The organism is Lacticaseibacillus camelliae DSM 22697 = JCM 13995, assembly GCF_001436615.1.
GTDB classification, from domain to species: Bacteria; Bacillota; Bacilli; order Lactobacillales; family Lactobacillaceae; genus Lacticaseibacillus; species Lacticaseibacillus camelliae.
Genome location: NZ_AYZJ01000014.1, coordinates 1 through 48,226, shown reverse-complemented (window position 1 = coordinate 48,226; position 48,226 = coordinate 1). Strand labels below are relative to the sequence as shown.

General features: G+C 56.5%; 42 protein-coding genes and 1 pseudogene. 10 read left to right on the top strand and 33 right to left on the bottom strand.

Features of this window, described 5'->3' with window-relative positions:
* Positions 1-266: 266 nt before the first annotated feature.
* The 3 genes from FC75_RS02320 to FC75_RS02310 form a co-directional block, all read right to left on the bottom strand.
* Positions 267-1,022, bottom strand: coding sequence for a flavodoxin family protein (locus tag FC75_RS02320; protein ID WP_054665035.1), 756 nt, complete (start codon positions 1,020-1,022; stop codon positions 267-269).
* Positions 1,023-1,136: 114 nt separating this feature from the next.
* Positions 1,137-2,273: a baeRF6 domain-containing protein gene (locus tag FC75_RS02315; RefSeq protein WP_056989021.1), complete on the bottom strand. Its 1,137-nt coding sequence runs from the start codon at positions 2,271-2,273 to the stop codon at positions 1,137-1,139.
* Between the two features lie 87 nt (positions 2,274-2,360).
* Positions 2,361-4,721, bottom strand: a complete 2,361-nt coding sequence (locus FC75_RS02310; protein ID WP_235808688.1) for a phosphoketolase family protein — start codon at positions 4,719-4,721, stop codon at positions 2,361-2,363.
* A 175-nt stretch (positions 4,722-4,896) separates the two neighbouring features.
* Between FC75_RS02310 and FC75_RS12600 the strand changes: the two genes are divergently transcribed.
* Positions 4,897-5,061, top strand: a complete 165-nt coding sequence (locus tag FC75_RS12600) for a hypothetical protein (RefSeq protein WP_156314423.1) — start codon at positions 4,897-4,899, stop codon at positions 5,059-5,061.
* 80 nt (positions 5,062-5,141) lie between these two features.
* Positions 5,142-5,660, top strand: a complete 519-nt coding sequence (locus FC75_RS02305; protein ID WP_054665028.1) for a YcxB family protein — start codon at positions 5,142-5,144, stop codon at positions 5,658-5,660.
* A 152-nt stretch (positions 5,661-5,812) separates the two neighbouring features.
* On the opposite strand, the gene FC75_RS02300 is transcribed toward FC75_RS02305, so the two are convergent.
* From FC75_RS02300 to FC75_RS02285, 4 genes and pseudogenes are all read right to left on the bottom strand, one after another.
* Positions 5,813-6,205, bottom strand: coding sequence for a type II toxin-antitoxin system death-on-curing family toxin (locus tag FC75_RS02300; protein WP_235808687.1), 393 nt, complete (start codon positions 6,203-6,205; stop codon positions 5,813-5,815).
* An 8-nt stretch (positions 6,206-6,213) separates the two neighbouring features.
* Positions 6,214-6,474, bottom strand: a complete 261-nt coding sequence (locus tag FC75_RS02295) for an AbrB/MazE/SpoVT family DNA-binding domain-containing protein (protein ID WP_054665021.1) — start codon at positions 6,472-6,474, stop codon at positions 6,214-6,216.
* Positions 6,475-6,584: 110 nt separating this feature from the next.
* Positions 6,585-7,707: pseudogene (locus tag FC75_RS02290) on the bottom strand (acetate kinase).
* A 40-nt stretch (positions 7,708-7,747) separates the two neighbouring features.
* Entirely contained in the window at positions 7,748-9,088 is a 1,341-nt protein-coding gene (locus FC75_RS02285) for a replication-associated recombination protein A (protein ID WP_056989019.1), read from the bottom strand.
* A 356-nt stretch (positions 9,089-9,444) separates the two neighbouring features.
* Between FC75_RS02285 and FC75_RS02280 the strand changes: the two genes are divergently transcribed.
* Together FC75_RS02280 and FC75_RS02275 are read left to right on the top strand one after the other, a co-directional pair.
* Positions 9,445-9,768 carry a hypothetical protein gene (locus FC75_RS02280; RefSeq protein ID WP_054665018.1) on the top strand — a complete coding sequence of 108 codons (324 nt, stop codon included), beginning with the start codon at positions 9,445-9,447 and terminating at the stop codon, positions 9,766-9,768.
* A 9-nt stretch (positions 9,769-9,777) separates the two neighbouring features.
* Positions 9,778-10,347 (top strand): GNAT family N-acetyltransferase, encoded by a 570-nt coding sequence (locus tag FC75_RS02275; RefSeq protein WP_054665015.1) that lies wholly within the window; start codon positions 9,778-9,780, stop codon positions 10,345-10,347.
* A gap of 429 nt (positions 10,348-10,776) precedes the next feature.
* Here the strand turns inward: FC75_RS02275 and FC75_RS02270 are convergent, their stop codons facing one another.
* From FC75_RS02270 to FC75_RS02255, 4 genes are all read right to left on the bottom strand, one after another.
* On the bottom strand, positions 10,777-12,039 hold the full coding sequence (locus tag FC75_RS02270) for a methionine gamma-lyase family protein (protein ID WP_056989018.1): 1,263 nt from the start codon (positions 12,037-12,039) through the stop codon (positions 10,777-10,779).
* 439 nt (positions 12,040-12,478) lie between these two features.
* On the bottom strand, positions 12,479-13,930 hold the full coding sequence (locus FC75_RS02265; RefSeq protein WP_056989017.1) for an NCS2 family permease: 1,452 nt from the start codon (positions 13,928-13,930) through the stop codon (positions 12,479-12,481).
* A gap of 167 nt (positions 13,931-14,097) precedes the next feature.
* Complete coding sequence (locus tag FC75_RS02260; protein ID WP_056989016.1) at positions 14,098-15,549, bottom strand: NCS2 family permease; 1,452 nt, start codon at positions 15,547-15,549, stop codon at positions 14,098-14,100.
* Between the two features lie 253 nt (positions 15,550-15,802).
* On the bottom strand, positions 15,803-16,795 hold the full coding sequence (locus FC75_RS02255; RefSeq protein ID WP_056989015.1) for a D-2-hydroxyacid dehydrogenase: 993 nt from the start codon (positions 16,793-16,795) through the stop codon (positions 15,803-15,805).
* A gap of 175 nt (positions 16,796-16,970) precedes the next feature.
* Between FC75_RS02255 and FC75_RS02250 the strand changes: the two genes are divergently transcribed.
* Together FC75_RS02250 and FC75_RS02245 are read left to right on the top strand one after the other, a co-directional pair.
* Positions 16,971-18,029, top strand: a complete 1,059-nt coding sequence (locus FC75_RS02250; RefSeq protein ID WP_054663549.1) for a D-alanine--D-alanine ligase family protein — start codon at positions 16,971-16,973, stop codon at positions 18,027-18,029.
* A gap of 849 nt (positions 18,030-18,878) precedes the next feature.
* Complete coding sequence (locus tag FC75_RS02245; RefSeq protein ID WP_054663546.1) at positions 18,879-19,316, top strand: hypothetical protein; 438 nt, start codon at positions 18,879-18,881, stop codon at positions 19,314-19,316.
* Positions 19,317-19,398: 82 nt separating this feature from the next.
* Here the strand turns inward: FC75_RS02245 and FC75_RS02240 are convergent, their stop codons facing one another.
* From FC75_RS02240 to FC75_RS02210, 7 genes are all read right to left on the bottom strand, one after another.
* Positions 19,399-20,688, bottom strand: a complete 1,290-nt coding sequence (locus FC75_RS02240) for an adenylosuccinate synthase (protein ID WP_056989014.1) — start codon at positions 20,686-20,688, stop codon at positions 19,399-19,401.
* Positions 20,689-20,864: 176 nt separating this feature from the next.
* Positions 20,865-22,019 (bottom strand): hypothetical protein, encoded by a 1,155-nt coding sequence (locus FC75_RS02235; protein WP_054663543.1) that lies wholly within the window; start codon positions 22,017-22,019, stop codon positions 20,865-20,867.
* 198 nt (positions 22,020-22,217) lie between these two features.
* On the bottom strand, positions 22,218-23,654 hold the full coding sequence (dnaB, locus tag FC75_RS02230; protein WP_054663540.1) for a replicative DNA helicase: 1,437 nt from the start codon (positions 23,652-23,654) through the stop codon (positions 22,218-22,220).
* Between the two features lie 303 nt (positions 23,655-23,957).
* Complete coding sequence (rplI, locus tag FC75_RS02225) at positions 23,958-24,413, bottom strand: 50S ribosomal protein L9 (RefSeq protein ID WP_056989013.1); 456 nt, start codon at positions 24,411-24,413, stop codon at positions 23,958-23,960.
* A gap of 12 nt (positions 24,414-24,425) precedes the next feature.
* Complete coding sequence (locus tag FC75_RS02220) at positions 24,426-26,432, bottom strand: DHH family phosphoesterase (RefSeq protein ID WP_056989012.1); 2,007 nt, start codon at positions 26,430-26,432, stop codon at positions 24,426-24,428.
* A gap of 411 nt (positions 26,433-26,843) precedes the next feature.
* Positions 26,844-27,350 carry a DUF1307 domain-containing protein gene (locus tag FC75_RS02215; protein ID WP_054663534.1) on the bottom strand — a complete coding sequence of 169 codons (507 nt, stop codon included), beginning with the start codon at positions 27,348-27,350 and terminating at the stop codon, positions 26,844-26,846.
* Positions 27,331-27,849: a transcription repressor NadR gene (locus FC75_RS02210; RefSeq protein ID WP_054663531.1), complete on the bottom strand. Its 519-nt coding sequence runs from the start codon at positions 27,847-27,849 to the stop codon at positions 27,331-27,333. Before FC75_RS02210 ends, FC75_RS02215 begins: the two co-directional genes overlap by 20 nt.
* A gap of 135 nt (positions 27,850-27,984) precedes the next feature.
* Here FC75_RS02210 and FC75_RS02205 point away from each other — a divergent pair, with 135 nt between their 5' ends.
* Both FC75_RS02205 and FC75_RS02200 read left to right on the top strand, forming a co-directional pair.
* Positions 27,985-28,335 carry a hypothetical protein gene (locus FC75_RS02205; protein WP_056989011.1) on the top strand — a complete coding sequence of 117 codons (351 nt, stop codon included), beginning with the start codon at positions 27,985-27,987 and terminating at the stop codon, positions 28,333-28,335.
* 68 nt (positions 28,336-28,403) lie between these two features.
* Entirely contained in the window at positions 28,404-29,096 is a 693-nt protein-coding gene (locus FC75_RS02200; protein WP_056989010.1) for a tyrosine-protein phosphatase, read from the top strand.
* 153 nt (positions 29,097-29,249) lie between these two features.
* Here FC75_RS02200 and FC75_RS02195 read toward each other — a convergent pair whose 3' ends face one another.
* Positions 29,250-29,720, bottom strand: a complete 471-nt coding sequence (locus FC75_RS02195) for a DUF1307 domain-containing protein (protein ID WP_054663522.1) — start codon at positions 29,718-29,720, stop codon at positions 29,250-29,252.
* A gap of 201 nt (positions 29,721-29,921) precedes the next feature.
* On the opposite strand from FC75_RS02195, the gene FC75_RS02190 reads away from it, so the two are divergent.
* Positions 29,922-31,043 (top strand): NAD(P)-dependent alcohol dehydrogenase, encoded by a 1,122-nt coding sequence (locus FC75_RS02190; RefSeq protein WP_056989009.1) that lies wholly within the window; start codon positions 29,922-29,924, stop codon positions 31,041-31,043.
* 66 nt (positions 31,044-31,109) lie between these two features.
* Here the strand turns inward: FC75_RS02190 and FC75_RS02185 are convergent, their stop codons facing one another.
* From FC75_RS02185 to FC75_RS02140, 10 genes are all read right to left on the bottom strand, one after another.
* Entirely contained in the window at positions 31,110-32,237 is a 1,128-nt protein-coding gene (locus FC75_RS02185) for an ABC transporter ATP-binding protein (protein ID WP_056989008.1), read from the bottom strand.
* 36 nt (positions 32,238-32,273) lie between these two features.
* Complete coding sequence (gene pgmB / locus FC75_RS02180; RefSeq protein ID WP_056989007.1) at positions 32,274-32,978, bottom strand: beta-phosphoglucomutase; 705 nt, start codon at positions 32,976-32,978, stop codon at positions 32,274-32,276.
* Between the two features lie 13 nt (positions 32,979-32,991).
* Positions 32,992-34,014, bottom strand: a complete 1,023-nt coding sequence (locus FC75_RS02175) for a LacI family DNA-binding transcriptional regulator (protein WP_056989006.1) — start codon at positions 34,012-34,014, stop codon at positions 32,992-32,994.
* Positions 34,015-34,049: 35 nt separating this feature from the next.
* Positions 34,050-34,877: a carbohydrate ABC transporter permease gene (locus FC75_RS02170; protein WP_054663516.1), complete on the bottom strand. Its 828-nt coding sequence runs from the start codon at positions 34,875-34,877 to the stop codon at positions 34,050-34,052.
* Positions 34,878-34,889: 12 nt separating this feature from the next.
* Positions 34,890-35,825, bottom strand: coding sequence for a carbohydrate ABC transporter permease (locus FC75_RS02165; protein WP_056989005.1), 936 nt, complete (start codon positions 35,823-35,825; stop codon positions 34,890-34,892).
* 30 nt (positions 35,826-35,855) lie between these two features.
* Positions 35,856-37,130 (bottom strand): sugar ABC transporter substrate-binding protein, encoded by a 1,275-nt coding sequence (locus tag FC75_RS02160; protein WP_056989004.1) that lies wholly within the window; start codon positions 37,128-37,130, stop codon positions 35,856-35,858.
* Positions 37,131-37,161: 31 nt separating this feature from the next.
* Complete coding sequence (locus FC75_RS02155) at positions 37,162-39,492, bottom strand: glycoside hydrolase family 65 protein (protein WP_056989003.1); 2,331 nt, start codon at positions 39,490-39,492, stop codon at positions 37,162-37,164.
* A gap of 51 nt (positions 39,493-39,543) precedes the next feature.
* Positions 39,544-39,813: a hypothetical protein gene (locus tag FC75_RS02150; protein WP_156314350.1), complete on the bottom strand. Its 270-nt coding sequence runs from the start codon at positions 39,811-39,813 to the stop codon at positions 39,544-39,546.
* 4 nt (positions 39,814-39,817) lie between these two features.
* Positions 39,818-40,243 carry an RDD family protein gene (locus FC75_RS02145; RefSeq protein ID WP_054663510.1) on the bottom strand — a complete coding sequence of 142 codons (426 nt, stop codon included), beginning with the start codon at positions 40,241-40,243 and terminating at the stop codon, positions 39,818-39,820.
* Between the two features lie 414 nt (positions 40,244-40,657).
* Positions 40,658-42,001 (bottom strand): 6-phospho-beta-glucosidase, encoded by a 1,344-nt coding sequence (locus FC75_RS02140; protein ID WP_056989002.1) that lies wholly within the window; start codon positions 41,999-42,001, stop codon positions 40,658-40,660.
* Positions 42,002-42,171: 170 nt separating this feature from the next.
* Between FC75_RS02140 and FC75_RS02135 the strand changes: the two genes are divergently transcribed.
* Positions 42,172-42,921, top strand: coding sequence for a MurR/RpiR family transcriptional regulator (locus tag FC75_RS02135; protein ID WP_054663558.1), 750 nt, complete (start codon positions 42,172-42,174; stop codon positions 42,919-42,921).
* A gap of 303 nt (positions 42,922-43,224) precedes the next feature.
* Here FC75_RS02135 and FC75_RS02130 read toward each other — a convergent pair whose 3' ends face one another.
* From FC75_RS02130 to FC75_RS02115, 4 genes are all read right to left on the bottom strand, one after another.
* Complete coding sequence (locus tag FC75_RS02130) at positions 43,225-43,542, bottom strand: PTS lactose/cellobiose transporter subunit IIA (RefSeq protein WP_054663555.1); 318 nt, start codon at positions 43,540-43,542, stop codon at positions 43,225-43,227.
* A 100-nt stretch (positions 43,543-43,642) separates the two neighbouring features.
* Positions 43,643-44,512 carry a Nif3-like dinuclear metal center hexameric protein gene (locus tag FC75_RS02125; RefSeq protein WP_056989001.1) on the bottom strand — a complete coding sequence of 290 codons (870 nt, stop codon included), beginning with the start codon at positions 44,510-44,512 and terminating at the stop codon, positions 43,643-43,645.
* An 18-nt stretch (positions 44,513-44,530) separates the two neighbouring features.
* Positions 44,531-45,904 carry a PTS sugar transporter subunit IIC gene (locus tag FC75_RS02120; protein WP_054663552.1) on the bottom strand — a complete coding sequence of 458 codons (1,374 nt, stop codon included), beginning with the start codon at positions 45,902-45,904 and terminating at the stop codon, positions 44,531-44,533.
* 35 nt (positions 45,905-45,939) lie between these two features.
* Entirely contained in the window at positions 45,940-48,150 is a 2,211-nt protein-coding gene (locus tag FC75_RS02115; protein ID WP_056989000.1) for a glycoside hydrolase family 38 N-terminal domain-containing protein, read from the bottom strand.
* Positions 48,151-48,226 lie beyond the last annotated feature (76 nt).

Sequence of the window (48,226 nt, the reverse complement as noted above, 5' to 3'; positions counted from 1 at the left end):
AACTACCTTGATACAGAATCCTACAAGACCTAAAACATAAGGCTATGATCACAAATGCAAGACCTAAAACCTAGTTCCAAGCCCTTGACTAATCGTAGGAAAAAGAGGCTGAGACACAAAGCGGTTTTAGCCCAAAACGCAGGCGTCCCTGCATCACGATTCGCACTTCGAATCGCGATGCAGGGACGTTTGCGTGTCTGGGCGTTGCTTTGTGGAACGCGACTAGGTTAATTATGTCTGAGCCTGTTTGATTGAGAAAACTCAACTTACCGCCGGTGGTGCCGCACGAAGGTCATGTAGTGCAGGATGCAGGCCAGAAGCACGAAGAAAATGATCACGAAGCTGACATACCGCAGCCAAAAACTGCTGGTGGTCCAGGGCAGCAGCTGCTGAATGCCCATGGTGGCCAGTGCCATCACGGCGATCATGCCGAAAAGCAACATGTAGCGTTTCAAGGTTTCATCATCCTTTCGCTTCTTGGCGGTCAGCTTGGCTCCAACGGCCTTGGCCTGCGCCACCTTCTTGGCTGGGACCGTGGTCATCCCCCACGTCCCTGGCAGGACCAGCTCCGCGACCTTGTGAATGCCTGCCGCGCTCATCGCCTTGTCGATCATCGTGAACGTGGCGTCGGTTTGGTGCGTGAACGTGTTATCCAAACCGCTGGCAAAACAGCTCGACACGCTGACGTAGTGCTTGTCCTTGTACTTACCCGGCAGCGTGTCGGCGTCGTGCGTCATGCGCACCATCCGGTGGCGGAAGCAGTCGAAAAATTGTTTGAACTGCCCCGCCACGGTGCCAAAGTACGTCGGGCTGCCCAGCACCCAGACGTCAGCGGCGGCGAGCTTGCCTTCCAGCTCATCCAAGGCGGGGTTCGCCTCACCTGGCACATCCGGTCGAATAATGTACTGATTCAGATCCACAAACTCCGTCTCCGCGCCGCTGGCCCCGGCCAGCACGGCCTTTAGATACTGAGCGGTCAGCCCATTAGGGTCCTGTCCGCCATACAACCCCACGATTTTCATCTTCCCACCTCAGATACACTGTACGAGAATGATTCTAATCTTGCAATTAAATTTTGGCGCAAGCAAAAACGCCCAGGCCCCACGGTACGTGAGTCCTGGGCGCGATTGTTAAGCTTAGGCTTCGCGGTACCGCCGCACACCTGCCACACGCAGCCGCAGCAGATTGTCCGGCACCACTGCCACCTTACCACCCTGGGCCAGGGTCATCGCCGCTAGATCATTCAGCAGATTGTTGTGCTCGGCCGCGGGGCCGTCTGTTTCCAAGCGGTCTTCTTCCAGCACCCCGCGAATTCGCGCGCCCTGCCGCAGTACCAAGGTGTCCAGCGAGCGCTGCTGCAGCGCTTCAATGATGCCGCCGAGGTCTTCGACGTACTTGCCGCTGCCGCGGGCCGTTTCCAGCAAGGCCAGCGTTTCGTCTGCGTGGCGATCGGCGTAGTCTTGCCGCAAGTCGTCCAGCGCCAGGTCGATGTCACCCAGGCTCATGTTGCCGGGGTTTTGCTCGACTTGCATGGACCCGCTGAGGTGCGGATTGCGGCTGATCTCGCGGAACACCGCAATGTTTTCCGGCAGGCCGAAGAGGATCAGGCGCCGCTGGTTAGGGTTGGAATAATGGTCGAGGAGGTAGGTATCCACCGCCTGGTAGTAGCGGCGACGGTCGATTTCCTCTTCACTGGCGCGGTCGGCATGGCCGTGGTAACTTGCCTGCCCCGGCCCCTGCGCGACCGTGTTCACTGACCCCCCGCGCTTTTCCGTGCCCAGCGTGCCAAGCAAAGTCACTGGAGCGTCGTCAGGCAGGTCGACCATCGTCAGCACATCCCCGCGGTTCAGGGCCAGCGCAATTTTATCGCGCTGCAAGAGTAGCAGGTCGAAGTCGAACTGGCGCTGGGCATCCAGGACCAGCGGCAGAAGCTGCGGCCGGTCCGTGGTCATCGCCGTGGGGCTCACTGCGTATTCGAGTCCCAACGCGATGGCCTCCTGACCGTTGCTGAGCAGCGCCGAGCCTTGGCCAATGATTGAAATCAGCGGCTGATCGCCGGCGGCCGCCTTGAGGCTCGCCTCATACGGAGCAAAATCAGTGCCCGGGTGCGTTTGCGCCATCACATCCTTAGCGTGCGCAGCCAGGTGCCGCAGCGTCAGGCGAGTCTGCTCCACCGTGCGGTCCGCCTCAAGGGGTAGGTACAAGGAAACAAACGGCCCTTCAGCGGTGCTGCTTAAAAAGTCTCGCAAGGAGAGTTGCGTGTCTGTTGCCATATTAGTCCTCCTTTTCGTGGCCCTGTTTGGGCTTCAGTTTAACCATACCAAGGTGCGCGCTGGTTTTTCAATCAGCACCACTTGCGCTTATTTGATCGGTTGCCAGACCCAATCGCGGACTTCGGGCAGGTCCTCGCCAGTTTCGCGAATGTAAGCGTCATGGCGCTGCAGAGTGTCATCCATCAGCTGAATGAAGTCGCCGCTGGCTTCAAGCCGCTGCGGCAGGTGCAAGACCACGTCCTTGGCCAAGTGGAAGCGGTCGAGGTGATTGAGCACGCGCATGTCAAACGGCGTGGTGATCGCGCCTTCCTCGCGAAAGCCGTGTACGATCAGGTGGCGGTTGTGCCGGTCGAAGAAAACGGCGCGGATCAGGTCCTCATAGCCGTGGAAGGCAAACAGCACCGGCTTGTCCGGCGTGAAGTAAGCGTCAAACGTCTCATCATCCAGCGCCCGCGGATCGTCTTTTTTCAGTTTCAAGAGGTCGACCACGTTGATGAAGCGCATCTTGAGGCGAGGAAAATGCTGATGCAGCAGGTCGATCGCCGCCAGGCTTTCCAGGTTCGGCTCGGTGCCCGCCGCCGCGATCACGATGTCTGGCGCCACGCCATCGTCGTTGGACGCCCAGTCGATGCGCTTCAGGCCCGCGCGCGCCAGCACCGTGGCTTCTTCAATCGAGTAAAACTGCGGCCGCGGCTGCTTGGACGTGATCAGCAGGTTGATCGTGTTTTCGCTGCTGAAGACCTGCGGAGAAATCGCCAGGAGCGAGTTGGCATCCGCCGGCAGGTACTCGCGAATGTACTGGCCTTTTTTCTCTGCCAGGTGGGTCAAGACGCCGGGATCCATGTGGGTGTAGCCGTTGTGGTCCTGCTGGAACGAGGTCGACGTCGACACCACGTTCAAGGACGGGTACGGCCGGTGCCAGGGCTGCTCGGCCGCCTCGCGCAGCCACTTGAAGTACTGAGTCAGCATCGAGTCCACCACGCGCAAGAAGGCCTCGTAGGACGTGAAAATGCCGTGCCGGCCGGTCAGCGTGTACCCTTCCAGAAAGCCTTCCGCCTGGTGCTCGGACAGCTGCGAATCAATGATGCGCCCGGCCGCATTCATGTCCTCGTCGTAGCCGCTGTGGGTGATCTGCTCCTCCCACTGGCGACCGCTTGCGTCAAAAATGCCAAACAGCCGGTTGGACATCGTCTCGTCCGGTCCAAACACCCGAAAATTGTGAGGGTTCAGGCGAATCAAGTCCCGCAGGTAATCGGACCAAATCACCATGTCCTGGCGCACGTCCTGGCCGCGCTTGCCAATCGGCAGCGCGTACTGACGAAAGTCCGGCAGCACCAGCGGCACCTTGCCGCCGACGTTCGTGATCGGGTTGGCCGCCATGCGCCGCGTGCCCTTTGGGGTTAGCGCCTTGAGCTCGGGCTTCAGCGTGCCGTGTTCGTCAAACAGGTCCTCGGGGTGGTACGACTCCAGCCACTTGACCAAGGCATCGGCATGCTCCATATGATCGCGGGACACGGGAATCGGGATCTGGTGCGCGCGGAACGACCCTTCAATCTTGTTGCCGTCCCATTCCTTCGGGCCGGTCCAGCCCTTCGGCGTGCGCAGGATCAACACCGGCCAGTGCGGCATGCCGGCATCGCTGATGGCGCGGGCCTGGCGCTGGATCTGCTGGATTTTTTCGATCATCGTGTCCAGCGTCTGCGCCATGATTGGGTTGAGCGTTTTGGCGTCGTCGCCTTCGACAAAGTACGGCTCCCAGCCCATCCCCGCGTAATACTGGCGCAGGTCGTCATCCGACTTGCGCGCCAGGATCGTGGGGTTGGAGATCTTGTAGCCGTTCATGTCGACGATGGGCAGCACCGCGCCGTCCGTGATCGGGTTGATGAAAGTGTTGGAGAACCAAGAGGCCGCCAGCGGCCCGGTTTCACTTTCGCCGTCACCGATCACCGTGGCGGCAATCACGTCCGGATTGTCGAGGATCGCCCCAGTGGCGTGGCTCAGCGAGTAGCCGAGCTCGCCGCCTTCGTGAATGGAGCCGGGGATCTGCGCGTTGGCGTGACTCGCCGCGCCGCCCGGGAAGGAGAACTGCTTGAACAGCACCTGCATCCCCGCCTCATCCTGGGTAATATTGGGGTAAGTTTCAGTGTACGTGCCATCCAAGTAGGCGTTCGACAGCATGACCTGGCCGCCGTGCCCCGGCCCTTCGATGTAAAACATGTTCAGGTCGTATTTATTGATCAGACGGTTGAGGTGCGTGTAGATAAAATTCTGCCCGGCGATCGTGCCCCAGTGGCCGAGCGGGTTGAACTTCACGTCACTGGCTGTCAGCGGGCGCTTAAGCAGCGGGTTAGCGCGCAGGTACAGCTGCCCGACTGACAGATAGTTGGCCGCCTGCCAGTAGCGCGTCATGAGGTCAAAATAAGCTGGTGAATCGTAATTATTGGTCATCAAACTCCCCTGCTTTCTTGTTGAGGCCGTCATCAATCAACCAAATTGTACGCCTGAATGCAAGTTGCACCGAATGATTTGACTCATCGGCTTGCCGCGCTTAAAAACCCGCTCGCGGTCCTAAAAAGGTGATAAACTGAGCATGAGGAAAGGTTTTTCATTAGGGGGCTTACAAATGAAAACACCATGGTTTGATGGGGTCATCATTACGATCGCAGTCCTGGCGCTGATCGCGTTGGTCACGATTGGGGCCATTCTGCCGGCCATCGCCGTCTTGGTCCTGATGGGCGTCGCCGTGGCCGTCGACCGCCAGCAGCCGCACGGCCGGTTAAGATTTTAAATGTTCTCAGCAATCGTTTTACGTCACGCTTGTCCCCAAAGCTAGCAAAGTTTATACTGTTGCCAACGGAGGCGGTTGCCATGGAGCTCAAGGATCTCACCATCAGTCAGCAAGACTATTTGGCCTATCAGCAGTGGTTTCAGCGACAGAGCAATATTCGCTGGCTGCGGCGGATCCTGCTGGTGTGCGGACTGGCGGCAATTGGCATTGGCGGCTGGCTGGGCATCACGGGCAGATGGGTCTGGGGCTCCGCCAGTGCGGTAATTTTTCTCGGGGTCTTCTTCATCGTGTATTTGCCGCTGCTGACGCGCGTGCGCACCGCCCGCGCCTTCCGCTCACCGAAAAATGCCGCCGTGTTCAGCAAGCGCTCGTTTCTGATCGATGATACCGGGCTCACCATGAGCGCATCAACCAGCACCAGCCATTCAAATTGGTCGGCCTTCTTGGAGGCGGCCGAAACCCCCAGGCTATTTATTCTAATGGTGGCCAAATCGCAAGGCGTGCTGATTTCCAAAGCCACGATGACCGACAGCCAGATTCAGGAACTGCGCACCATCATCAAAGCCAACATGCCAAAAGCTCTGGTCAGAGTTGGGTAAAACCATGCGCGATTCACTTCATAGGAACGCGCGCTCAACGACCATTCACTGGTCGCTTTTTTTGTATGCGCTGTTGTTAGATGATCAACTAGGTCTTATCTACAAAAACAAAAACCAGGATAATCGCAATCTAGCGTCATCCTGGTTCGGGGTTACTTTATGAGCATCTCTTGCACGATCGCCTTAACTTCATTCCAAAGACTCTGTGGCTCGCCATCAACCCGTGCCACGTGAATTGCCAGCTCTGCCAGCTGACGTCGCTGAGCCGAGTCCGGCTTAAAAGTAATGTGGTTTAAAGCGAGACAATCAAGAAAACTTAGATAGGCGGTTCGTTTATTGCCGTCATTAAATACATGCTTTTTAATCAGCTTGACGAAATAGAAGATCGCCAAGTCGGTTGCATTAGCATACAGTTGCTGGCCAAAAACGTCTTGATGAGCGGATCGAACAATGTAATCCAAGGCCTTCGCATCACGAATGGAGGCCCTTTGATTGGCTTCTTGCTGAAGGCAGACGTTAATCGTGATTAACTCAGACTGACTCAAATACTTCATCAGCGGTCTGCCAAATAATCAAGCGCATCCTTATTCTCAGCAATTAGCCCCTGTATTCTTGCCACCGTCGCCAGGGCAGCGTCTCGTTGCTTGGTCGGAATAAGCACAACTTGACCATCACTTTCGCCGATGGTGACGCTGTCTCCCTTATTGATACCAAGGTCTTTGGCGACCTCTCGCGGAATGGTGACGTATAAGCTGCTATTGCTTTGGCCAACTTTCCGATCTTGTCGATGTTTCAACTTTGCAGGATCAATCATGTCATCACCTCGTATATGTAGTATATACAGTCGATACGCACGGAGCAAGTCCATGTGTTGCCAGACAGACCCCCGTGCCTCGTTTAGGTAATTTTAGTGTCACGCAGGCACTAGTGACGTGGCAACCGGTCCTGCACGTCCCGGACAATCATCAATTCTTCGTTAGTTGGGATGACCAGGGTTTGGACGGTGGCGTCTGGGGCAGAAACGTTAGCTTCCTTGCCGCGCGCCGGCATTTTCGCCGACGCCGGCCGTGAAGACCAGCACGTCGACGCCGTTCATCAGCGCCGCGTAACTGCCGACGTACTTGGCGACGCGGTTGGCGTAGATATCCAGCGCCAGCTTGGCCAAGGGGTCTTCGTCCTCGATGGCCTCCAGATCCCGCTGGTCGGCAGACAGTTCGGAAATGCCGAGCAGCCCCGAACGCTGATTCAGCATAGTGATAATGTCGTCAAAATTAGTGATCTTCAACTTGCGCATCAGGTACTGCAAAAGCGACGGGTCGATGTCCCCACTGCGCGTGCCCATGGTGACACCGGCCACCGGGGTGAAGCCCATCGAGGTGTCGACGGACCGGCCGTTTTGCACGGCGGTCACGCTGGACCCAGAGCCCAGGTGCATGACGATCATTTTCAGCTGATCCAGCGGCCGGCCCAGGAACTCGGCCGCGCGCTGGGAGACGTAGCGGACGCTGGTACCGTGCGCCCCGTACTTGCGGGCGCCGTACTTTTCGTAGTACTGGTGCGGGATGCTGTAGAGAAAATTCTCCGCCGGCATTGTCTGGTGGAACGCGGTGTCAAACACCGCCACCTGGGTCGCCCAAGGCATTTCTTTACAGAACACATCGATGTACTCGGCCTCGACCGGGTTGTGCAGCGGCGCGTAATCCTTCAAATCGCGAATGTCCTGCAGCACCTGTGGATCGATCACGACGGACTCGCTGAACTCCTCGCCGCCGGCCACGACCCGGTGCCCGACGCCGACGATCTCGTGCAGATGCTGGACCAACCCAAGGTCCTTGAGCTCGGTCATGACATCGGCCACGGCCTCGTGGTAGTTGCGGATCGCGTGCCCGGAGCGGTAAACCTGGTCGCCATACTTGATCTTCACGCTGGACTCAGCCTGCCCGAGGCGATCGATCAGCCCGTCGGCCAGCATTTGTTCCGCCGGCATCTCGAACAACTTCCACTTCAGCGTAGAACTACCTGCGTTGACTGCGAGTATTTTGACCATGTTCTCAGCTCCTATCCGTTGTGTGCGACTATATTGTATCCTATTTTTCCAACTTCTGCTCCGGGTCGTGCTGGCGGTGCCATGCCTTGATCTGCGCCAGGCGCGCCTGAACCTTGGCTTCACTGCCTTGGTCCGTTGGGTGGTAATACTGTTTACCCTTTAAATTATCCGGCATTGTCTGCATCGTGGTCAAATTATCCGGGTTGTTGTGCGCGTACTGATAGTCCTTGCCGTAGCCGAGGTCCTGCATCAGGTCGGTGACGCCGTTTCTGATTTGCAGCGGCACTGGCTCGGCTAACGTCTCGGTCGCGTCTTTTTTCGCGGCTTCGTAAGCGGTGTACAAGGCGTTGCTCTTCGGCGCCAGGCTCAGGTACACGACCGCATGGGTCAGGTGGACCGTGCACTCCGGCATGCCGATGAACTGGCAGGCCTGAAAGACGCTGGTGCAGATCTCCAGCGCCCGCGAGTCCGCCATGCCAATGTCCTCGGAGGCAAACCGGACTAGGCGGCGAGCAATGTACAGCGGGTCCTCGCCGGCTTCCAGCATCCGCGCCAGCCAGTAGACCGCAGCGTCCACGTCAGAGTTTCGCATCGACTTGTGCAGCGCTGAAATCAGGTTGTAGTGCTCCTCGCCGTTCTTGTCATACAGCAGCGCCTTTTTGGTCAACAATTGCGACACCGCCGCCTTGGTGACGGTGATGGTCTTGCCCGGGTCCGTTTCAGCGTTGGTGACTGCCATTTCCAGGGTGTTCAGGGCAATGCGGGCATCCCCGTTGGCAAAGTCGGCGATCATCCCCAGCAGCTCCGGCGCAATTTTTACCTGCTGCAGGCCGTAGCCGCGCGGATCCTTCAGTGCCCGCTTGAGCAGCTCGATCAGGTCGTCCTGGGTCAGCTGCTTGAGCACGAACACTCGGGTGCGCGACAGCAGCGCGGCGTTGACCTCAAACGACGGGTTCTCAGTGGTTGCGCCAATCAGCGTGATCGACCCGCGTTCCACGTACGGCAAAAAGGCGTCCTGCTGCGCCTTGTTGAAGCGGTGAATTTCGTCGACAAACACGATGGTCTTCTGCCCGAGCGACCGGTTCTGCTCGGCCTCTTCCATCACCTGCTTGATTTCCTTGATGCCAGCAGTGACGGCAGAAAAAGTCACGAACTGGGCCTTGGTTTGGCGAGCGATGATCTGCGCCAGCGTCGTTTTGCCGACACCAGGTGGGCCCCAGAAAATCATGGACGGAATTTCGTCATTTTCAATAAGTTTGGCGAGCACCTTGTCCTTGCCGATCAGGTGCTTTTGGCCAACAAACTCGGCCAAAGTCGTCGGCCGCATGCGGCTGGCAAGCGGCTGAGTCTGCGCCGGATTTTGATCAAATAGAGACGGCATCACGCCACCTTCTTTCAGCCTTATGATAACATTGAGGCGGATATGCTACACTACAAGGTGCGCAGAGTTCGCGCACTTAGCGGGACATGTAGCCTAGCTCGAGCCATTACCGGCGCGCTTTGCCGGTGAGGACTTGAGCGTAGCTACATGCTCCCGCGTTGCGAACTCGGAGCCCGATTAAAGCAAGGTGCGCAGAGCTGGCGGTCTTAGCGGGATGGGTAGCCTAGCTCAAGCCATTGCCGACGTTTTTTCGGTGAGGGCTTGAGCGTAGCTAGCCGCTCCCGCGTTGCCAGCACGGAGCCCGATGACAAGCGCACCCAGGCGCATCATGCAGCCTTTACAAAGGAGTGACCAAAATGGCCGATGCTAATGACCAAAGTTTCCCCAGCGGTGAGTTCACCGCCTTTTCCACGGCCAAAATGACCTACTTCATGCTGGTGCGGGCGGATCTGACCCGCGCCGACATCGAGGCGTTCTTCGGCGACGACGCGCGCTACGTGGCGCTCACTAAAGTGCCCAGCGTCGAGCTGCACCTGCCGCAAGCCGAGGCCCAGATCGCGGTGCCCGGCAACTTGATTGCCAAGTTCGCCAATGGCAAGTACAAGGTGATCACGCAGGCGTACTACCACCAGAACTTCAACGAACCAATCGCAGACGCGAACGGGCAAGGCATTCATTAAGGAGACAGCATGGCCAAGTTTGAAAAGTACCACCCGCTGCTGTCGGTCCACTACCAGCTGGACTGGCTGACACTGTACAAGTTAAAAGACGTCGCCCGGCTGCGGGCCGATCGGACTCAGGCGGCGCTTTCCGGCCGTGAGCGCGATCAGTCCGTCGAGGACACGGCCCGCTATGTCAACCACTCGATGCGGCTGGTCATGAGCGACCAGGCCCTACTTTACGGCATCGGCGACCGCCAGACAAAGGAATTTCTCGGCAGCATTTGCCTGTGGCGCTTTGATTCAGGGATGACCTCGGCCCAGGTGCGCTTTGAGCAGCTGCCCGAAACCGCGCCGGAAGTCATGCAGGAAATCGTACCACGCGTGGCTGGGTTCGCCTTTTTCGAACTAGGGCTAAAGGAGCTCTACGCCGTGCTGCCGGAAACGGCGGAGGCGGCCGTCGACCTGCTGGCAGGCTTTGGCTTCACCAGCGCGCCGGCTCACCACACCCGCACCATGCCGAACGGCGAAAAGGTGCCACTGCTGCAGCTGACCCTGACTCGCGATCAGGTTGCCGATGACCCGGCGTTCCATTTTTAAGATGTCTCACCGAGTTCGACTGACTCAAGTTCAGGCGGCTTTTAGTTTGCTATTTTTCGGCCGCGGCCGAATGACTTTATCAGTTGGCATAGCGCCTCAACGAGCAGGGCTGTCGCTAAGACAAGCCCTGTCAGTTGACTGATAAAGGTGTGATTGTCGCCAAGATGGCAATCAAAAGCAAACCTGTACTTCCTTTCTACTGGAAATCAAGGTTATGAAACTCAAGCTCATAAGCCTCGCCTTCTTTCGAATGCGAGGCCTTCGCTCCAAACGTTTCTGCTCTCGTTATTATATTGGGCCGCAGCCTACTTGCCTAGCCATTGGGACGCATCCTCATTGGATTAACGAAACTTCATCATCATGCTCTCACGCGAATCAAAATTGCACCGACGCTCACGAAAAAGTGAGCGCCGGTGCATTTTTAAATTATTAATCTTTGTTATAAAATACGTCCTGCACAGCGCCGATGATGCCCAGCTTAGCGTGTGCATACGTCAATCCGCCCTGGATATACAGGGTGTATGGCGGGCGCAGCGGCCCGTCGGCGGAAAACTCAATCGTTGAGCCCTCGACGAACGACCCGTCGGCCATGATCACCTTATCCTCGTAACCGGCAGTGGCTTCGGGAATCGGTGTGATAAATGAATCGATTGGCATGTTGTGCTGAAGCGCCTCGGTGAAGCGAATCATGTCGTCGGGATTGCCAAAGTTGACGGTTTGAATCAGGTCGGTGCGCGGCGCGTCCCAACTTGGCCGCACCGGCAGGCCCATTTTCGCCAGGAGGGCCGCCTCGAACACCGCGCCTTTAATGGCGTTGCCGGTGACGGAAGGCGCCTGGAAAAAGCCCTGGAACATCGCGTCCAGCACGCCGAACGTGGCCCCCTCGGCACCGCCAAGACCCGGCACGGTGAAGCGGTACGACACCCGCTCAACCAGGTCCTTGCGCCCGACAATATAGCCACCGGTCTTGAGCATGCCGCCGCCACCGTTTTTGAACAGGGAACCCGCCATGATATCGGCCCCGACTTCAAGCGGCTCTTTGGTTTCAGAAAATTCGCCGTATGCGTTGTCCACGAAAATCCAGGTGTCAGGCATGACGCTGCGGACCGCCTTGATCATCTCGGCAATTTTCGCAATCGTGAACGAATCGCGCGTTGCGTAGCCGCAAGAGCGCTGGATGGCAACGACCCGCGGTTGATCCTTGGCGACACGCGCTTTCACCGCCGCCAAGTCGACGTCACCGCTGTCTGGCAGCGGCACGTAATCGGCCTTAATGCCGTACTCCTTGGGGCTGCCAATCGCGTTGCCAGCCATGCCGAGGACTTCCTGCAGGGTGTCGTAAGGTTCGCCGGTGATGTAAAGAATCTCATCTCCTGGCCGCACCAGCCCGAGCAGCCCGACGCCGATTGCGTGCGTGCCTGAGACAAACTGCGGCCGCACCAGCGCGTCCTCGCCGCCGAGGACCTGCGCGTAAATTGCCTCTAGCTTATCGCGACCCTCGTCGTCTTGGCCGTAACCCGTGGACCCTGACAAGTCCGTCGTGGCGACATTGTGATCACGGAACGCCTTGAGGACCTTGGCTTGGTTTTCCATGATTTGGTCATCAATGGCCGCCAGCTTCGGCGCGATTTCCTCGTCGACTTCCTGAACGCGCTTGATCAGCTCTGGATCAAAATCATCTTTCCAACTCATGCTTTTCTCCTTGTGTCTTGTGCAAAAATTTACCGGCCAGCACCTGCGCTTGGCGGGGCGCCGCCATTTTCAAACTTCTTCATTACTTATCACCTCTTCCAGTATACGAGAGGAAGCGGTAAGGTGCACGGAAAGTATTGGGGGGTGAAGGCAATCATCGGGCTAAAACCGCGAGCCCTGCGCACCTTGCATAATCGGGCTCCGGGGTCGCGACCCCTGCGCACCTTGCAAAAAAAGCGCCGCCGGTTGGGGGACCGGCGGCGTTACTGGGGAACGTGATCACGCTTTGGGGGAACGCGTCACGCACATCACTTGGGAGGAGTGAATGAAGAATGTTTAGGAGTGAGAAGCATCTTGCTTCTACTCTTATAAGATTACCGGGCCCAGGTGAAGAAACTGTGACGGCATTGTGGTGCTTTTGCCGTTTTTCCTTGGCGGTTTAAAGAATGGCCATAAAGATAAAGTCGAGAATAAAGCCCCCTGTGACGATCCACAGCACCGGATGCACGTCCTTGGCTTTGCCGGTGATCAGCTTGATCAGGCAGTAGAAAATGAAGCCGGCTGCGATCCCGTATGAAATGTTGTAAACCAGCGCCATCACGATCGACGCCATGAACGCCGGAACCGCCTCTTCCAGGTCGCTCCAGTTAATTTCCTTAAAGCTCGACATCATCATGACCCCGACCATGATCAAAGCTGGCGCGACCGCCTCGCTCGGCACGACCGCGATGAGCGGTGAAAGCAGTGAACTCAGCGCGAAGCACGCAGCCACGACGACCGCCGTCAACCCGGTGCGGCCACCGGCCCCAATGCCGGCCGCACTTTCAACAAACACGGTGACGTTGGAGGTGCCGAAAATCGAGCCGACGCCAGTGGCAATCGCGTCAGAGAACAGCGCGCGGTCCATTTTGGACGAGAAGCCAGAACCGCGGTTCATGTTGGCCATGTCCTCGTCGGAAAAGATCCCGGTCCGGCGGCCTGTGCCGATGAAAGTGCCCAAAGTGTCAAAAATATCCGAGAAACTGAAGGAGAAAATCGTCATGACCGACAGCAGAATGTGATTGGTGTCGGTGAACAAACTGCCGAAGCCCTTGCTGGAAAAAGCGGCGCCAAACGTGGTGCCAAGTTGGCCGATCGCGGTCCCCAGCGAATTGCCGGCGGCCAGGTGCAGGTTGGTGACGCCAAACGGAATCCCGATCAAGGTGGTAGCCACGATGCCGATCAGCACCGCCCCTGGCACCTTTTTCACGACGAGCACAGCCATCAGCAAGAGCCCAATCAGCGCAACGATTGCCCCTGGCTGAGTGAAGTTGACCAACGCCGGCGTGATGCCGCTGCCGCCGGTGACCACGCTGTTGACGCCATGGGCAAAACTGCCGCTCGCGGCCTTGCCGTTGACACTGAGAATGCCGCCGGCGTTACTCGTGAACTGCAGAAAACCCGCGTTTTTCAGCCCGATGTAAGCAACGAAGATCCCAATGCCGCCGCCGATCGCGTGCTGGAGCACCGTCGGGATCGCGGTGATGATCAGCTTGCGGATCTTAGTCACGGTGATCAGAATGTTGATCACGCCGCACAGGAAGACCAGCGCCAGTGCCTCCTGCCAGGTAAAGCCAAGACCCGCGACGACGGTGTACGTGAAGAACGCCTGCAGGCCTAGCCCAGGGGCCAGCGCGTATGGAACGTTCGCAAACAGCCCCATGACCAACGTGCCGGCCACACTGGCGACAATGGTGGCCAGGAACACGGCCTGACTCGGCATGCCGGTGAGCGACAGCGTGGCTGGGGCCACGAAGAGGATGTACGACATCGCGAAGAATGTTGTCAGACCCGCCAAGATTTCCGTTCGGACATTAGTGCCATTTTCTTTCAGCTGAAAAAAGTGTGCCATGATTCGCCCCTCTGAATGATTTAATGTCTTTCACGATATGCGTTTTTTTCATAAAATTCAACCAGAAAATGGGGCATTTTTCATGAAAGCGAATTTAATGTTCGGGTTTAGCCAAAAACGGCGGCTGGGGATCAACCCAGTCGCCGTCTATTGTGTACTGTTTTCAGTTAAAGGACCGCGAGCACCACGAAGTTCAGGATGAACCCGATGGTGACGATTGCGAGAATCGGATGAATCTCCTTCGCCTTGCCTTCGATCAGCTTGATCAGGCAGTAGAAGATGAACCCAGCCGCAATGCCGTATGAGATGTTATAGATGAGGCCCATGACGATCGATGCCATGAACGCGGGAACGGCTTCGGACAGATCGGACCAGTTGATTTCCTTGAAGCTGGAAACCATCATGACGCCGACCAGAATCAGGGCTGGGGCAACGGCCTGCGTCGGCACCACGGAAATCAGTGGGGCAAAGACCGCCGACAGCAGGAAGCAAAGCGCGGTGGTAACGGCCGTCAGCCCGGTGCGACCACCGGCGCCGATGCCAGCCGCACTTTCAACGTACGTGGTCGTGTTCGACGTGCCGAAGACCGCACCGATCGAGGTCGCAATGGAATCGGCGAACAGCGCCTTGTCCATCTTGGAAGAGAAGCCTGAGCCATGTTCCATTTCGTCAATATCCTTATCGGAGAAAATGCCGGAACGACGGCCAGTGCCAATAAAGGTGCCCAGCGTGTCGAAGGTATCCGAGAAACTGAAGGCAAAAATCGTCATGATGGTCATCAGGATCTGCTTACCATTGGTGAACAGGCTGCCCATCCCCTGGTGCGAGAACGCAGCGCCAAACGTAGTGCCCAGTGCGGCAAACGAGCTGCCCAGACTGTTCGCAGAGGAAACGCTCAAGTCGGTGACGCCCATCGGGATCCCCACCAGCGTGGTGACGATAATACCAATCAGCACGGCCCCAGGAACCTTTTTAACGACCAGAATGGTCATCAGGATCAGGCCGAACAGCGCGAGCAGCGCACCTGGAGAAGTGAAGTTGACCAGGGCCGGTACGATCCCGCCGCCGGTCACAACGCCAGTGACGCCTTTGACGGCTTTCGTTGCGCTGTAGGCGGCGTTGTTGACGGACAAGATGTTGGAGGAATCAGACGTGAACTGCAGGAAGCCGGCGTTCTTCAGCCCGATGTAGGCGACGAACACCCCGATGCCACCGCCAATGGCGTGCTGCATCACTTCCGGGATCGCCATGATGATCATCTTCCGGACCTTCGTCACGGTAATGGTGATGTTGATCAGCCCGCAGATGAAGACCAGAGCCAGCGCCTGTTGCCACTTGTACCCGAGAGCGAAGACAACGGTGTAAGTGAAGAAAGCGTTGAGCCCCATCCCTGGCGCCAAGGCGTAAGGGACATTGGCGAACAGCCCCATGACCAGCGTGCCCACCGCGCTGGCGATGATCGTCGCCAGAAACACCGCTTGGTAGGGCATCCCGGTTTGAGAAAGCACTTGCGGGTTAACGAAAAGAATATACGACATCGCAAAGAATGTCGTTAAACCCGCCATAATTTCAGTTGAAACACGTGTATTGTTCTGCTTTAGCTTAAAGAAGTTCTCCATTTTTCTCTCCTCGTTCGCTTTTATGGTTAGAGCATACCGCGTCTTCACCCAACTTTCAAGCAAAAAGGCAAACATTACGTAAGAGATTTAGTAAAATTGTTCACGTATTATTTGGATAATGCCTAATATCAACCGGTTTATAGCCAGCCAAATCGTCTTTTGGTATTTTCCGTTGCGACACCCTGCCTGAAAACGAGCGGAATCGGCCATTTTCGGCCGCAAAAAAACCGCGATTCCTCGCGGCCCTGCACAACTATTTAATAATGACCTCATCGACGGCTTCCCCGCTGGTCAAAAAGCTCACTAGGTTCGCCAGCGAAAAGTTGACCATGTTCTGCACTGCTGTTGCCGTGTGATACGCCACGTGCGGCGTCAGTAACACGTTGGGCAGTTGCGCCAGTGCCTCCCACTGCGGATCGGAAAACATGCCGGTCTGCTCGTACCGCAGCAACGCTGGGGATTCGTGCTCGTAGGTGTCGATCCCCGCACCGCCAAGATGGCCGGACTGCAGGTGTTTCAGCAGCGCCGTGGTGTCGACCAAGTTGCCGCGCGCCGTGTTGACCAAAATCGCGTCTGGTTTCATCGACTTTAGCGCGGCGTCATCGATCAGGTGGTAATTGGCCGGCACCCCTGGCACATGCAAATCGACCACATCGGACTCGGCCAGCAGCTGAGGGAGTTCGACATAGGTCGCCCGCGGTTCAGGATGTCCCGGATGCGGATCATACGCCAAAACGTTGGCGCCAAATCCGGAGAACAGCCGGATGGCAGCCTGGCCGATCCGTCCCGCCCCGACCACCCCGACCGTGCTTTGGCCCAACTCCCGCCCCAGAAAACTCGCCGCCTGGCCCCAATTGCCGGCGGCCAGCGGCCCACGTGTTTCGCCTAGGCGCCGCAACAGGTACAGCGTCATGGTGACAGAAAACTCCGCGATAGCACTCGGCGAATACGCTGGCACGTTGGCAATCCGGATCCCAGCCTGCTTCGCTGCGGCCAGGTCAAGGTTGTCCAAGCCCACGTTGCGAATTGTCAAAAAGTGGATGCCAAAGGCCGCCAGTTGCGCGAAAACGGCTGCCGAATACGGCGTTGTTTGCAGACAATTCACACCGTCAAAGCCCTGGGCCCAGCCGACCGTGGTTTCGTCGAGCGGCTCCGGATGAATGGTCAGCGTCTGGGCATGCGTTTTCTGCCAGGCTTCAAAGTAGGCGAGTTCATCCAGTTTGGCACCATACACAATGATTTTCACGAGGTCATCGCTCCTTTTGGTAATTTTTCTCAGTATACAGGGTAAGACCCGGATTTGGCTATTTTTGCTGGCCTCGCAAAGCTTAAAATTGTGTGAAAGCGGTTACTTCCCTATTAATATCTAAATTGGCTGTGCTACACTTAAGGTTCTAAAACTATCGGGAGGTTTTATACCTATGAAAATTGTCGTATTAGCCGGCGGCCGGAGCACCGAACGGAACGTTTCGATCTCCAGCGGCTACCGACTGACCAACGCGCTGCGTGACAAGGGTCACGAGGCCACGTTCATCGACCTGTTCCTCGGCTACGACCTGAAAGGCAAGCCGGCTTCATCTGTGTTCGAAGACGCCAACACATCCAAGGACCTGAACATCTCGGATGCGATCTTGACTGATGAAGACATCAATGCGCTCCGTCCCGGCGACGACACTGCGCTGTTTGGCCCCAACGTCCTCGACATCTGCAAAGCAGCCGACATCGTCTTCCTCGGCCTTCACGGCGGCGACGGTGAAAACGGCAAGGTCCAGGCCGTACTCGACCTGAACAACATCAAGTACACCGGCAGCGGCTCGACCGCGTCCGGCATCACCATGAACAAGGTCTACTCCAAGGAAATCATGCTGTACCACAGCATCAAGACCGCGGCGTTCGTCGAGATCACCCGCGACCAGGGGCCAACAGGCCACAAGCTGCCCTTTGCCTATCCGGTCGTCCTGAAGCCAACTTCAGGCGGCTCGTCGGTCGGCACCCACATCGTGCACAACGATGAGGAGCTGGAAAGCGGCCTCGTCGACGTGTTCCGGTTCGATAACTCAGCCATCGTTGAGGACTTCATCGAGGGTCGCGAGTTCTCGCTTGGCGTCGTCAATGGTCACGCGTTCCCGGCCATTGAGATCAAGGTGCACGATGGCTGGTACGACTTCGAGCACAAGTTCCAGCCTGGGCACACCGACTTCATCACCCCGCCGCACGACCTGGACCCCGCGGTCCACGACGAAATGAAGCGCGTGGCGATTCAAACCATGAAGGTCCTGGGCATGCAAAACTACGGCCGGGTCGACTTTTTCGCCAACGACTTTGGCGTTTGGGTCATTGAGGCCAACAACCTGCCGGGTATGACCCCGCTGTCCCTCCTGCCGCAAGAGGCAGAGGCAGAAGGCGTGGCCTACCCTGACTTGGTCGAAAGCATCGTCAAGGGCAAGCTGAAGATCTACGAAGACGGGATGAATAACTAAGGCTGTGGAGCCGGGCGCATTTAGCGGGCTAGGCTAGCCACTCCCGCGTTGCTCGGCGGAGCGCAACTAAAAGGCTGCGAAGTGAGGCGTACTAAGCCCGATGGGTAGCCTAGCAAGAGGCGTTACCGGCGTTTTTTGCCGGTGAGGCCTCTTGCGTAGCTAACCACTCGGGCGTCGCCTCGCTGAGCGCAACTAAAGTCTGTGAAGCCATCTTACGTCATATCCACTGCCTTGTTGTCAGAACTCAGCAGCCATGATAAACTATGGTCATCGAGGATCTTTTTCCATCTTTAACACGAATGCCGCCCCCTTTTGCGCAAGGAAGCGGCATTTTTTCACTACGACGTATGCGGCCATAGCGCGTGGGCTGGATGGCAGCTAGCTTCTATTCATTCGTCATCGTCCAGCCAGCGATCGATGAGTCCTCCGACTATGTCGACCAGGAGCGGCATAATGAATAGCTCGAGGATCTTGTCCATCTTTACACCCCCTCTCGGAGGCTAGTTGCCTATTGTAAAATTACGTAGTCTGCCTTAACAGCCCTAAAAGTGAGTACCATTTGACACAACCGCCAAAACTTGAGATACTACTTCCGGTGCCAAACCACGATCCGGGTACTCGGTCGGCGCGAGAGCGTTCAGAAGGCTGACGCACCGGATCACTGAGACCACGATGAGAATCGTGGCCTTTTTTGTCTAATCAGATAAAATAAGTCGCTCAAACGCCCTTTTTGATTAGAATTTAGTCCATCTCTCTCATACTCTCTTATCCTGCTTTCATTATCGACGTAATCGTCGCTCAAGTGGTCTATACTTTTCCTCGGACTTTTTTCACAAAGGAGAGGGAAAAATGAAGAAGAGTATGCGTTTATTGTTGGCACTGTTGACCGGGGTCCTGTTGGTTGTTGGCCTCAGCGGCTGCAAGAGCAATGACTTGAGCCTCGGCCTGACCAAGACCACCGTCAGCTCGGATGATTCCGGTAACGCCACGGCTAAGGGCACGGTCAAAGGCGATGGCGTCCTGTATATCAATGGCCAAAAGGCGACCAGCCAGCCGAAAAACGGCAAGTTCAGCACTGACTTTATGGTGAACAAAGCCTACCAGGACAACAAAGTCACGGTGAAGTACGAAGACAGCAAGGCCAAAAAGTCAGTTTCCAAGAAGCTGACGGTTAAGGCTAACGCGCATGCCAAGAAGATCCACGAAAAGGAACAAAAGCACACCGACGAGGTCAACAACACTTGGAAGCAACTGAAGGACAGCGACAGCAGCTCTTCCGCCAAGTAACCAAGTCTTTTCACAAACCAGTGACCCAAAAAGGTCCCCCTCACGCGTCATGTGAGGGGGACCTTTTTGCGATGTCGCTAAGTTAGAATTTCTGCCAAATGTCCGCCAGCACATTGGTTTGCTCGCGGTCCGGGCCCACTGAGAACGTCAGCAGGTCGACGTTGGTCAGCTCAACGATGCGCTTCACGTAATTGCGGGCGTTTTCGGGCAGGTCAGCCAGCGTCTTGGCGCCGGTAATGTCCTCCGTCCAGCCAGGCAGCTCCTCGTAAATCGGCTTGCAGGCCGCCAGCTCCTTCAATGAAGCCGGGTAGCGGGTGATGGCCTCGCCGTTCAGATCGTAGGCCGTGCAGATCTTGACCGTCTTGAGGCCAGTGAGGACATCGATCGAGTTCAGCGCGAGGTCCGTGACCCCGGCAACGCGGCGCGCGTGGTTGACCACCACGGCGTCGAACCAGCCGATGCGCCGCGGCCGGCCGGTGACGGTGCCGTACTCGTGGCCGGCCTCGCGGATGAAGCTGCCGTCGTCGTCAAACAGTTCACTGGGAAACGGGCCGTCGCCGACACGTGATGTGTAAGCCTTCGCGACCCCAACCACGCGATCGATCTTGGACGCACCGACGCCGGAGCCGGTGGTGACGCCGCCGGCCGGGTTCGAGGAGGTCACGAATGGGTAAGTACCCTGATCGACGTCGAGCATCGTGCCCTGAGCACCTTCAAACAGCACGTTTTCACCGTTGTCGATGGCATCGTTCAGCACGACTGACGTGTCGGTCACATACTGTTTGATTTGCTGGCCGTAGCCGTAATATTCCTCGAAAATATCGTCGAAGCTCATTGGCTCGGCGTCGTAAATCTTGGTGAACAGCAGGTTCTTTTCCTTGAGGTTAGCACGCAGTTTTTCCTCAAAGGTCTCGCGGTCAAGCAAATCCGCGATGCGAATGCCGACGCGCGCAGCCTTGTCCATGTATGCCGGGCCGATGCCGCGGTTGGTGGTGCCGATCTTATCCGCACCCTTGGCCGCTTCCTGCAGCTTGTCCAGCGCGAGGTGGTACGGCAGGATGACCTGTGCGCGGTCGGAAATGCGCAGGTTATCACCGGCGACGCCTTGCTGGCGCAGGTGAGCAAGCTCCTCGACCAGGCTCTTCGGGTTGACGACGACTCCGTTGCCGATCACGGACAGCTGGTGCGAATGCAGAATGCCGCTGGGGATCAGCCGCAGCTTGTACACCTGTCCGCCCTGGTGAATCGTGTGGCCGGCGTTGTCCCCACCTTGATACCGGCTGATGATCTTCGCGCCTTGGCTGAGAAAATCGGTGATTTTCCCCTTGCCTTCGTCGCCCCACTGCGTGCCAACAACTACGACTGTTCCCATGACTTCTCGCTCCTTCGTTTCAATTGGTAAATGCCACTCATTGCCATCCAGTATGATAACAACAACCCGAGCAGCTTTCAAGCCTAAATCCGAATGTTAATTTTTAAAGTTTAAACAGAACACAAAAAATCCGAACATTTTATGTCCGGATTTTTCAATATTCAAAAATAACCGAATTACTGTTCGTGATGCAGGCGTGCCTCTTGCAGGTATGCGTAGATGTGGCCGAACGCGATCTCCTGCACGTCGTCAAACGTCACCAGCGCCGGCTCGTCAGCACTTGGCACCTGCATCTCAAAGCTGGCCGGCCCCACCGCGTCAGGCACGCCCATCAGGTGGTCGTCGTCGTCCTTAGTCCGCACGCGCACCACCCGCTCGAAGGCCGCGGCCTCCTGGATCAGGCTCTGAAAAATGTCCGAGGAACTGTCAAACTCGCGGTCCGCGTTGAGTACCGGCTGTTTCTCTAGGTGATTAGCCGTCATCCAGTCGCTGTATGCCTGAACAGTTTGCAGGTAGTCCGACGCCAGTGTGACACTTTGCAGGCTGGTGAGCCGCAGCGCCACGTACCCGCCAAATTGGCCCGCCATGTCCTTGAGCCGCAGCACGACCACGTGATCATTGATGGCCTTGACCGTGCCGACGTAAAACTGGTCATCCCCGCCCTTCGGCATGGCTGCCAGCAAAGTGCCATCACCCTGTGCAGTGGTGAACACGTCCTTGAGCTGGCCGTCATTTTGCACGATCTTCGTCACCACATGGTGCAGATCATTGCGCTTTTGGACCAAGGCACTTTCCAGGTGCAGCTCAAGGCCCTGAAACTCAATAACCAACACGTCGGCAAAATCGACCTGCATGTAACGCACATCCGTGTAGTTGAACTTGTTAAACACGGACAGGGTCATGCGCCCCTCGGCAACGGCAGTCACCTGGCCTTCCAGGTAGGCGTCGTCATCGGCCAAGATCACCAGGATCACGTCACCGGTACTTTTGGCCTGCGTTGCCAGCTGGTGGATCAGACTTTTACGCGGATCAAAATGCAGCTCGGGACTCGGCTGGGCCATTGTAAGAAAATGCTTCTCCGCCGCGACACGCATCCGAAACGACATGTCCACCAGGTCATCCCCAGCGAACTCGACCTGATCGATTGCCGTGAATGCAATCAACACGGCCCCGTCGGCGATACCCGCATCGTTGTAAGTCGCCAGCAGCACCCGCTGTTTGCCGAGGGACTGGACATAGCCGGTGTAAAAATCATCGGTGTCTCGCTGATAAACATTGATCAGCAGCTGCTCGTTCAGGGCAGTCATGAGACTCATTAGAATTGCATCCATGGGGAGACCTCCTTTCTGAGGCTGCGAAGCACTGGCGAATTTAGCGGGATGGGTAGCCTAGCTCAGTGCATTGAAGCCGCACTTTGGCTTCGAGGCGCTGAGCGTAGCTAGCCACTCCCGCGTTGCCAGTGCTGAGCGCGACTGAGCGTGGTTCCTAGTCCTGCTCAGCGAGGCAACGCCCGGAATCTTCGCAGCCCTTTATTCTGTCATCGGTGCCAGCGAACTGAACTTGTTGTACGACTTCACGAATAGCAGCTTCACCGTGCCGCGCGCGCCGGAACGGTTCTTTTCGATGATGACTTCAATCGGGCCAACGTCTGGTTCGCCGTCGTCACCCTGGCCATTGTCACTGTTATCCGAATCATCATCGTCGCCGCCTTCACCGTCGCGGTAGTAATCCTCACGGTACAAGAACGCGACGATGTCGGCATCCTGCTCGATCGACCCGGATTCACGAATATCTGACAGCACCGGCCGCTTGTCCTGACGCTGTTCAACGCCACGCGACAGCTGCGACAGCGCGATGACCGGGCAGTGCAACTCCTTGGCGAGCTTTTTCAGCTGCCGGGAAATCGCGGAAACTTCCTGTTGGCGGTTTTCACCGGTCCCTTCGATCAGCTGCAGGTAATCGATCACGACCAGGCCCAGCGGGTGCTGCCCCTTCTCCTCGGTGCCGTCCTTGTGCTTGATGACCTCGTTTTCCTTTTCCTTCTGAAGCTTGAGGCACTCGGAGCGAATCTGCGCCACGCGCATCCCCGGGGTGTCATCAATGTACAGCGAGGCTTCGCTCAGGCTGCCCATCGCGACAACCAGACTGTGCCACTCGTCAGGCGACAGCTGTCCTGTCCGCAGGTGCTGAGAATTGATGTTGCCTTCCGCGCACAACATCCGGTTGACCAGCGACTCCGCCCCCATTTCGAGGGAAAACATGGCCACCGTTTTCGGCGTCTTAGTACCGACATTCTGGGCGATGTTCAGCGCGAATGCCGTTTTCCCGACGGCCGGGCGCGCTGCGATAATGATCAGCTCATCGTCGTGGAGGCCAGTCGTGATCTCGTCCAGCGCCTTGAACCCAGTGGGCAACCCGGTGATGGTCTGATCGCCTTGCGCCAGCTTGTCGATCTCATCCATGGCATTATTCAGCACGTCTTTGATCGGGCGAAAGCCCCCTTGCTGGTTGCCGTCGTTGACCTTCATGATGGCGGTCTCGGCGTCTTCCATCAAAGTTGGCACATCTTTTGGCTCGTCGTAGCTCTGCTGAATAATTTTCTCAGCCGCATCGATCAACCGCCGCAGCTGTGCTTTTTCCGCGACAATTTTGGCGTAGAAAACCTCATGCGAAGAAGTTGGCACCGCATCAGCCAGCTCAGTCAGGTAAGGAATCCCGCCCACATCGTCCAGCTGGTTGCGCGCGTCCAGGTAATTCTTGACGGTGACCAGATCAATGGCCTCGTCATCCAGCGACAAGGCCGACATGGCACTGAACACCAGCTGGTTGGCGCGCTTGTAAAAGTCTTCTGGCACGATGTACTCTTCAGCCGACGCCAAGACGCTCGGCGACAGAAAAATCCCGCCGAGAACAGCTGCTTCAGCTTCAGTATCTTGCGGCGGCATGCGCCGGATCGGGTTATCCATGCTCGAAGGCTCCTTTTCTTTCATCCTAAGTTATCTTATATAGTTTAGTTTACGCCGAGGGGTTTCGCAACAGAACCCGCAGCGGGAACCAGCGGCTTGGTCATTGGCCCAGGTTAGGCTTCAAGGCTTAGCCGATGAGGCCTGCGCGAAGGCCGCGACCAGAAAAAAGCCGCCCGACCATAGCCAGACGACTGAAGAATTCATCTCAAATCTTAAGGTGACCACCACAATCAGCGGTGGGAGACCCAAGGCGTCATATCAGTGCATAGCGCCTTTCGTGTTTCATTTTAGGCCAGCGCACGACTACTTCTGCGCGGTGATGTGGACACGGATCTTGGCGTCAACGCCTGGGTACAGGTGCACCGTGACATTGCGGTAGCCAAGCGCCTTGATGGGCTCTGGCAGGTCCATCTTGCGCTTGTCGACTGTGATCTGGTACTGCTTCTCCAAGGCCTGGGCAATCTGCTTGCTCGGGATCGAGCCGAACAGGCGGGAATCCTCGCCAGCCTTGCTTTGAATCTGGACAATCGTCTTGTCGTCTTCGAGCTTGGTCTTCACGGCCTCGGCCTCGGCGCGCTGTTCGGCCGCCTTTTTCTCTTCAAGCTTCTGCTGGCCGCGCAGCGCACTCATGGCTTGCGGGGTCGCCGGCTTGGCCTTGCCGTTTTTGATCAGGAAGTTCTGGGCGTAGCCATCCGGGACCTCTTTGACCTCGCCACGGTTGCCTTTGCCTCGTACGTCTTGCGTAAAAATCACTTTCATGTGATGGCCTCCCTAATTTTCTTCTTTTTCCGTCTTGATGGCGTCCTTCAGCATCGCCGTCGCCTGCACGATGGTTTTGCCTTGAAGCTGGGTCGCCGCGTTATTGAGGTGACCGCCGCCGCCAAGCTTTTCCATAATCAGCTGCACGTTGATGTTGCCAAGGCTGCGCGCAGAGATCCCAACTGTTGAATCAGACCGCCGCGTGATGACAAAGCTGGCCTCGATGCCGTTGAGCGACAAACAGGTGTCGGCCGCCTGGGCCGCGATGACCGGATCGTACGCTTTGGTCTCCTCACCCGTACATAATGCCATAGTTGGCGCAATCATTTCAATCGTGTCAATGAGGTGATTCTTCTGAATGTACGAGTCGACGTTTTCCTTCAAAAAGGCTTGCGTCATCTGGGGATCGGCGCCCATGCTGCGCAGGTACGAGGCGGCGTCGAACGTCCGCGTGCCAGTGCGCATCGCAAAGTTGTGGGTGTCGACCGTGATCCCAGCCAGCATCGCCGTCGCCTCAAGTTTGGACAGCGTCGCCACGCCCTTCGGCTGGTACTCGAACATTTCGGTGATCAGCTCGCAAGTCGAGCTGGCGTAGGGTTCAATGTAAACCAGCATCGGGTCTTCGGGGAACTCCTCGCCGCGGCGATGGTGGTCAATGATGACCGTCCGAGTCGCCAGGCGGTCAAACAGCGCTGGTGCCGCCGTGATCGACCGCTTCGAGTGGTCGACCAGGATCAGCAGCGACTTGTCGGTGGCCTCAGTGAGCGCCGCTTCCGGCGTCACAATGGCGTTGCCGATGTCAGGATCCTTACCCACTGCGCCCATCAGGCGTTCGACGTCAGAGTGCAGGTGCTCAGGGTTAATCACCACGTAGCACTCCTTGCCGTTCATCTGGGCGATGCGGCGAATCCCCAAGCTGGCGCCGATGGCATCCATGTCAGGCCGGTCGTGACCGACAACAAAGATCTTGTCGGTTTGCTTAAACAGTTCCTGCAAGGCCTGCGAAATCATGCGGGCCCGCACCCGGGTGCGCTTTTCCATCGGGTTGGTCTTGCCGCCGTAAAAACGGGCCTGCCCATTTTTCGCGCGGACGACGACCTGATCCCCGCCGCGGCCAAGCGCCAGGTCCAAGTTGGACTGCGACGTCACGGCTAGCTGGGACAAATCGGAATCCCCGTACGCGATCCCGACCGACAGCGTCAGCGGGTAGTTCTGCTTGGACGTTTCGGTGCGGATCGTGTCCAAAATCTTGAACTTATCCGCCTCGACGGCCTCCAGCGACCGCATGTAGGCAATCATCAAGAAGCGGTCATTGGCGACTCGCTTGACGAACATCCCGAACTTGTTGGCCCAGTCGCTCATTTGGTTGGTGACGTAGGAATTCAGGTTCGTAGTTGCCTGGTCGTCCATGGTTTGGGTGACTTCATCGTAGTTATCCAGGAACACCTGGCCGATGGCGAGGCGCTCGCCTTTGGCCTTTTCCTCAATTTGCGCGTAATGTGTGATGTCCATCAGGTAGGCAACCCCGATCGGCTTTTGCACCGTCAGTTGGAAGTCGTGACCGCCCCAGTGCACCTCAGACAGCTCGGTATCTTCCTGGTGTGCCGTGATGACATCGGCCAGCTCGGCATCGATGTCCTTCAGCGGCCGGCCCAGAATGTCCTCATCCTTGAAGTACTGAAGCAGGTAAGGGTTGGCCCATTCAACGTTCATCTTCTTGTCGAAGATCAAAATCCCGACCGGCATCTTGATCAAGGCTTCCTGCTCACCGCGCTTGATACGGTACGACAGATCGGAGATGTACTTATTGGTCGACTCGGTGATCCGTTCCAGGGTGAAGAACGTGGCCACGACCAGCCCGACTAAGAAAAGCAGCAACAGCAGCCCCAGCCAAGGCTTAATGAACAGCGCAATGACGACATCGATGGCGGCCAGGACCGTCATCACCAGCCCTAAGTTACGCAGCCGGGAGTCTTCAAGAAACGCCGGCAGGGTGATCTTTTCAAATAGTTTTTTCATTTTCCTCGCTAACTCGCTTTCGCAGTCATGCTAATCGCTTTAATGTGCTTTTATAGTTTAACATATTATTAAGGAAAGGCTGCGAGGGTAAGCGCACTTAGGCGGATGGCTAGCCTAGGCTGCAGCTTTGCCTGCGCAGCAGGTGAAGCTGTGGCCGTAGCTAGACACGCCGCCGTTGCTTACCCGAGCGCAACTACGAAAGGCTGCGAAGCCGAGCCCACCTAGTCCGATGGCTAGCCTAGCTCAAGGCATTGGCGCCGCTTTTTGGCGCTGAGGTCTTGAGCGTAGCTAGACACTCGGACGTTGCCCCACCGAGCGCGACTACAAAGGCTGCGAAGCCGAGCCCACTTAGGCGACTGGGTAGCCCAGGCGCCGCCACGAAAAAAGGCCGACCCATCAGCCGCCCCTCAATCACTTGACCTCTTGATAGCCGTCTTGCTTCAGCGTGTGCGTCACGTTGTCTAGGCTGATGTGGTCGGTCTTCCCCGCCAGCGCTTGACCATCGACCTTGGCAAGCTTGCCAAAATCGACCTTCGCCGTGTCGACGGTAACGACCTCGTGGACCATTTTGCCGCTCCGGGCCACGGTCGCCTTCACCCCGTGCAGCTTGGCGTGGGCCTGGGCGTCTGCTTGCATCACGTGCCAGCCACGGTCCAGCGTCTTCGCATCGCTTTTGCCCATGACCTTGGCCATATCGATGTCCAGCGTCGTGACCTGCTTATCCACGTGGTCAGAGCGGCCCTTGGTGTAAAACGCCAGTGTGGTTTTCTCCCCGCCGCCGCTGTGCGCAAACACCGTTTTGTGCACCGCCTGACTGCAGCCGGCAAGCAGCACAACTAACCCGAAGGCACTCAGCCAAGCGACCAGCTCCCGCCGCCATTTTTGGGTAGAAGCCAGCCTAGCGCGTCGTTTCTTCATAAAGGTACCCCGCCTCGCGCAGGGAAGCCTTGATCGCCGTCAGTTGAGCGGGCGTATCGTAGGCAATCGTGTGCATATGGATGCCGTCAGTCAGCTCCGAGAGCATTTTGCCCTTATTCTTCCGCATCCGGCCGAGAAATAAGTTGATTTCGGCGTGCGTCCGTATCTGCAGCTCACCGCGCAGCTGACCGTACAGCGGATGGTCGACAATGACGTCAAGCGCGGCGCCGCCGTTATCCACAATGCGCGTCAGCTCATCGCCCGCCTGATCCGGCGTGTGGCGGCAAACAATGATGGCCTGGTGCGGTGAATCCTCGACGTACATGTACCCGCGCGGCGTGGCCACCAGCTCCTCGCCCCGGGCCCGCATCAGCGCAATGTCACCGACAATTGTCTGCCGCGACACCCCAAAGCTGTCCGCAAAAGTGGTCGCGGTGATCGGTTTCTTCGCTGTACTCAGCTGCATCTGAATCTGCGCCTGCCGTTCTGCACTATTCATAAAGGTCAACTCCTCTGGCTTTAACTTTAACCCAAAGTGCGACAAGACAATAGTCTTAACACACACTTAACCACCCTCAAGCCTAGCACCATGCTATCGTAAGTGTGAAGCAAGAACTGGAGAGGGAGCGGAAAAATGTTCAAAAAACTGTTAATTGCGCTGTCCGCTCTGGTGGTGTTGGTCGGCGCCGGCTTCACTGTCGCACTGTGGCCGGATCACGTGGCGCGCACCACGACCCTGGAGACCCTCAACGCCAAGGGCTGTGACCTGACCCGGTACGCCGACCCTGAAACGGCGCAGGCGCTGCAGTCGGACAACTACCGCGTGGTGCTGGAGTCCGACGACCAGGGGTGGGCCGGCACTGCCGCCTACGCCATGCGGATCAATGGCGTCTCCTGCTGGGTCGAGCTCAGCCGCACCGGTAAGTTTTTCCCCAGAGAGAAGCTGGTGCGGATCAGCACGTATCAGCCCGATGGCACAAATTGACGAATCCAAGCCGCAGCTGGGCCCTTAAATGCTAAACTGAATGCGACCACTAACGGGAGGACTCAGTCATGACAGAAACGAAGGGGCATTTAATTGAACTTGAAGGCACGATCAACCTGCGCGACATGGGCGGCTATCACACCAAGGACGGCCGCACCATCCGTCGCCACCGGCTGTACCGCTCCGGTCTGATCACCTTTATGCCGGAAAAAGTCCAGCAGCACATGCTTGAAGTCGGCCTCAACCAGGACATCGACCTGCGCCAGGCTGACAACTCGGACAACGCGCCGGACGTCAAACTGCCTGGCGTGACCTACTACGACCTGTCGCTGTACCCGTTTGCCGATCATCCCCACTTCCAGGAGGAATTCCGCGGCGCTGATAAGGCCAGAAAGTTCGAGCTGGCGCGCATCTCTTACCTGTACATGGCCACCGACCCGCGCACGGCGAAAATGCTGCGACGCGTGATTCAGCTGATTGTCGCAAACGAAACCGGCGCCACGCTGTTTCACTGCTTTGCCGGCAAGGACCGCACCGGGGTCGTCGCCATGCTGATCGAAGGCCTGCTGGGTGTGCCGGAAAAAGTGGCCCACCAGGATTACATCCTCACTAACGACATCCTGATGGACCGTTTCAAGGACGAACAATCTGCCGCCGACTTGCCCATGGCAGACGCGATGGTGACTGGCATGAACATCCAGCCCGCTGATGACAGCTACTTTGAAACCGTGCAGAAAGTCGTCAAAAAATACGGCGGCTGAGAAGAGTACGCCAAGCGCCACTTGGCCCTTGCGCCCAGCGACATTGCTGATTTGCGGCGGTTATACCTAGAGTAAATGAGCAAGCAGCCTGGATACGGCTGCTTTTTTGCTGCCACAAAAAAATCGGCCTTCACCTGGCCGATCTCCTCATTGTTATTGCTCTTTAAACCCGGCCGCCTTCAGCGTGTTGACCGAATCCTTCAAACTGACCGTGTTCTTGGTGCCTTTACCCAAGCCCTGCGCGTCCTTGAGCTTTTGCATGTCGACTTTGGTGTAGTCGATCGTGACGTTTTCCGTGACGGTGTTGCCTTTACGCGTCACTTTTGTCGTCACGCCTTTCAGCCCTTTATAACTGCTGACTGACTTTTTCAAAGAATTATAGGCGGCGTCCAAGTCTTTCTTCTTCTTGGAGTTGAGCAGCTTGGTCAAATCGTTTTCGCTGGTCAGACTTTGCTGCTGGACCTTATCCGAATTGCGCTTGGTGTAGTAAACCATCGTCGTTTTGGCGCCGGCCACCTGATTGTTGACCAGCGTCGTCTTGTGTTCAAACAGCGTGCAGCCGGCCAGGATCGTGATGCTAAAAACCGCCACTGCCGCAACGAGTGCCTTGAGGATTTTCTTCATGAATGTGCTCCTTTAATGAACCAGATTGCGCGGTGGATTCGTGCCCGCGAATTACGTTTTATCATAATGTTTTAATCTGGCGAACGCAACCGGCACCGCCTCAACCACGGAGGAAAAATAGATGGAAGCGCTTCACTTTTGCTTTTTATTGTGAAATAATGAACAGTGTGCCAAAAGAAAACTCAAGGGAGTGTGTAAATCTTGAAGATCAAAGCAGCTGTGGTTGAAAAGCAAAACGCCGATTTCGAAATCAAGGATGACGTTGAACTAGCAGAAATGGGCCCGGACGACATCCAAGTCCACATGGTCGCCAGCGGCATCTGTCACTCGGATGAAGCCTTACGCATTGGCGACGCCGTCATCGACTACCCAATCGTCCTCGGCCACGAAGGCTCCGGCATCGTTGAGAAGGTCGGCCCGGAAGTCACCCAGTTCCAGCCAGGCGATCACGTGGTCCTCAGCTTCTACGCCTGTGGCAACTGCAAGTCCTGCCTGAAGGGCATTCCGACCCAGTGCGAAAATTACGCGCAAAACAACCTGTCGGGCGTGCGGCCTGACGGCTCCAGCCACTTCACCGAAAATGGGCACCATGTTGCCGACATGTTCGACCAATCCTCGTTCACCACGACCACGGTGGTCCGCGAGCGCAACGCGGTTAAGGTGCCTAAGGACATGGACCTGCGCACCCTCGGTCCTTTAGGCTGCGGCTACGTGACGGGCTCCGGCACGGTGCTGAACACGCTCAAACCGAAACCTGGCGACACCATTGCCGTCTTCGGCACCGGTGCGGTGGGGCTGGCTGCCATGATGGCTGGCCGCATCTCCGGCTGCACCAAGGTCATCGGCATCGACATCGTGGACTCACGCCTGGACCTCGCCAAGGAACTCGGCGCCACTGACGTCATTAACTCCAAGGACGTTGACGTGGTCAAGGCCGTGCAGGACCTGACCGGCGGCCGCGGCGTTGACTGGGCCGTGGACACGACCGGCGTCACTAGCGTGATGGAAAACTCCATCAAAGTCTTGGCGCAAGGCGGCACCACGGCAACGATCGCCGTCACCGCCCACCACATTGATGTCGATACCTGGAATGACCTGTGCGTGGACGACAAGAAGATCGTCGGCGTCAACATGGGCGACTCGATTCCGCAAATCGACATTCCGCGCCTGATCGACTTCTACAAGATGGGCATGTTCGACTTCCCGAAGACCGAGAAGTTCTACAAGTTTGACCAAATCAACGAAGCCAACGCCGATTCCCGCTCCGGCAAGACCATCAAGCCAATTCTGGTCATTGATGAAGACTACAAGCCTGGCGAATAACCGATTCTACAGCAAAGGCCAGCCCCGCATTTTCGCGGGACTGGCCTTTTTCTGTCTGCTTCACGGTTAAGCTTCGACCGGAACGGGTTGGTTAACGATTGCCAGCTCGCTCTCCGGATCGAAGAAGTGGGCCTTGTTCAGGTCAAATCCCATCTGGACGACCTCGCCGGGGTTGTGGAAGTCCCGCGCGTTCACGTTAGCCACGTACTCCTTGCCATCCAGCTCCATGTACAACTGCTCCGTGGCGCCCAGCAGCTCGGACACAACCACCTCGGAGTCGACGACCGCATCGGTCCAGGTTTCTAGGAACGCCTCCTCGGAATGGATGTCTTCCGGCCGAATGCCTAAAATGAGTTGCTTGCCGCTGTAGCCCTGCTGATCCAGCGTTCGTGCCCGCGCCCCTGGCAGCGTCATCGTTAGGCGCTGACCGTCAGTGATTGTGCCGTTCTGGTAGGTCACAGGGAAGAAGTTCATCGCCGGACTGCCCATAAAACCGGCCACAAACAAATTACGCGGCTGCTGGTACACCTCCTCCGGCGTGCCCACCTGCTGGATCTGGCCGACCGACATCACGACGACCCGGTCCGCCATCGTCATCGCCTCGGTTTGGTCATGTGTGACGTAAATCGTGGTGGTGTTCAGCCGGCGGTGCAGCTTGGCGATTTCGGCGCGCATGGACACGCGCAGCTTGGCATCCAGGTTCGACAGCGGTTCGTCCATCAGGAAAATCGGCGCGTCGCGAACGATGGCTCGGCCCAGCGCGACCCGCTGCCGCTGGCCCCCCGACAAGTCCGCCGGCCGGCGCTGCAGGAACTCGGTCAACCCGAGGATCTGCGCGGCGTTTTCGACCCGCTTTTGAATGTCGGCCTTTTCGTAGTGGCGCAGCTTCAGCCCGAAGGCCATGTTGTCGAACACGGTCATGTGCGGGTACAAGGCGTAGTTCTGAAACACCATCGCAATGTCGCGGTCTTTGGGTGCCACATCGTTCATCACCTGATGATCGATTTCGAGCGTGCCTTCCGTGATGTCCTCCAGGCCCGCGATCATGCGCAGTGTTGTCGACTTGCCGCACCCGGAAGGGCCCACAAAGACGATGAATTCGTGCTCCTTGATGTGCAGGTCAAAGTCCTTGACTGAAAAATCTTCACCCTTGTCATATTTTTTGTACAGATGATTTAAATCCATTTCAACCATCAGTGATCCCTCGCTTTCCAGGTGTTTGCGGCCGTCTTAATCAATGGCTTGCTGCGGGGCAGACCGGCGCGCCGCCTTGGCGACAAACAGCCGCTCGATCGTCGCCAGGTCAGCATCCCCGGTGGCGGGGAAAACGACATCGGCCTCGTGTAAGGTGACCGCCGAGCCGATGCCCACCGAGAACATTCCCGCGGCGTTGATCCCGGCGATTCCGGCCGCGGCGTCTTCAAAGCCGACCGTGGTCGCGCAGGGGCTTTTGATCATGGCCGCCGCGGCTTCGAAAATATCCGGGGCCGGCTTGCCTCGCGCAACCGCGCCGGGGTCCACCACGTTGGCCAACAGATTGCTAAGCCCAAGCCGCGCGATGATGACGGGCGCGTTGTACGACGCCGAGGCCACGGCGAGCGGATAGCCTTTGTTCGCCAGGTCGTTCAAAAGTCCCGCCATCCCTGGCAAAATGTCCGCCTGGGTCATGTGCGCGATCAGCGCCTGGTAACGCTGGTTCTTGGCCGTTGCGATGGCCGCCAGCTCGGCAGCGCTGCGGCGGCCTTCCTGATGCCCGAACCGCACGATTGCGGCCAGCGAGTCCTGGCGACTTTGCCCTTTTAACAATTCGTTCACGGCCGGGCTGATCTCAATGTTCAGCTTGGCCTTGGCGGTTTCCTTCCAGGCCTGGTAGTGGTACTTGGCCGTGTCCGTAATGACGCCGTCGAGGTCAAACACAAAGCCGGTGATCCTCATGATCCGCCTCCTTTCACTTCGCTTGGCCGCCGGTGCTGGCCCGCTCGATCACTTCATAGGGTGAAAATATCTGCCGCTGCGCCGTCGGCATGTCGCGCTGCAGCAGCTTGTTGACTAGCTCCGCGGCGTTGTAGCCCATAATGTCCATGTGCTGCTCCACTGTCGTCAGGGCCGGATCCACAAACTCGGCTAGGGCGGTGTTGTCAAACCCCGCCAGTGCCACATCGGCGGGCACGCGCAGCTGGCGCGCCTTGAGCACGTTCAGTGCCCCCAGCGCCATGGCGTCGCTTGCGCAGACAATGCCGTCAATCGCTGGGTCGGCCGTCAGCGCGGCGGCCACCTGCTCTCCCGCCAGTTTCATGTCGTAGTCGGCGTAAAGGATCCGGCGCGTATCTGCCGTCATGCCGGCGCCCGCCAGCGCTGCTTTAAACCCGGCCTCGCGCACGACCGAGACCTGCGCATTCTGCCTGCCGTTGACCATCAGCAAATGCCGGCGGCCGCGGTTCAGCAGCAACTGGGTCACGGCCTTTTCCGCGGCGGTGTTATCGATCGACACAGCGCCGGTGCGCGGCCCTGGGATCGCCAGGTCGATGGTCACCACCGGCAGGGCGGCTTCGGCGATCTGCGCAACGTACGGGTCGTCGACGTGCAGGCCCTGCACGACGGCGCCATTAATGTTGCGTTCCTCACAGAACTGCGCAAAGGTTTTCGCGCGCTGCTGCTGAGTCGTGGTGGGATACAGCACAAACTGCATTTCGTGGGTCTCGGCGTAGTGGTACACGCCCATGATTGTCTGCATCGACACCCCGTCGTACCGCGAGCCGACCAGATCGTTCATGATGAAGGCGATGGTCTTCAAGGACTTGGACGACAGCGTCCGGGCCGCGACGTTCGGCGTGTAGCCTAGTTCCTTGGCCACCTTCAAGACGCGCTTTTTGGTCGCGCGGCTGATGTCCGTGTAACCGTTGAACACCCGCGACACCGTGCCGACCGACACACCGGCGGCCTTGGCCACGTCGTAAATTTTTGCTACCACTTTAATCACCGCCCCTGGTTAAAAACGCCGACCGCTTATTTTTCATTGTCCATCCGAATGCCTTGCAGGAAGTAGCGGTTGAAAATGATGTACAGCACAATGATCGGCAGGATCGAGATCACACTGGCCGCCATCGAATGATCCCACCGCACCCCTGCCTGCTGGTTGGTGAACGACTGCAGCCCCAGCGTCAGGGTGTACTTGGACGGGGTCGTGATGTACAGCATCGGCTGCATGAAGTTGTTCCAAAAACCCATGAAGGTGAAGATTGCCTGCGTTGCGATCGACGGCCGGGCCAGCGGGAAGACGATTCGGAAGAACGTCTGCACCCGGCCGAGCCCATCAATCGCCGCGGCCTCCTCGATGTCGTTCGGGAACGACAGGAAGAACTGCCGCATCATGAAGATGTTCCCAATGTTGATCGCGGACGGCAGGATCAGGGACTGGTACGTATCGAGCATCCCCAGGTTCATCAAGATCAGGTAATTGGGGATCAGCAGCACCTGCGCCGGTACCATCATCAAAGACAGCAAGGCGTAATAGATCTTCTGCCGCCCCGGAAAATGCAGCCGGGCCAGCGCGTAGCCCGCCATGGTATTGAAGAAAATGTTGACGACCGTCCCCACGGTGGACACGATGACCGAGTTCAGGAACCAGCGTGGGAACAGCGCCGAGGTGCTCATCATGTACTTGTAGTTGTCCAGCGTGAATTCCTTGGGGATCAGGCTCATGTTGCCGCTGACGATCACCCGGAGGGGTTCAAACGAGGCCGCAATCGCCCAGACAAACGGGTACAACGTCAGCAGTGCGTAGGCCGTCAGGACCACGTACAGGATGATCCGGCCGGTGTGGTGCTTTTTCATCTCGTCACCCCCCTACATGTCTTTCAGGCCGCTGCCGCCGTTCAGCTTTTCCGCCAAGCGGGAGACAATATAAATGACCGCGGCCAGGAAAATCGCCAGCGCGCACGCATAGCCCATGGTGTTCATCTGCCCAAACGCGTACTGGTATACCATCAGGGCCACCGTCAGCGTTGAGTTGTCCGGACCGCCCGAGCCGTTGGAGAAGATGTACGCCTGGTCAAACATCTGGAAGGTCCCGATAATCCCCATCAGCAGCACGTAGGTCGTGATCGGCCGCAGGTACGGGATCGTAATGTAGCGCAACTTATCCCACGCGCTGGCGCCGTCGATCTCCGCCGCCTCGTACAGCGAGTCCGGCAGGTCCACCAGTGACGCCAAGTAGACGGTCATGAAGCTCGGCACCGTCGACCAGATGTTCATCACCATGATCACCTTCAGCGCGTACTGCGGCTCCTGCAGGAAGTTGATCGGCGTGTGGTAAACGCCCAGGCCGGTGAACAAATCGTTGATGGGCCCGTTGATGTTGAAAATAAACATAAAGATCAAAGTCAAAGCGGCACTTGACGTCAGCGTCGGCAGAAAGTAGATCAGCCGAAACACTTTTTTGAAGCGCACCGTCTTGCTGCTCAGCGCGTAGGCGATGACCAGGGCGAACACCGTCTGGATCGGCACCACGACCAGCGAGAACAGCGCCGTGTTTTTCAGCGCGGTCAACGCGATTCCGTCCGAGAAAATGTTTGCGTAGTTCTGCAGGCCACGGAATTCGTACTGTTGCGAGTACATGTTGACCTTATTGACCGACATGTACAGGGCGAACACGATCGCCGCCAAGAAGAAAATCGCCACGATCACGGCCGCCGGAAGCAGAAAACCGTATCCTTGAATCGCGTCCTGCTGGCGCCGCGTGAGCTTAAAACGGGGTTTTTTTGAAGCTATCGGTTTCTCCATCGCGGACCCTCCCATCTCAAGGCCAGAGGATTACTTGGACTTTTCAATCGCCGCGTTGGCCTGGTCGTCGGCCTGGGTCATCGCCGCTTTGAGCGAGGTCTCGCCCTTCATCGCCTTACCCACAAAGTTCTGGTAGGAGGTGTTGACGGTCGGCAGCGTGGTGCCATCCTGCCAAACGGTGGAGTAGTCGTTGGCTTCCAAGTGCACATTAAGGTCGGCGTTATCGGTCAGCTTGGCCGCTTCCGCTACGTCCGGCCGGCTTGGCAACGTGCCAGTGGTCTTGATGTACTGTTCCATCACTTTCTCAGAGGTCACATACTTGAGCCAGGCGTTGGCCAGCGGCTTGACCTTGGAGTTGACGTACTCGCCCCAGCCGACCGTGAAGATCATGCCGCCTTGCTTGCCTTCGTAGCTGAGCATTGGCAGCACCGTGAAGTCGGTCTTGTACTGTTCCTGTTGAACCGGATATGTCCAGTTACCTTCTTCCATCATCGCGATCTTGCCGGCACCAAACGCGGTGCCGTTGTCGCCTTGACCGATTTCCTGCGGGGTCACCACCGCGCCGGTCGCCACCAAGTCCTTGTACAGTTCCAGGTTCTTCACGACCGCGTTTGAGGCCAGGTTGGCGTCGCCGTTTTTCTTGATTGGCTGGCCGCCGTTGCGCTGCATGATGTACAGGTTGCGTGCCATGTCCTGGTTGTACGCCATGGCGTGGACCTTGCCCTTGCCGTAGGCCTCGTCCAGCTTAGCCTGAAAGCCCGGCAGCCAGTCGATCATGTCCTCGTAGCTCTTCGGCACGTCTTCGATGGCGGTGTTCGTCTTGGTCAGCATTTCCTTGTTCACATAAAGGCCCAGCGTGGACGTATCCTTCGGCACGCCGTACAGCTTGCCATCAGTCGTATAGGCCTTGGTCAGTGTCGGGTAGAACTTGTCGGCCAGCAAGTCTTCCTTATCAAGCGGCTCCAGCACGCCCTGGCTTTGGAAGAATGGGTACATCGACGAGTCCATGTACCAGACGTCCGGGGCGCGGTGGCCGGAGAGGTCAGCCTGGATCTGCGTGTTGAAATCCGTGTAGACCTTCTCGGTGACCTTGGCGCCGGTTTCCTTTTCAAAGCCGTCGACCATGTCCTTCATCCCGGCCTTTTCCGCGTCGGAGCCCAGCCAGATGCCGATTTTCAGTTCCTGGCCCTTAAAGTCGGTGGTCGAATCCCCTGCGGTCGACTGGCTGCTGCCGCATGCGACCAATGAGAGCGACGCCAGTGCGGTGGCGGCGCCGAGTACAGTGCGTTTGGTGAAAAGTTTCATGATGGTTCCCCCTTTGGCTTTCGCCGTTTTTTTATCGTGTGATCAGAACTTCGTCGTGCGTTGGAATCTCGACCGAGGCGCCGGCGTGGTCGATTTCGACCACCCGGGTGCCGGTCAGGTTACGGATCTTCAGCGTCTGGTTGGTTTCGGTCACCGCCAGCTTCTGGCCGTGCCACCACAGGCAAAAGCTGAGCTGGCGCCACTGATCCGGCAAATTGGGCTCGATGCGCAGCCGGCCATCCAGGTACCGCACCCCACCAAACCCCAGCACGGTCATTGACCAAATGCCGGCGATCGACGCCGCGTGGATCCCTTCGTCCGAGCTGTTCATGTTGGTCCCCATATCGATGTCGCGGGCCCGCCGGTAGTACGAGTAGGCCTTCCGTTTCAGGCCAAGGTCGGCGGCAAAGTTCGTGTGGGTAAGCAGCGACAGCGACGAATCATGCGTCGTGCGCGGCTCGTAGTACTGCCAGTTCTTGAGCTTGACCCGCTTGGAAAAATGCCGCTCGAACAGGAACAGCAGCAGGATCACGTCGGCCTGCTTGGTCACCTGCAGGTGGTTGACCTGTTCCAGGTTGTAATCGTCGAATAACGCCCCCACGCGGCCCGCGGTCAGGTAAGGCTTGAGGTCGATGGTCGGCAGGGTCAGGTACGCGTCGTCTTCCGGAATAATGGCCTCCGCGTTGGGCGCGGGCAAGTAGAGCTTGCCCAGCCGCTCCTCGATCTCGGGTCGCAGCGCCGCCAGGTCCAGCCGCTCGTCCAGCCGCTGGTACTCGGCCGGTTCGTTGGTTTTGAGGCGATCGATCAGCTGCATGGCCTGAAGCAGGTTCCAGTGCGCCATGTGGTTCGTGAAGGCGTTGTTGTTCGCGTGCTCCTTGTACTCATCCGGGCCGACCACGTTGTTGATTTCGTAGCGGTCAACATCCGGATTCCACTCCAGCCGGCTGCACCAGAAGCGCGCCGTGTCGATGATGATCTCGTTGCCGCGCGTCCTGGCGAATTCCTCATCGTCAGTCGCGCGCATGTATTGCTCAACGCCATACGCCACGTCGGCCGTGATGTGCTGCTCAATGAAGCCCGACCAGATCTTGGTGGCCTCCCCGGTCACGATGTCGGTGGCGCCCCAGACCGGGGTGGACTCACCATCATCGACCCAGGCCGCCTCCCACGGGTACTGCGCCCCGCGGTAGCCGTTATCCGCCGCCTTGGTGCGCGCCCCGTGCAGACCGAGGTAGCGGTAGGTGACCAGGCTGCGGGCCACCTCGGGCTGGCTGAAAATGAAGTACGGCAGCAGGAATATTTCCGTGTCCCAGAACGTGTGGCCCTTGTAGCCTTCGCCGCTCAGCCCTTTGGCCGCCACGTTCATGCGCGAATCATGGCCTGGGGTCATGATCTGCAGGTGGTAACGGGCAAAATTGATCGCCAGCTGGTCGCGCGCGTGATCAGTGTCAATCTCCAGCGGCATCGGGGTCCACAGCTTGTCGGCCCAGGCGGCCGCCGATTCCGTCAGGAGCTGGCGAAAGTTCATTTTCTCCAGCGCCAGTGCCGCCTGGTAGCCCTGCCGGCGCAGGCTGGCGCGGTCCTTGTAGGCCACATCCAGATCACGCGAGGTGTAAACGGTCGTGATGCTTTCAAACGTCAGCGGATCGTCCTTCGTCAGCGGCAGCGTGTATGTGGCGCGCAGGCGCCTGCGCAGCATTTCCGTTTTCACGTAACCCAGGCGGTCGTCGGGCACCGAAAGGCGGTGCTGGGTGGTGATGGCAAAATTCACCTGCGACTCGTTGGTTTTCGTTGTGAGCTGAAGAATGTGGTGCGGGTACAGGCGCTTCACGTCGTCATTGAAGTGCTGCGTGCCGGTATTGGTGACTTGCCCGTTGATCCCCGCTGAAAGCTTGAGGGTCGCGTCGCCGTCCAGGGCCGTGACTTCGATGCGCTGCCCCATCACGTGCCGCCGGGCCAGCGACACGAAGCGGCTGGTCGTGATCCGGTAACGGTTGCGGCCGAACCGCCAGATGAAGTGCCGCGACAGCTCACCGGTTTTCAGATTCAGCGACCGCTCGTAGTCGAGAACTTTGCCCTGGTTGAGGTCCAGCCGCTGACCGTTGAAGACCAGCGCCACCTGGAACACATCAGGCAGATTCGGCAGCTCCGTCACCTCGTCTTCGTTGAGGCGGTCGAACGTGCCAGCGACAAAGGTGTTCCGGACCTCGCCGGTGTTCGCCTCTTCTGTGGCTGCGCGCGTGCCCAGGTAGCCGTTTCCTAAGGCAAAAATGGCCTCGTACTTACCCAGGTGGGCCGGATCAAACGTCGCTTCTGAGAGCCGCCAGGGATCATCCTGGTGATACTTGATCGAAGTTTTCATCGTGACCTCCTTCGCCTTGGCCAAAAACGTTTTTGGCCAAGGGTAAAAAAATTAGCGGTGCTCGTAAAAATAATGATTGGACCGCGTGGCAAGCACCCCGGCGCCGGCCAGCCAGATGCCGATAGCCAGCACCAGCTGAACCTGGAGCAGCAGCGCCAGCGTCAGGGCCACCGGGGCGTAGATCACGTACCCGCGGATCAGCCGCTGCGGGTCGTACGAGCGGCGGTAGCGCCAGGCCAACCAGTAGGCCACGACCACTGTCAGCGCGATCATGACCAGCAGCGGCACGGTGGGAATGCGCGCCAAGGGACTTTTACTCACCAAGTCACCCGTCAATTGGCTTCACCGTCCTTTCTACAACCACGACGTCGCTTTGCCCGACAAAGTCCTCGAGCATGCGGCCGGTCGCAAGCGCCAGCAGCAAGTTGAGCAGACCCAGTGGCACGCCGATCACCGGTGTGAGGAACAGCAGCTTCGTCATCTCGCGCATCCCGACAAACAGGACATTGTCTGAGACCAGCCTGCGCGTATCGACGCGCAGGCGAGCGAAGTACTTGCCGATCGTCTGGCCGTGAAACGTGCTAACAGCCGCAACGTTGTAGGCCAGAAACAGCAGCTGGGCCAGCAGCTCTGCCCACCGCGTTGCGACGTGGAACCAAAGCGAGAACAAAATGACCGCCGGCACGTAAACAATGATCAGGTCGATCAGTCCGGCAAGCGCACGGACGACCACGTAGCGGATTCTCAGCATCACCACCCCCTTGGAAGCCTTTACATTATAGTAAACGAGGCAAACCTCCTGACGCAACAAAAACGTTTTCGTCTCATTTAAAATTAATTATATCGGTAAGCATGATTTATTAGGAGCAGCAGGTGAGCAAGTCTGTTCCGCGGCTCGTGATTGTTATAATCCAATCTACATCAGGGGTTCACGCTATTTATCGTCGCCAGATTCCCCCGGCTTGTGCATGACGTAATGCTTTTATTCCATAATCCATTTATACCAGTGAACCATTAGGCGTTTCTCATGATTCTCGTGGTACATCGTCTTTATTTCGAATGCGGTTAATAAGATAACAGTAGTTACCCCGCGACGCGCCACTTCGGCAAGCGCGAAAAAACGCCGGCTCACAAATACGAGTCGGCGTCGAGAGAACGCAATTTTTTACTTCAGCGTGCCAGTCGCGCGGAGCTGGGCAAAATCCACCTGCGGCAGGTACTGCTCATTGGCCACCAGCAGCTCGTTGAGCAGCGGCCGAGCATCCACATCGGAGTGGACGACCGGATTGATGGTCAGGGCCTTGAGCGCCGTGGCGTAATCGCCGCTGACAGCCGCCTTACAGCCGACCTGCTCGAAGGCCTTCATCTCGTGCACGATGCCGACGCAGGCCCGCGGCAGATGACCAGTGGTCAGCGGCACCGGACCGTGGCCGGTGATCACACAGTTCATTTCCATCACCGAATCCGGCGCCAGGTCCAGGCAGCCGCCGTTGTTGGCCACGTTGACGACCTGGACATCGCGCTTGTCAGCGTATATGGAATAGATCAGGTTGCAGGAGGCCCGGCTGTAGCCCGAACCGCCGCGCTTTTTCAGTTCTTCCGGCAGCGTCACTAGGGTCGGGTCACGGTAGATGTCGAAGAGCTGCTTTTCCAGCCGCTCGGCCACGACCGCCCGGCTGCCTTCGCGCGCCGCCGCTCGCTGTTCTTCGGCGACCACCTGCTTGGTTTTCCAGTAGTACTGCAGGTAGCTGATGGGAATCACGCCGAGGCTCTGCAAAAAGTCGGCATCCCAGTTGCCGACCCCGGGGTTGTCGACGCGCTGCTTCTTGCTGGTCACCAGCTTGATCACATGCGCGGTCACGTCCTGGCCGTCAAGGTAAATGTGCTTGGCGAACACCAGGTGGTTCAGGCCGATGAACTCGACGTACACGCGTACTGGGTCAACATTCAGCGCCTGCACAATGTCGCGGCGGATGTTGTCAGGCCCGTTGCACAGCCCGATCACTTTCTTCCAGTTCGTGTAGTGCAGCACCGCCTCAGTCATCATCCCCGCCGGATTGGCGAAATTGATCAGCCACGCCGCCGGGCACAGCCGCTCCATATCGTGCACAATGTCGAGCAGCACGGGAATCGAGCGCATCGCCATCATCAACTCGCCGGCCCCGTTGGTTTCCTGCCCGAGCGTGCCGTACTTGATTGGAATGTTTTCGTCGTTGACACGCGCAGGCAACTGGCCGACCCGGAACTGCGTCGTGACAAAATCAGCGTCGGTCAGCGCCGCCTCGCGGTCCATGGTCGTGACAATTTTCATCGGCTTGCCGGCCGCCTTCACCATGCGCTTGGCCATGGCGCCGATCACGTTGAGTTTCTCCTCGCCGCTCGGCACATCGACCAGCCACAGCTCGCGCACCGGCATCTCGTCGTACCGGTCCAAAAACCCTTTGACCAGCTCGGGCGTGTAGCCGGACCCGCCGCCGATCGTCGCAATTTTAATTGAACGTTTCGCCATTTTGCTCACCCTTTTTGACTCAAAATTTGCTTTACGGCTTCAATATACCGCGGCAAGCGGTGCGTTCAATCGGTCTTGGCGGTTTAGGTCCTGTATCTTCAAATGGGCCATTGTGACTTTTTCGATACGTCTCGTATCATCAGGCGTACACTAGGCGTGAGGTGATCAACATGCTTTTTCTCGACCACGCCGTCGACCTGTCCGATATCGACTTGGCGATTTATAAGTACGTCCTGCAAAATCTGGACAAAGTGATCTACATGCGCATCCGTGAGCTGGCTGCCAACACCCACACCAGCACGGCCTCCGTTCAGCGCTTCTGCCGCAAGTTCGAGTGCCAAGGCTTCACTGAGTTTAAAATTCGGTTGAAGCTGCTTCAGGAGCAGACCGCTGCCAAAACGCCTGCCACACCGGTCGACCCCGGCATGTACATCAACTTCTTCAACCGCGTCACCACGCCGGACTTTGACGCGCACATTCAGGCCGCAGTGCAGCTGCTCAAGCAGTGCGAGCTGGTTCTGTTCATCGGCGTCGGCTCCTCCAACGTGATGGCCGAGTATGGCGCCCTGTACTTCTCCTCCATGTTCCACATGGCCGTGCGTATCGAGGACCCTGTGACCTATCCGCAGCGCTACTTTCCCAAAGCCCTGCTGGATAAAACCTGCGTCATCGCCTTGTCCGTTTCCGGTGAAACCCCCGAGGTGATCAGCTACCTCAGCAACCTCTCGTTTCGCGACAGCCACACCTTGTCGATCACCAATTCCGCGCACTCCACGGTCGCGCGGCTGACCGACGTCAACATCGCCACCGACATTGCCAAGGAGCATTACGTCGAGCAGGATGTCACCTCCCAGGTGCCGTGTCTGTTTATCTTGGAGTATCTGGCGAAGATCCTGCACGAGCAAAACAAAGCAGATTGACTAAACCGCCACTGAAGAATTATGGTCGCTCTGCTTTGTCCTTTTGTTATATGTATAAAAATCACGTGATTTTCCAGTCCGATACGCCAAAAAAGCCGCCGGATCGTTACGGGTATCCGACAGCTTAAAGGGGATTATCAACGGTGTTAATGTTGCATCTGGCCACTTCGCAGATGATTCGTCCCCATCAGCACCGTTGATTTTTAGTCCAGAACTCAACTGCTTGCAGCATGAGTCTTGAGGCTCAGCAATTGCAAAGCCTGAAAAATGTCGCTTAGATAAGCGGTCAATATCAGGACTGCATTAAGAATTCAATGCTTTAGCGGAAAATTTAATCAGGCGCTCGCCTAGTTCAATTTCGGTATTAGCCGCCATAAACTGGTCCTGCGCATGAATCAAGATAATCGATTTTTCAATCATCTTGCCGTTCATTTCATCGGTCATCAGACTGGTTTGGATATTATGAGCGCTATTCAGCTGCTTTTTTGCCTCCGCCAACTTAGCTGTCGCCTTATCTTGGTCTCCGCTAAACGCAGCATCAATCGCTTGCAATGCTGAGGATTTGGCATTGCCCGCATAGTAGATGATCTTCATCGCCACTTGGGCGCCTTCTTCATTCATCACGTGATCCTTTCCTCTAATAATTTAATCATGAACAGTAACTGATCCGATTTATCATGGAAGCAGATAACTAGACAATCTCAATCCAAGACGGATAAACCTAAGCTTCCTTAGGTGATAGATAGTGATACATGTCACCTTCCCGAATAAAGGTCACAGGCAGATCCACGCCAACTGCTTTAGGCAAATAGCTTACCAAATATTTCATGCCGACTTCCTCAAGATTGAAGTGTCCAAAGGTGAGCATTGCTTTCGACATGCCCATTTCACTGCAGTCGGCAAGGTATTCGGTAGTGGTGTAGTCAATGACTTCGAGCGGGATAATTAGTTGTATATTCTCACGATTGATCTTAGAAATTAGCTGAGAATCCTTGTCTCCACTGAGAATGTGTAGGGGAAAATAGACCTGTTCAATTTTCGTGTTGGGACGCCCAACTAATTTCGCCCCTCCAAGATGCAGCGCGCTCATCACGGTCTGAGCCACTTCACAAACAGGAGTTGCTGGAATAGTGAATCTAGAAGGCCGTTCAGCATCGTCAACATTGTATTTTCCCCAACCCAGCGCTTGCTGAATCGCGTAGTAAATACCATCACGATATTTCCCGCCGTCAACCGGAATACCGGAATGGACATACTCATGATCTCGCCAAACAACCACATTCGTGCGCTTCAATAGTGCTATCTTCTGCAAATAAGCATCATTTTGTTCTTCTTCAAGCCACTGGGTTTTATCCCCGTGGTTCCAGAACAGCGCCTCGTGGACGATGATCAGATTAGCCCCACGACCTACCGCCGCTTTAATCACATCGGTGGAAGCCCAGATAGCGGTCGCGATTCCCTTGCATTCTTGGCTAGTATCGCCAAATAAAATGTGGTCGGTGATATCAGCGGTAGCTCTCGTCTCCGTAGAAAGTCCGCGACCAACCTTTGTATACTGTTTTACTCGTTCTATGACTTCAGAAATTTTCAATCTATTTGCCTCGATTTTTTACTGAGCAGTAGCCTTAATTGTGGCATCCTTTTCCGAACTATCCCACATCTTGATAAACGGAATCCAAATCAATGTGCACAGTGCAAGCATCAACGCCTGGAAAATGGTGCCATTAATATTACCGGTGTATAGGAACCCTGAAATCAAGGGTGGCATAGTCCAAGGAACAGCATTGGTAATAATTGGTAAGAATCCAATCTTCGTGAAGAAAATGCCCAAGTAGAACGGAATCGTGTAGCAAAGGATCCAAGGCAATAATAGATATGGGTTAAGAACAATTGGGAAACCAAACATAACAGGCTCACCAATGTTGAAAATCACTGGCGGGATAGCCAGTTTGGCCAATGCACGACGATCTTCACGGTGGCTAACAATCAGTACAGCAATGATCGCACCAGCGCACAGACCACCAGTATTAATAACGGTAAAGTTCATGAACAGCGTCGAAATCATGTGATGAGCCGTGCCCATGATGTTTTCGTTCTGGTTAATATCCCAGGTCAGGCCAAAAATCGGACCAAAAATTGAACTGCCGTGAATCCCAAACCACCCAAGAATTGGCTGCCCGACCATGGCAAAGAAGGCGAAGTACGGTGTCGTGGAAATCGCCAGCATTGGCTTCTGAAGCACGGCCAACATGGCAGCCGGCAACGAAGTATTATACGCACTAAATACAGAGGCAACGACAACGGCAAGAATTAGGACAATACCACCAGGAATCAGCGCTTCAAAACTGTGCGCAACTGCGGGTGGCACACTATCTGGCAACTTAATTGTGATGTTCTTTTCCACAATTTTATTAAACAGCCAGAAGGTGACCCCAGCGACAACTAACCCGGCAAACATCCCAGGCTGGCCAATGTACTGTGAGTCCAGAATACCGACCAAGGTGTGGGTTTTCCCAGCAGCAGTGGCACCCGTCACCGACCAAGGCACAACGATAAAGAATGCGGCTAACGCATAAAACGAGACCAAAATCGGTTCCTTGTTCTTACGGAAGAACCGTTTGGTGCCAAAGTAGGCAAAACCCGCAATAACAAACAGCGCATTAATCGCCATGGTCCCGTTGCTAAACAGGCCAACCGCCTTTTGCAGCCGTGTTAGGACTGCTGCAAATCCAGTCGCAAGCCAAGCCTTATCAGACGGCGATCCAGTAAATAATTTCCCCAGCTGGAGCCCCTGTTTACCAAAGATAATGCCGGTTGGATCAAGAAAGACGGAACCAATCATAATCGCAAAACCAGCAATCATAATCGGGGTAGATGCCATGATGAAGGTATCACGCAACGTCAGTAACAAGCGGTTACCCGCGATTCGACCAATCGCGCGGTTGACCTTCTTCTGTATTGCCCCTAAATCCATATTTTTCATTTTTTTCACTTTCTTCTTCTTTTTAGTCAAAATGTTTAATGACTGTTCTCTCTGAACGAAATGAAACCATTATTGATTGCTCTCAGGTCAGTCGTAATCGTGGCTGGATTGGCTGACTGACCAATTTGCAGAACATATCTGAATTCGTAAAACCCTGAAAGGTCGGCCTTGAAGTTGGTCTCCCAAAAGTTGTTCATCACCCAGGAATGGAGCGGTGTTTGATTAGGTAGCTTCTGGTCAAAATCCATGACCTTAATTAAATGGGCATCTAATGAACCAAACGTGACCAGTGGTGCATCCTCAATGCCCACCATCAATCGACTTTGATCGTCTTGCCACGCGACCCCCTCCTGTGTCATCAAGTAGTCGACGTTACTGCCTGGCAGCTGGTCAATTCTCGGTCGAACAAGGCAACCGCCCTTCGATAGGTACAATGTTGAATGCTCGCCCAAACCAAGCGGTAAACTTACATAGAGGTTTTCTGGCGCCCACTCAGTTGTCTTCTGAACTGCGACCGTGCACTCAATGCGAGAAATGTGCTTATATATCCTGAGCGTCACCCGATAAAGCTTTGTTCCCACCAAGCTGTAATCCAACTGAAGATCGACATATAAGGCGCCTTCGCTAACCAATTCAATGTTAGTCAGTTTGCCGAAGTCTCTTTCAACTCCGATGCCCTTGCGATTACGTCCCAGTTGCTTCCTCGTTTCACCAGGGTTCTCGTGCTTGATCGGCGTTTTTTCATAGATGCCATTAAACAGCGCCTCATGCCCGCTCAGCAGTGACCGGTGACTTTGTCGATCTATCAGCTGACTGATCCCTCGTGTAGGATCAATATGAATCTCAAAGTTATCGGTTTTAATCTCGAACGGGGAGTCGAAGTTTTGACTCTCATCTGCGATTAAATCCGAAACGCCTTCTGCGCCGGTGATCAAGCCTGTACTGCCTCCACCATCATTGGCTTCAGAGGCGTAAATGACTTGCAGGTGGCGTGAACCATTCGCTGGCAGCGTAATGACTGAGGAAACCTCAAACCCACGGCTCGTTCGAGTGACCTGGGTGGGCAATTCTTGATGGGTGGCAACGTCGACAAGTCTCAAATGATTCATTGTATCAACCGAAAGCGGTTGGCCGTCGACTGATTCCCAAGACATCAGGAAAGCAGTGGCCCTGGCTGTCTGGGTCGTTGGTGATGGATTGAGAACTTTGAATGTCTTTGTTCGGTATGGCTTAGGCGAAACTTCGCCCAGGTTGGCGAGCACTTGATCAAGATTCTCTGAAATCGCCGAGAAAGCATCGATTGCATAGCCTGCCTTACGAAGGTCCAACGCGTTGACCATACTATTCCAAGGGTTTGAAACCGAAGCGGAGTAACCCCATGTGTGCTCGGCATACATCATCAGATTCTGGGTAGCGTGTTTAAAGCTAGCCGGATCCCCTTTCGTCCCTTTTGGATCCAGCGCAAGTGAAAGTTGATATTTTCTCTGCGCCGATTTGTAAAGCTTGGTTGGGCCTGGAGTTGAACTGACACCATCTGCCCACCAGTCCGGCCAGTCACCTGAATAAACTGGCAGATCCTTTTCCTTCTCCACAACGTCAAAGAATTCATCCAAGGTGCTTAACTTCAGCTCAATCTGATCTCCGTGCTTGCCATTCCATCTGTTAATATTTTCCATTATTCTGGGATTGGCAGGAGAATTGTCTGTGCGAACACCAGAGAGGCTGATTGGGACAAAATCGAACGGATAATCTTGATCTTCCAGTGCTTGTAGGTATTTCGGAATGCGATATTCAGAAATTGTCATCTGGTCAGTGGTTTCATCACCAGAGTACCGATCGTGAAGAATGTATGAATAGCGGTTATCCGGTACTAATTGGAACTCATTCCCAATCATATAGTGATCGCCACTCCAGACTAGGAGCTGATGGCCCTCTGGAGTCTGCCACTTGAACGCCGTCTGCTTCTTAAATAATGGGTACATCCCATGATGCGTATGGATACACGTATAAAGCCGGGTGATACCTGCATCATACAGCGCGTCACCATAGCTCCATGAGAAACCATTGATGTCCGCGGTTAAGGCCGAAGCACCGTTAAAGCCAACTTCATTAGCCCACTGCCTGGCCTCCTGCTCCTTGGTTCTTAAGACATGGTCATCAACCAATTCGTTTAGGTTTAGGTAATTCAATGACACATCGATTTTCCCAGCTTGAATAAAATGTTTCAGCTGTGCTTGTTCGGCCAAGGTCGAGCGATTTAAAAAGTTCCCCCAGTTTACAATTCAAGTGCAACACCTTAGCGACTAGACCAAAAAGGCCATG

What these genes read in the sequence shown, in the direction of transcription:
- FC75_RS02205 (WP_056989011.1), top strand. Translation starts at nt 27,985, where the DNA reads ATGTTCAAAAAACTGTTAATTGCGCTGTCCGCTCTGGTGGTGTTGGTC.
- FC75_RS02270 (WP_056989018.1), bottom strand. Translation starts at nt 12,039, where the DNA reads ATGAGTTGGAAAGATGATTTTGATCCAGAGCTGATCAAGCGCGTTCAG.
- dnaB (WP_054663540.1), bottom strand. Translation starts at nt 23,654, where the DNA reads ATGGATAACCCGATCCGGCGCATGCCGCCGCAAGATACTGAAGCTGAA.
- FC75_RS02295 (WP_054665021.1), bottom strand. Translation starts at nt 6,474, where the DNA reads ATGATTGATCCTGCAAAGTTGAAACATCGACAAGATCGGAAAGTTGGC.
- FC75_RS02260 (WP_056989016.1), bottom strand. Translation starts at nt 15,549, where the DNA reads ATGGAGAACTTCTTTAAGCTAAAGCAGAACAATACACGTGTTTCAACT.
- FC75_RS02165 (WP_056989005.1), bottom strand. Translation starts at nt 35,825, where the DNA reads ATGGAGAAACCGATAGCTTCAAAAAAACCCCGTTTTAAGCTCACGCGG.
- FC75_RS02145 (WP_054663510.1), bottom strand. Translation starts at nt 40,243, where the DNA reads ATGCTGAGAATCCGCTACGTGGTCGTCCGTGCGCTTGCCGGACTGATC.
- FC75_RS02250 (WP_054663549.1), top strand. Translation starts at nt 16,971, where the DNA reads ATGAAAATTGTCGTATTAGCCGGCGGCCGGAGCACCGAACGGAACGTT.
- FC75_RS02305 (WP_054665028.1), top strand. Translation starts at nt 5,142, where the DNA reads ATGGAGCTCAAGGATCTCACCATCAGTCAGCAAGACTATTTGGCCTAT.
- FC75_RS02120 (WP_054663552.1), bottom strand. Translation starts at nt 45,904, where the DNA reads ATGAAAAATATGGATTTAGGGGCAATACAGAAGAAGGTCAACCGCGCG.
- rplI (WP_056989013.1), bottom strand. Translation starts at nt 24,413, where the DNA reads ATGAAAGTGATTTTTACGCAAGACGTACGAGGCAAAGGCAACCGTGGC.
- FC75_RS02245 (WP_054663546.1), top strand. Translation starts at nt 18,879, where the DNA reads ATGAAGAAGAGTATGCGTTTATTGTTGGCACTGTTGACCGGGGTCCTG.
- FC75_RS02185 (WP_056989008.1), bottom strand. Translation starts at nt 32,237, where the DNA reads ATGGTTGAAATGGATTTAAATCATCTGTACAAAAAATATGACAAGGGT.
- FC75_RS02240 (WP_056989014.1), bottom strand. Translation starts at nt 20,688, where the DNA reads ATGGGAACAGTCGTAGTTGTTGGCACGCAGTGGGGCGACGAAGGCAAG.
- FC75_RS02220 (WP_056989012.1), bottom strand. Translation starts at nt 26,432, where the DNA reads ATGAAAAAACTATTTGAAAAGATCACCCTGCCGGCGTTTCTTGAAGAC.
- FC75_RS02200 (WP_056989010.1), top strand. Translation starts at nt 28,404, where the DNA reads ATGACAGAAACGAAGGGGCATTTAATTGAACTTGAAGGCACGATCAAC.
- pgmB (WP_056989007.1), bottom strand. Translation starts at nt 32,978, where the DNA reads ATGAGGATCACCGGCTTTGTGTTTGACCTCGACGGCGTCATTACGGAC.
- FC75_RS02210 (WP_054663531.1), bottom strand. Translation starts at nt 27,849, where the DNA reads ATGAATAGTGCAGAACGGCAGGCGCAGATTCAGATGCAGCTGAGTACA.
- FC75_RS12600 (WP_156314423.1), top strand. Translation starts at nt 4,897, where the DNA reads ATGAAAACACCATGGTTTGATGGGGTCATCATTACGATCGCAGTCCTG.
- FC75_RS02130 (WP_054663555.1), bottom strand. Translation starts at nt 43,542, where the DNA reads ATGAATGAAGAAGGCGCCCAAGTGGCGATGAAGATCATCTACTATGCG.
- FC75_RS02160 (WP_056989004.1), bottom strand. Translation starts at nt 37,130, where the DNA reads ATGAAACTTTTCACCAAACGCACTGTACTCGGCGCCGCCACCGCACTG.
- FC75_RS02135 (WP_054663558.1), top strand. Translation starts at nt 42,172, where the DNA reads ATGCTTTTTCTCGACCACGCCGTCGACCTGTCCGATATCGACTTGGCG.
- FC75_RS02155 (WP_056989003.1), bottom strand. Translation starts at nt 39,492, where the DNA reads ATGAAAACTTCGATCAAGTATCACCAGGATGATCCCTGGCGGCTCTCA.
- FC75_RS02195 (WP_054663522.1), bottom strand. Translation starts at nt 29,720, where the DNA reads ATGAAGAAAATCCTCAAGGCACTCGTTGCGGCAGTGGCGGTTTTTAGC.
- FC75_RS02215 (WP_054663534.1), bottom strand. Translation starts at nt 27,350, where the DNA reads ATGAAGAAACGACGCGCTAGGCTGGCTTCTACCCAAAAATGGCGGCGG.
- FC75_RS02140 (WP_056989002.1), bottom strand. Translation starts at nt 42,001, where the DNA reads ATGGCGAAACGTTCAATTAAAATTGCGACGATCGGCGGCGGGTCCGGC.
- FC75_RS02170 (WP_054663516.1), bottom strand. Translation starts at nt 34,877, where the DNA reads ATGAAAAAGCACCACACCGGCCGGATCATCCTGTACGTGGTCCTGACG.
- FC75_RS02285 (WP_056989019.1), bottom strand. Translation starts at nt 9,088, where the DNA reads ATGCCGTCTCTATTTGATCAAAATCCGGCGCAGACTCAGCCGCTTGCC.
- FC75_RS02310 (WP_235808688.1), bottom strand. Translation starts at nt 4,721, where the DNA reads ATGACCAATAATTACGATTCACCAGCTTATTTTGACCTCATGACGCGC.
- FC75_RS02235 (WP_054663543.1), bottom strand. Translation starts at nt 22,019, where the DNA reads ATGGATGCAATTCTAATGAGTCTCATGACTGCCCTGAACGAGCAGCTG.
- FC75_RS02320 (WP_054665035.1), bottom strand. Translation starts at nt 1,022, where the DNA reads ATGAAAATCGTGGGGTTGTATGGCGGACAGGACCCTAATGGGCTGACC.
- FC75_RS02275 (WP_054665015.1), top strand. Translation starts at nt 9,778, where the DNA reads ATGGCCAAGTTTGAAAAGTACCACCCGCTGCTGTCGGTCCACTACCAG.
- FC75_RS02265 (WP_056989017.1), bottom strand. Translation starts at nt 13,930, where the DNA reads ATGGCACACTTTTTTCAGCTGAAAGAAAATGGCACTAATGTCCGAACG.
- FC75_RS02280 (WP_054665018.1), top strand. Translation starts at nt 9,445, where the DNA reads ATGGCCGATGCTAATGACCAAAGTTTCCCCAGCGGTGAGTTCACCGCC.
- FC75_RS02315 (WP_056989021.1), bottom strand. Translation starts at nt 2,273, where the DNA reads ATGGCAACAGACACGCAACTCTCCTTGCGAGACTTTTTAAGCAGCACC.